This is a genomic window from Novosphingobium sediminicola (genome assembly GCF_014196525.1).
Taxonomy (GTDB): Bacteria; Pseudomonadota; Alphaproteobacteria; order Sphingomonadales; family Sphingomonadaceae; genus Novosphingobium; species Novosphingobium sediminicola.
In genome coordinates this window covers 57491-114380 of record NZ_JACIDX010000009.1, presented here as the reverse complement: position 1 = coordinate 114380, position 56890 = coordinate 57491, and the positions used below count along the sequence as shown (strand labels likewise).

Annotated in this window: 52 protein-coding genes (1 of these 52 only partly in view); 24 read left to right on the top strand and 28 right to left on the bottom strand. The window is 63.9% G+C overall.

The annotated features are described in order from the left end of the window. Both GGR38_RS12780 and GGR38_RS12775 read right to left on the bottom strand, forming a co-directional pair. Nucleotides 1-240, bottom strand: partial view of a shikimate 5-dehydrogenase gene (locus GGR38_RS12780; protein WP_183626106.1) — the beginning only. Its footprint begins 645 nt before the window's first position; the window shows 240 of its 885 coding nt (coding positions 1-240); it begins with the start codon at nucleotides 238-240; its stop codon lies beyond the left edge, outside the window. Between the two features lies 1 nt (nucleotide 241). Then, nucleotides 242-1255 carry a LacI family DNA-binding transcriptional regulator gene (locus tag GGR38_RS12775; protein WP_183626104.1) on the bottom strand — a complete coding sequence of 338 codons (1014 nt, stop codon included), beginning with the start codon at nucleotides 1253-1255 and terminating at the stop codon, nucleotides 242-244. Between the two features lie 170 nt (nucleotides 1256-1425). Between GGR38_RS12775 and ptsP the strand changes: the two genes are divergently transcribed. From ptsP to GGR38_RS12745, 6 genes are all read left to right on the top strand, one after another. Further along, nucleotides 1426-3936 carry a phosphoenolpyruvate--protein phosphotransferase gene (ptsP, locus tag GGR38_RS12770; protein WP_183626333.1) on the top strand — a complete coding sequence of 837 codons (2511 nt, stop codon included), beginning with the start codon at nucleotides 1426-1428 and terminating at the stop codon, nucleotides 3934-3936. Beyond that, nucleotides 3936-4877, top strand: coding sequence for a 1-phosphofructokinase (pfkB, locus tag GGR38_RS12765; RefSeq protein WP_183626331.1), 942 nt, complete (start codon nucleotides 3936-3938; stop codon nucleotides 4875-4877). The genes ptsP and pfkB overlap by 1 nt, the downstream gene beginning before the upstream one ends. A gap of 25 nt (nucleotides 4878-4902) precedes the next feature. Then, nucleotides 4903-6567 carry a PTS fructose transporter subunit IIC gene (locus GGR38_RS12760; protein ID WP_183626102.1) on the top strand — a complete coding sequence of 555 codons (1665 nt, stop codon included), beginning with the start codon at nucleotides 4903-4905 and terminating at the stop codon, nucleotides 6565-6567. 49 nt (nucleotides 6568-6616) lie between these two features. Then, nucleotides 6617-7948: a carbohydrate porin gene (locus GGR38_RS12755; protein ID WP_183626100.1), complete on the top strand. Its 1332-nt coding sequence runs from the start codon at nucleotides 6617-6619 to the stop codon at nucleotides 7946-7948. 78 nt (nucleotides 7949-8026) lie between these two features. Beyond that, nucleotides 8027-9496, top strand: coding sequence for a DUF1800 domain-containing protein (locus GGR38_RS12750; RefSeq protein ID WP_183626098.1), 1470 nt, complete (start codon nucleotides 8027-8029; stop codon nucleotides 9494-9496). Nucleotides 9497-9516: 20 nt separating this feature from the next. Further along, nucleotides 9517-10740, top strand: coding sequence for a DUF1501 domain-containing protein (locus GGR38_RS12745; RefSeq protein WP_183626096.1), 1224 nt, complete (start codon nucleotides 9517-9519; stop codon nucleotides 10738-10740). On the opposite strand, the gene GGR38_RS12740 is transcribed toward GGR38_RS12745, so the two are convergent. Then, complete coding sequence (locus GGR38_RS12740; RefSeq protein ID WP_183626094.1) at nucleotides 10737-11429, bottom strand: helix-turn-helix transcriptional regulator; 693 nt, start codon at nucleotides 11427-11429, stop codon at nucleotides 10737-10739. The two genes, GGR38_RS12745 and GGR38_RS12740, sit on opposite strands and share 4 nt — an antisense overlap. 76 nt (nucleotides 11430-11505) lie before the next feature. Between GGR38_RS12740 and GGR38_RS12735 the strand changes: the two genes are divergently transcribed. Continuing rightward, nucleotides 11506-12129, top strand: coding sequence for a glutathione S-transferase family protein (locus tag GGR38_RS12735; protein WP_183626092.1), 624 nt, complete (start codon nucleotides 11506-11508; stop codon nucleotides 12127-12129). A 3-nt stretch (nucleotides 12130-12132) separates the two neighbouring features. On the opposite strand, the gene GGR38_RS12730 is transcribed toward GGR38_RS12735, so the two are convergent. Genes GGR38_RS12730 through GGR38_RS12695 form a run of 8 tightly spaced genes read right to left on the bottom strand, consistent with a single transcriptional unit; the run spans nucleotide 12133 to nucleotide 19207 of the window. Then, nucleotides 12133-13365 (bottom strand): NAD(P)/FAD-dependent oxidoreductase, encoded by a 1233-nt coding sequence (locus tag GGR38_RS12730; protein WP_183626090.1) that lies wholly within the window; start codon nucleotides 13363-13365, stop codon nucleotides 12133-12135. Further along, on the bottom strand, nucleotides 13358-14140 hold the full coding sequence (locus tag GGR38_RS12725; protein WP_183626088.1) for an alpha/beta fold hydrolase: 783 nt from the start codon (nucleotides 14138-14140) through the stop codon (nucleotides 13358-13360). Before GGR38_RS12725 ends, GGR38_RS12730 begins: the two co-directional genes overlap by 8 nt. Nucleotides 14141-14151: 11 nt before the next feature. Then, nucleotides 14152-14937, bottom strand: coding sequence for a benzoate diol dehydrogenase BenD (gene benD / locus GGR38_RS12720; RefSeq protein ID WP_343059094.1), 786 nt, complete (start codon nucleotides 14935-14937; stop codon nucleotides 14152-14154). 12 nt (nucleotides 14938-14949) lie between these two features. Beyond that, the gene (benB, locus tag GGR38_RS12715) at nucleotides 14950-15456 is read right to left on the bottom strand and encodes a benzoate 1,2-dioxygenase small subunit (protein ID WP_183626086.1); all 507 of its coding nucleotides are present in this window, start codon (nucleotides 15454-15456) and stop codon (nucleotides 14950-14952) included. After that, nucleotides 15453-16802, bottom strand: coding sequence for an SRPBCC family protein (locus tag GGR38_RS12710; protein WP_183626084.1), 1350 nt, complete (start codon nucleotides 16800-16802; stop codon nucleotides 15453-15455). Before GGR38_RS12710 ends, benB begins: the two co-directional genes overlap by 4 nt. 13 nt (nucleotides 16803-16815) lie before the next feature. Then, nucleotides 16816-17730 (bottom strand): dioxygenase family protein, encoded by a 915-nt coding sequence (locus GGR38_RS12705; protein WP_183626082.1) that lies wholly within the window; start codon nucleotides 17728-17730, stop codon nucleotides 16816-16818. 23 nt (nucleotides 17731-17753) lie between these two features. Next, the gene (catC, locus tag GGR38_RS12700) at nucleotides 17754-18044 is read right to left on the bottom strand and encodes a muconolactone Delta-isomerase (RefSeq protein WP_183626080.1); all 291 of its coding nucleotides are present in this window, start codon (nucleotides 18042-18044) and stop codon (nucleotides 17754-17756) included. A 5-nt stretch (nucleotides 18045-18049) separates the two neighbouring features. Further along, nucleotides 18050-19207 (bottom strand): muconate/chloromuconate family cycloisomerase, encoded by a 1158-nt coding sequence (locus GGR38_RS12695; protein WP_183626078.1) that lies wholly within the window; start codon nucleotides 19205-19207, stop codon nucleotides 18050-18052. Between the two features lie 111 nt (nucleotides 19208-19318). Here GGR38_RS12695 and GGR38_RS12690 point away from each other — a divergent pair, with 111 nt between their 5' ends. The 7 genes from GGR38_RS12690 (at nucleotide 19319) to GGR38_RS12660 (ending at nucleotide 26678) form a co-directional block, all read left to right on the top strand. Further along, on the top strand, nucleotides 19319-20248 hold the full coding sequence (locus tag GGR38_RS12690) for a LysR substrate-binding domain-containing protein (protein ID WP_183626327.1): 930 nt from the start codon (nucleotides 19319-19321) through the stop codon (nucleotides 20246-20248). Between the two features lie 97 nt (nucleotides 20249-20345). Further along, entirely contained in the window at nucleotides 20346-20756 is a 411-nt protein-coding gene (locus GGR38_RS12685; protein ID WP_183626077.1) for a (R)-mandelonitrile lyase, read from the top strand. A 6-nt stretch (nucleotides 20757-20762) separates the two neighbouring features. Then, a complete protein-coding gene (locus tag GGR38_RS12680) occupies nucleotides 20763-21671 on the top strand; it encodes a LysR family transcriptional regulator (RefSeq protein WP_183626076.1) in 909 nt (302 codons plus the stop codon). A 111-nt stretch (nucleotides 21672-21782) separates the two neighbouring features. Further along, on the top strand, nucleotides 21783-22799 hold the full coding sequence (locus GGR38_RS12675) for a zinc-dependent alcohol dehydrogenase family protein (protein WP_183626075.1): 1017 nt from the start codon (nucleotides 21783-21785) through the stop codon (nucleotides 22797-22799). Nucleotides 22800-22808: 9 nt separating this feature from the next. Continuing rightward, a complete protein-coding gene (locus GGR38_RS12670; RefSeq protein WP_183626074.1) occupies nucleotides 22809-24026 on the top strand; it encodes an MFS transporter in 1218 nt (405 codons plus the stop codon). A 155-nt stretch (nucleotides 24027-24181) separates the two neighbouring features. After that, a complete protein-coding gene (locus GGR38_RS12665) occupies nucleotides 24182-25051 on the top strand; it encodes an OmpA family protein (RefSeq protein WP_183626073.1) in 870 nt (289 codons plus the stop codon). Nucleotides 25052-25157: 106 nt separating this feature from the next. Beyond that, nucleotides 25158-26678, top strand: a complete 1521-nt coding sequence (locus tag GGR38_RS12660) for a cryptochrome/photolyase family protein (protein ID WP_183626072.1) — start codon at nucleotides 25158-25160, stop codon at nucleotides 26676-26678. Between the two features lie 20 nt (nucleotides 26679-26698). Here GGR38_RS12660 and GGR38_RS12655 read toward each other — a convergent pair whose 3' ends face one another. Together GGR38_RS12655 and GGR38_RS12650 are read right to left on the bottom strand one after the other, a co-directional pair. Beyond that, the gene (locus GGR38_RS12655) at nucleotides 26699-27415 is read right to left on the bottom strand and encodes an SDR family NAD(P)-dependent oxidoreductase (RefSeq protein WP_183626071.1); all 717 of its coding nucleotides are present in this window, start codon (nucleotides 27413-27415) and stop codon (nucleotides 26699-26701) included. Continuing rightward, the gene (locus tag GGR38_RS12650; RefSeq protein ID WP_183626069.1) at nucleotides 27412-27789 is read right to left on the bottom strand and encodes a thiol-disulfide oxidoreductase DCC family protein; all 378 of its coding nucleotides are present in this window, start codon (nucleotides 27787-27789) and stop codon (nucleotides 27412-27414) included. The genes GGR38_RS12655 and GGR38_RS12650 overlap by 4 nt, the downstream gene beginning before the upstream one ends. 175 nt (nucleotides 27790-27964) lie before the next feature. Here GGR38_RS12650 and GGR38_RS12645 point away from each other — a divergent pair, with 175 nt between their 5' ends. Then, nucleotides 27965-29857 (top strand): FAD-binding monooxygenase, encoded by a 1893-nt coding sequence (locus tag GGR38_RS12645; protein WP_183626067.1) that lies wholly within the window; start codon nucleotides 27965-27967, stop codon nucleotides 29855-29857. 51 nt (nucleotides 29858-29908) lie between these two features. Then, nucleotides 29909-30379 carry a MarR family winged helix-turn-helix transcriptional regulator gene (locus GGR38_RS12640; protein ID WP_183626065.1) on the top strand — a complete coding sequence of 157 codons (471 nt, stop codon included), beginning with the start codon at nucleotides 29909-29911 and terminating at the stop codon, nucleotides 30377-30379. Here the strand turns inward: GGR38_RS12640 and GGR38_RS12635 are convergent. Beyond that, a complete protein-coding gene (locus tag GGR38_RS12635) occupies nucleotides 30369-31916 on the bottom strand; it encodes an ATP-binding cassette domain-containing protein (RefSeq protein WP_183626063.1) in 1548 nt (515 codons plus the stop codon). The two genes, GGR38_RS12640 and GGR38_RS12635, sit on opposite strands and share 11 nt — an antisense overlap. Continuing rightward, nucleotides 31913-33448 carry an ATP-binding cassette domain-containing protein gene (locus GGR38_RS12630; protein ID WP_183626061.1) on the bottom strand — a complete coding sequence of 512 codons (1536 nt, stop codon included), beginning with the start codon at nucleotides 33446-33448 and terminating at the stop codon, nucleotides 31913-31915. The genes GGR38_RS12635 and GGR38_RS12630 overlap by 4 nt, the downstream gene beginning before the upstream one ends. 204 nt (nucleotides 33449-33652) lie before the next feature. Here GGR38_RS12630 and GGR38_RS12625 point away from each other — a divergent pair, with 204 nt between their 5' ends. Genes GGR38_RS12625 through cydX form a run of 3 tightly spaced genes read left to right on the top strand, consistent with a single transcriptional unit; the run spans nucleotide 33653 to nucleotide 36499 of the window. After that, nucleotides 33653-35215 (top strand): cytochrome ubiquinol oxidase subunit I, encoded by a 1563-nt coding sequence (locus GGR38_RS12625; protein ID WP_183626059.1) that lies wholly within the window; start codon nucleotides 33653-33655, stop codon nucleotides 35213-35215. A gap of 12 nt (nucleotides 35216-35227) precedes the next feature. Continuing rightward, nucleotides 35228-36376: a cytochrome d ubiquinol oxidase subunit II gene (cydB, locus tag GGR38_RS12620; protein WP_183626057.1), complete on the top strand. Its 1149-nt coding sequence runs from the start codon at nucleotides 35228-35230 to the stop codon at nucleotides 36374-36376. Between the two features lie 12 nt (nucleotides 36377-36388). Then, on the top strand, nucleotides 36389-36499 hold the full coding sequence (cydX, locus tag GGR38_RS12615; protein ID WP_084391181.1) for a cytochrome bd-I oxidase subunit CydX: 111 nt from the start codon (nucleotides 36389-36391) through the stop codon (nucleotides 36497-36499). A 100-nt stretch (nucleotides 36500-36599) separates the two neighbouring features. On the opposite strand, the gene GGR38_RS12610 is transcribed toward cydX, so the two are convergent. The 12 genes from GGR38_RS12610 to GGR38_RS12555 form a co-directional block, all read right to left on the bottom strand. Continuing rightward, entirely contained in the window at nucleotides 36600-38258 is a 1659-nt protein-coding gene (locus GGR38_RS12610; RefSeq protein ID WP_183626056.1) for a pilus assembly protein TadG-related protein, read from the bottom strand. A 10-nt stretch (nucleotides 38259-38268) separates the two neighbouring features. After that, nucleotides 38269-38895, bottom strand: a complete 627-nt coding sequence (locus GGR38_RS12605; protein WP_183626054.1) for a TadE/TadG family type IV pilus assembly protein — start codon at nucleotides 38893-38895, stop codon at nucleotides 38269-38271. Then, complete coding sequence (locus GGR38_RS12600) at nucleotides 38889-39602, bottom strand: TadE/TadG family type IV pilus assembly protein (RefSeq protein WP_183626052.1); 714 nt, start codon at nucleotides 39600-39602, stop codon at nucleotides 38889-38891. Before GGR38_RS12600 ends, GGR38_RS12605 begins: the two co-directional genes overlap by 7 nt. 91 nt (nucleotides 39603-39693) lie before the next feature. Continuing rightward, complete coding sequence (locus GGR38_RS12595) at nucleotides 39694-40737, bottom strand: rod shape-determining protein (protein ID WP_183626049.1); 1044 nt, start codon at nucleotides 40735-40737, stop codon at nucleotides 39694-39696. 120 nt (nucleotides 40738-40857) lie between these two features. Then, nucleotides 40858-42036: an MFS transporter gene (locus GGR38_RS12590; protein ID WP_246404596.1), complete on the bottom strand. Its 1179-nt coding sequence runs from the start codon at nucleotides 42034-42036 to the stop codon at nucleotides 40858-40860. Next, a complete protein-coding gene (locus tag GGR38_RS12585; RefSeq protein WP_183626047.1) occupies nucleotides 42033-43166 on the bottom strand; it encodes an alkene reductase in 1134 nt (377 codons plus the stop codon). The genes GGR38_RS12590 and GGR38_RS12585 overlap by 4 nt, the downstream gene beginning before the upstream one ends. A 124-nt stretch (nucleotides 43167-43290) precedes the next feature. Next, a complete protein-coding gene (locus GGR38_RS12580; protein WP_183626046.1) occupies nucleotides 43291-44229 on the bottom strand; it encodes a LysR family transcriptional regulator in 939 nt (312 codons plus the stop codon). Nucleotides 44230-44276: 47 nt separating this feature from the next. After that, nucleotides 44277-45074 (bottom strand): SDR family NAD(P)-dependent oxidoreductase, encoded by a 798-nt coding sequence (locus GGR38_RS12575; protein WP_246404594.1) that lies wholly within the window; start codon nucleotides 45072-45074, stop codon nucleotides 44277-44279. Next, nucleotides 45071-45448, bottom strand: coding sequence for a c-type cytochrome (locus GGR38_RS12570; protein ID WP_221227094.1), 378 nt, complete (start codon nucleotides 45446-45448; stop codon nucleotides 45071-45073). The genes GGR38_RS12575 and GGR38_RS12570 overlap by 4 nt, the downstream gene beginning before the upstream one ends. After that, a complete protein-coding gene (locus tag GGR38_RS12565; protein ID WP_183626044.1) occupies nucleotides 45445-47067 on the bottom strand; it encodes an FAD-binding oxidoreductase in 1623 nt (540 codons plus the stop codon). Before GGR38_RS12565 ends, GGR38_RS12570 begins: the two co-directional genes overlap by 4 nt. An 18-nt stretch (nucleotides 47068-47085) precedes the next feature. Continuing rightward, the gene (locus GGR38_RS12560; protein WP_183626042.1) at nucleotides 47086-47658 is read right to left on the bottom strand and encodes a hypothetical protein; all 573 of its coding nucleotides are present in this window, start codon (nucleotides 47656-47658) and stop codon (nucleotides 47086-47088) included. A 202-nt stretch (nucleotides 47659-47860) separates the two neighbouring features. Next, nucleotides 47861-48517: a FadR/GntR family transcriptional regulator gene (locus GGR38_RS12555; RefSeq protein WP_246404592.1), complete on the bottom strand. Its 657-nt coding sequence runs from the start codon at nucleotides 48515-48517 to the stop codon at nucleotides 47861-47863. A gap of 161 nt (nucleotides 48518-48678) precedes the next feature. Between GGR38_RS12555 and GGR38_RS12550 the strand changes: the two genes are divergently transcribed. Genes GGR38_RS12550 through GGR38_RS12530 form a run of 5 tightly spaced genes read left to right on the top strand, consistent with a single transcriptional unit; the run spans nucleotide 48679 to nucleotide 55640 of the window. Continuing rightward, nucleotides 48679-49671: an ornithine cyclodeaminase family protein gene (locus GGR38_RS12550; RefSeq protein ID WP_221227093.1), complete on the top strand. Its 993-nt coding sequence runs from the start codon at nucleotides 48679-48681 to the stop codon at nucleotides 49669-49671. Between the two features lie 20 nt (nucleotides 49672-49691). Next, nucleotides 49692-50702, top strand: a complete 1011-nt coding sequence (locus tag GGR38_RS12545; RefSeq protein WP_183626036.1) for a dihydrodipicolinate synthase family protein — start codon at nucleotides 49692-49694, stop codon at nucleotides 50700-50702. An 11-nt stretch (nucleotides 50703-50713) separates the two neighbouring features. Then, nucleotides 50714-52171, top strand: coding sequence for an NAD-dependent succinate-semialdehyde dehydrogenase (locus GGR38_RS12540; RefSeq protein ID WP_183626034.1), 1458 nt, complete (start codon nucleotides 50714-50716; stop codon nucleotides 52169-52171). 60 nt (nucleotides 52172-52231) lie between these two features. Then, nucleotides 52232-54676 (top strand): TonB-dependent receptor, encoded by a 2445-nt coding sequence (locus tag GGR38_RS12535; RefSeq protein WP_183626032.1) that lies wholly within the window; start codon nucleotides 52232-52234, stop codon nucleotides 54674-54676. Nucleotides 54677-54731: 55 nt separating this feature from the next. After that, complete coding sequence (locus GGR38_RS12530; RefSeq protein WP_183626030.1) at nucleotides 54732-55640, top strand: LysR family transcriptional regulator; 909 nt, start codon at nucleotides 54732-54734, stop codon at nucleotides 55638-55640. A gap of 2 nt (nucleotides 55641-55642) precedes the next feature. Here the strand turns inward: GGR38_RS12530 and GGR38_RS12525 are convergent, their stop codons facing one another. Further along, nucleotides 55643-56761: an FAD-dependent monooxygenase gene (locus GGR38_RS12525; protein ID WP_183626028.1), complete on the bottom strand. Its 1119-nt coding sequence runs from the start codon at nucleotides 56759-56761 to the stop codon at nucleotides 55643-55645. Between the last annotated feature and the right edge of the window lie 129 nt (nucleotides 56762-56890).

The following is a 56890-nucleotide window of genomic DNA, read 5'->3' as shown; positions in this document are numbered from 1 at the left end:
GACATCCTCCTTGAACGGCATCGAGATCGCGCAGCCGCGAATGCCCAGCGCGCGAATACCGCCGATGGCTGCGGCCAGATCGCGGGTGGTGAAGGATTTATAGACATAATCCAGACCCAGCAATTCATAGAGCCGGTTATGCAGCCGCGATCCGGCATTGCCGGGACGGCCCGAGAGCGACATGCAAAGCTGTGTGTCGCGTCCGATAGGGGGCTTGGCGATGGGGGGCTTGGTGGGCATGTCAGCTTCCTGTTGCTGGGTTGCGCGCGCTTGACCCGCGCGCGATGAGTTTGCCGGAAAGGACGGTCTTGCGCATCGCGGCATCGGGATGTTCCAGCCGGTCGAGCAGCATCGTCATCGCCGTCCGCCCGATTTCCTCGACCGGCTGTTCGATCACGGTCAAGCCATTGCCGATCAGTTCCATCCAGTCGCTATTGTCGAAACCGGCCAGCGCAATGTCGCGCGGCACCTCGAGCGAGAGCGAGCGCAAGGCCCGCAGCACCGAAACCAACATAAGGCCATTGCTGGCCATCAGCGCATCGGGGCGGTCGGGCCCGGAAAGCAGGGCGGCGACCGCCTTTTCCGCCTCGCCCGGCGCATGGGGGATGGCCAGAGCGTCAACCGTAATGCCGAGGCGTGCGGCGGCCCGTTCAAAGCCGTTGCGGCGCTCGATGCCGGTGCTGCTGCTGGCGCCGAACAGGCCCGCGATGCGGCGGTGGCCCTGATCGTGGAGATGTTCGAGCAGCAGGCCCGCCATGGCCTCATTGTCGAGCAGCACGCAATCCTCGCGCGCGCCGGGGATGGCGCGGTCGATCAGCACCACCGGGCAATCCATCGCCAGATCGCCCGCGCGCGTCACCCTCTGGCGCGAGGGGGCAAGGATGATGCCGGTTACGCGCTCCTGCTGCATCAGTTCGAGATACATGGCCTCCTTGGCCGGGTCCTCGTCGGTGTTGCACAGGATCACCCGCAGGCCGCGTGCCGTCGCAAGGCTCTCGATGGCGCGCGAGACGGCGGTGAAGAAGGGGTTGCGGATGTCGGCCAGAATGAGGCCGATGGTGTTGGTATGTTGCGAACGCAGGCGTCGTGCGGCCAGATTCGGGCGATAGCCGGTGGAGATGACGGCAGCCTGGACTCGTTCCTGCATGGCCGGATCGACCGGGCGCCCGCTGAGCACCCGCGAGACGGTGGCGGGCGAGACGTTGGCGACTTTGGCAACATCCTTAATTCCGACGGATTTGATCTCAACGGGCATCAGAAAACGTTCTCACTTGTCAAACGGCCTGATGGCCTCTCCTGCGCTGCATCATGCCTTCAATGACGCACAAAATGCAAGAGCTCTTGACAAAAGTGGTGAGAAAACGTTTTCTATGACCAATGACAGAACGTGGAGAGATTCTGAACATGCCAGCCCCTTCCGCCATCATGCCCCGCGCCGCCCTTTCCGGCCCAGCAGTGTCTGGTTCGCCTGAACTCGTGCGCATCGCTGCAAAGGCTGCCAACAAGGAGGACGCGATTCGTCAGGTGGGCCAGTTGCTGGTGGCCGCAGGCTGCGTTGCGCCCGGATATGAGGAGAGCATGGTGCGCCGCGAGGCGGTGGCCAACACTTTCCTTGGCGCGGGCGTGGCCATCCCCCACGGCCTTGGCGAGGACAAGGGGCTGGTCCGCCATGACGGCATCGCCATCCTGCAATTGCGCGAGGGCGTCGAATGGAATCCGGGCCAGATCGCCCATCTGGTCGTGGGCATTGCGGCCAATTCGGACAGCCATATCGCCATTCTGCGCCGCTTGACCCGCCTGATTCAGGATGAGGCGCGCATCGCCCATCTGATCGCCACCGAGGACGCAGAGGTCATCGCCCGCGCCCTGCATGAGGATGGCGCGCCCGCCGCCGAAACCGTCCCGGCCGAGGATTATGCCGAGGTCGAGCGCTGGACGGTCGATTACCCCTCGGGCCTGCATGCCCGCCCTGCCTCGGCATGGGTGGAGGCGGCGCGCGGCCTGTCCTCGCGCCTGCGTGTGCGCCATGGCGCGGAAACCGCTGATCCGCGCAGCCTCGTTTCGCTGCTCCAGCTTGGTCTGAAGGCGGGCGACACGATCGCCATCTCCGCCGATCGGGCCGATGCGCTGGACACATTCGTCAAGGCCATCCGCCGCCTGACCGCGCGCGAAAAGGAAGATGCCGCCCGCGCCGCCGCCAAGGCCAGCGCCCCGGTGCGCGGCTGGAAACCCTCGGGCGAGACCAAGGCCATTGCGGGCGTCGCGGCCAGCCCCGGCCTTGCCATTGGCCGGGTGCATATCCTTGCCTCCGCCGAACTGGTGGTGCCGGACGAACCGGTCGATCTTGTGGCCGGGGGCGCTGCGCTTGAGGACGCGCTGACCCGGACGCGGGCGCAGATGAAAGTGTTGATCGACGACACCACCCGCCGCCTTGGCGCGGGCGAGGCAGCCATTTTCAAGGCGCAGGCCGATCTGCTCGACGATACCGACCTCATCACGCTGACCTGTCAATTGATGGTCGAAGGGCATGGCGTGGCATGGTCGTGGGATCAGGCCGTCGGGCGCGTTGCGGGGCAACTCTCGGCGCTGGGCAATCCGGTGCTGGCGGCGCGGGCGGCGGATCTGCATGATGTGGGCCGCCGCGTGCTGGCCGCAATGGACCCCTCGCTGGCCGCCGGATCGCTCGCTGATCTGCCCGATGAGCCTTGCGTGCTGATTGCCTCTGACCTTTCGCCCTCCGACACGGCGATGCTCGATATTTCGCGCGTGGCGGGCTTGGCCACAGCGCTCGGCGGGCCGACCTCACACAGCGCCATTCTTGCGCGCACGCTGGGTCTGCCCTCGATTGTGGCGGGCGGGGCGCAATTGCTTGGGCTGGAGCCGGGCGCCTGCGTGATCGTCGATGGCGACAGCGGACGGGTCTGGCTCGACCCCACCCCGCAGGATCTGCAATCGGCCCGCCAGTGGATCGCGGAAATCGCCCAAAAGCGCGCCGCCGAGGCCGCCGAGCGCAGCCGCCCCGCCATCACCACTGATGGCCATGAGATCGCGGTTGCGGCCAATGTGAACCGGCCCGATCAGGTCGAATTCGCGCTGGTGCAAGGCGGCGAGGGCGTGGGACTGATGCGCACCGAATTCCTCTTCCTCGAACGCGGCGAAAGCCCCAGCGAGGATGAGCAGGAGGCGATCTATCGCGCGATGATCGAGGCTCTTGGGCCGCGCCCGCTGATTGTGCGCGCGCTCGACATTGGCGGCGATAAGCAGGTGCCGCATCTGGACCTGCCGTGCGAGGAAAACCCCTTCCTCGGCGTGCGCGGGGCGCGGCTGTTGCTGCGGCGGCCCGATCTGCTCGAACCGCAATTGCGCGCGCTGTATCGCGCGGCGCGTGCGGGGGGCGATCTTTCAATCATGTTCCCGATGATCACCTCGGCATGGGAACTGATCCGCCTGCGCGAGGCATGCGAGGCGATCCGCATCGAAATGGACGCGCCCGTGGTCCCTATCGGCATCATGATCGAGGTGCCTGCCGCTGCGGTTCAGGCCAAGGCTCTGGCCGCCCATGCCGATTTCTTTTCCATCGGCACCAATGATCTCACGCAATATGCGCTGGCCATCGACCGCCAGAACCCCGATCTGGCCAGCGAGGCCGACAGTCTGCATCCGGCTGTGCTGCGCCTGATCGCGATGACGGTGGAAGGGGCCAAGGCCCATGGCCGCTGGGTGGGCGTGTGTGGAGGCATTGCGGGCGATCCGTTCGGCGCGGCGCTGCTGGTCGGGCTTGGTGTGTCCGAACTCTCGATGACCCCGCGCGATATTCCCGCCGTCAAGGCCCGTATCCGCGCCAGCGACAAACCCGCTTTGGAGGCTCTCGCTCGCCGCGCATTGGAGATGGAAGGCGCCGCCCAAGTGCGCGCGCTCGATGGGGAGGCCGCGTGATGCGCATCCATACCGTCACCTTCAACCCCGCCATTGACCACACGATCACCATCGACCGCCTGATCCCCGGTGAGGTCCATCGCGCCCGCGCCGTTCGCCAGAATGCCGGGGGCAAGGGCGTCAATGTTGCCAGTTGTCTGGCTGACTGGGGCGCCGATGTGGCGGTCCATGGCCTGTTGGGCAGCGACAATGCCGCCCCCTTTGACGCGCTCTTTGCCGCCAAGGGGATCACGGATCGTTTCATCCGCGTGGCCGGTTCCACCCGCGTCAATCTCAAGCTGGTCGATGATGCCGGGACCACGGACATCAACCTCGACGGCATGGCGGTGGACGAGGCGCTCGTCGCGAAGGTGGTGAGCCAATTGAACGTCGCGGTGCGTTCCGGCGATCTGGTGGCGCTCTCGGGCAGCCTGCCGCCCGGTTGCCCCTATGATGTTTACGCCGCGATGGTGGCGCAATTGCGCGAGCGCGGATGCCGCGTCCTGCTCGACACCAGCGGGGGGCCGCTCAAACATGCGCTTAATGCCGTCGTGCTGCCTCATGTCATCAAGCCCAATCGCAGCGAACTGGCCGCATGGACCGGGCAGGCGGCGATGGACCGAACGGGCCTGCTGTCGGTGGCGGCGGATCTGTGCCGTCGGGGCGTCGAACTGGTGGTGATCTCGATGGGTGAGGAAGGCGCTTTGTTCGTTTCGGCGCAGGGGGCGGTTTGCGCCCATCTCGCGCTGGATGGCGTGGCCAGCACGGTGGGCGCGGGCGATGCGATGGTGGCCGGGCTTGCCGCTGGGCTGGCCGATGGCCTGCCGTTGGAGCGTCTGGCGCGGCTCGCCACGGCCTTTGCCGTAGGCAAGCTGGGCATGGCTGGGCCTAATCTGCCGGAACTGGGCGCGGTGCGGGCCTTGGCGCAGGAGGTTTCCCTCTCCGCCATGACCATGGCCTGATGAATTATAAAGGGACGAGGATTCAATGAGAAAACTCTTTGCCGTGATCGACGCCGGGGGCCGCGAGGTGCAGGCCCTGCTGGCCGCCGAGGCTTTGCGCAAGGCTGCTCGCACGCAGGGCCGCCCGATTGAAGTGGCGGTGCGCCGCCCGACCGATGCCCAGAGTTTTGAGGCTTTGAGCGAGGATCAGGCGCTGTTGTTCGTGGGTGGGGAGGATGATCCTCTGGCCGCGCGGGCGAATTGGCGGCTGAGCCTCGACAATGTGCTGGCCGATCCGCAGTCAGCGATCCGCGAGCCGGATCAGGGCAGCGCCCGGCCCACCATCGTTGCCATCACCTCCTGCCCCACCGGGATCGCGCATACGTTCATGGCCGCCGAAGGGTTGACCGAGGGCGCCCGCCAGTTGAACTATCCGATCCGTGTCGAAACGCAAGGCTCGGTGGGCGCGGGCAATCCGTTGACGGCGGAAGAAATTGCCGAGGCCGAGGTGGTTCTGATCGCCGCCGACCGCGAGGTGGACCGCTCGCGCTTTGCGGGCAAGCGCGTGTTTATCAGCAACACCAAGCCCGCGATCACCGGCGGCGCGGGCCTGATCGAACGCGCCTTGGCCGAAGCGCAGGTGCAGGGCGGCGAGCCGTCCAGCGCCGCGCCCGCCGCTGCCAAGGAGCGGGCAGGGCCTTACAAGCATCTGATGACCGGCGTGTCCTTCATGCTGCCCTTTGTGGTGGCAGGGGGCTTGCTTATCGCGCTGGCTTTCGCGCTTGGCGGGATTCATGCCAATGACGATGCCGCCGCCGGTACGCTGGCCCATGCCCTGTTTCAGATCGGGGCCAAGGCCGGTTTTGCCCTGATGGTGCCTGCGCTGGCGGGCTATATCGCCTATTCGGTGGCCGACCGTCCCGGCATCGCGCCGGGCATGATCGGCGGCATGATTGCCTCCAGCCTTGGCGCGGGCTTTCTGGGCGGGATCGCGGCGGGGTTTATCGCGGGCTATGGCGTCGATGGGCTTAACCGCCTGATCCGCTTGCCCAAAAATCTGTCGGGGTTGAAGCCGGTTCTGATCCTGCCTTTGCTGGGTTCACTGCTGACGGGTCTGGTGATGATCTATGCCGTGGGCGCGCCGGTGGCCGCCGCGCTGGCTTTTCTCACCGAATGGCTGCGCTCGATGCAAGGGTCCAGCGCGATCCTGCTGGGCGTGATCCTTGGCGCGATGTCGGCCTTTGACATGGGCGGGCCGGTCAACAAAGCGGGCTATGCTTTCTCGGTCGGGCTGGTGTCCAGCCAGGTCTATACGCCGATGGCCGCGACCATGGCAGCGGGCATGGTGCCGCCGCTGGGCATCGCACTGGCCACATTCCTGTTCCGCAGCCGTTTTAGCGCCGAAGAGCGCGAGGCGGGCGGCGCGGCGGGGGTGCTGGGCCTGGCCTTTATCACTGAGGGCGCGATCCCCTTTGCCGCGCGCGATCCGTTTCGCATCATTCCGGCCACGATGGCTGGTTCGGCGGTGGCCGGGGCCATCTCGATGGCCTTCGGGGTCGAACTCAAGGTTCCCCATGGCGGCATTTTCGTGCTGCCCATTCCCGGCGCGGTGACTCATCTGGCCGCCTATGCTCTGGCGATTGTCGCCGGGACGTTGGTGACGGCTTTGCTGGTGGGCCTGCTCAAACGCAAGCCGGAAGCTGCCGCCTGACACCCATCTTCTGACCTGCGCCGGGCATTCGGCGCGCGAGGATCATCCCATGTATCGCAAAATGCTCAAGGGCGCCTGCACCGCAGGCGTCATCGCCCTCTCCTTGTCTTTGACTCTGGCGTCCAACGCCATGGCGCAGGAAGCGCCGATCAAGCCCTTTCAACCGCTGGCCGATGAGGGCATCACCCTCGCGCTCAACTATACCGGCGAGGCGGCAGGCAATGTCAGCGGAGGCCTGCGCCGGGCCAGCGCCTATACCGGGCAGGTCTATATGGGCGCGGATTTCGATATGGACCGGATTGCCGGGATCGGCGGCGGCACCTTGCATTTTGCCGTGACCAACCGCCATGGCAAGAGCCTGTCGGGCATCGCCATCGGCAACAATACCTCGGTTCAGGAAGTGTGGGGCACGCAGAACACCCATCTGGCCATCCTGACATGGGAGCAGAAGCTGCTCGATGGCCGGGTGAACATCGAGGCGGGGCGCAGTCAGGCCAATATCCATTTCCTCAACTCGCCGCTCTATTGCAATTTCCAGACCAATTCGGCCTGCGGCAACCCGACTTTCGTGTTCAAGAACAGCAATTTCACCTATTTCCCGGCGTCGAGCTGGATGGTCCATGCGCGGGCGAATATCACCCCGCAATGGTTCGTTCATGTCGGCGCCTATGAGGTGAACCCCGACCGCAAGCAGGGCAATGACAATGGTTTCAGCTTCTCCACGCGCAACGCCACCGGCGTGATCGTGCCATGGGAGGCGGGTTATGGCGATGATGCGGGCAAGACGCGCCTGCCGGGCCATTATATCCTTGGCGGCTGGTTCGACCGGGGCGATTATGCCGATCCTCTGCGCGATGCCCATGGCGGGATCGCGATCCTGACAGGTCAAAATGCGGCGACTTTGCATGGCCGTTCGGGCCTCTATTTCCGCTTTGACCAGATGTTGACCCGCCCGGATGCCAATTCGAAACGCGGCCTGACCCTGTTCGGCGTGGCCATGGCCAATCTGTCGGGCCGGGTGGAGGAGAGCCACTATCTCGAACTTGGCCTGTTGCAGACCGGCACGTTCAAGGGGCGCGATGCCGATACGTTGGGTTTCCTGATCAATGATCAGCAATTCAGCGATCTGGCCGTGGAACGGATGCGTGCGGCGCGGATGGCGGCGGGCGGCGACGGCAATATCCACCGGCATCAATATATGATGGAACTGGCCTATGGCGCGCAATTGAACCCGGCCATGCGTATTTCCCCCAATATTCAATATATTCTCCACCCGGATCAGACCGGCGCCCCCTTCCGCACCCGCGACATTGGCAATGCGCTTGTCTTTGGCCTGAAATTCACCGTCGATGCGCCCACGCTGATCGGGATGATGCGATAAATCGATCGCAGGTTCATCGGCTGGTCATCATTCCTGCGGCACAAGAGCCCTCGGATAGGATAACCGAGGGCTGCCGTGATGAGCCGCTTGCTGGTTTTGCATATATCGACGTTGCTGATGCTCGGCGCCCCGCCTGCGCAGGCGGGGGACAGCGGGCTGGCCGGGATAAACCGCGCCACATGGGGTCTTGCCGATCTTTCTCCCGATGCCCTCCGGTCCGATCCGGGCCTTCCCGCCGAGGTTCAGGCGCGGATCGCGGCAATGCGTATCAGCCGCGAACCCATGCCCCAATTGGTGGTGGAAATGGACGACCAGATCCGCGCCGCCAACCAGACCCCCGATCCGGCCCAGCGGCAGGAGGCCAAAAAGGACTGGCGGCAGGCGATGAACGCGCTTGGGCGCGAGGCGGCGACGCGATCCTTGCTGCGCGACCTCTATTCGCCCGATCAGATGCGTGAACAGATGACGTGGTTCTGGTTCAACCAGTTCAACGTTCATGCTGAAAAGCGCGATATACGCGCCATGGTCGGCGATTATGAGGATGTCATCCGCGCCCGCTCGCTAGGCCGTTTCCGCGACCTGCTGGAGGCCACTTTGCGCCATCCCGCAATGCTGCGCTATCTCGACAATGACCAGAACGCGCTGGGCCATATTAACGAGAATTATGCCCGCGAGATCATGGAATTGCACACGATGGGCGTGGGCTCGGGCTATAGCCAGAAGGATGTGCAGGAACTGGCGCGTATTCTGACCGGGGGGGGGGTGCGGCTGCGTCCCGATGCGCCCCGGATAAAGCCGGAATGGCAGGCGCTCTATCTGCGTGATGGTCTGTTCGAATTTAACCCCGCGCGCCATGATTTCGGCACCAAACATTTCATGGGCCACACGATCCACGGTTCGGGCTATGCCGAAGTCGAGCAGGCGCTTGACCTGATCGCGAACAATCCGGCCACGGCGCGGCGCCTGTCCACCCGGATCGCCACCTATTTCATGGGCGACCGCCCGCCCGCCGCCGTGGTCGAGCGCATGACGGCGGCATGGCGTCAATCGGGGGGCGACATTGCCACTGTGCTGAACGCCATGACCGCGACCCCCGCCTATGCCGCCTCGCTGGGCCATGCGTTCAAGGACCCGGTGCATTATGTCGTTTCGGCGGTGCGCTATGCCTATGGCTCGGGGCGTGACGGCAATGTGGTTGTCAATGTCGATCCGATGATCAACTGGCTCAAACGCATGGGTGAGGGGCTTTACGATCATCAGACGCCCGATGGCTATCCGCTGGGCGCCTCGGCATGGACCGGGCCGGGGCAGATGGAGGTGCGCTTTGAGATCGCCAAGGCCATCGGCAATGGCTCGGCGGGTCTGCTGCGCCCGCGCGATCCGGCGGTGGCCTATCAGCCCGCCCCGCCCAATTTGCGCAATGCCCTGTGGTCTGGCGGCGTGGATCGCGCCACCAGCGAGCAGACCCGCGCGGTGCTGGATCAGGCCGCCAGCCCGCAGGAATGGAACATGCTCTTCCTTGCCTCGCCCGATTTCATGCGCCGATAAAGGATATCCGGAGACAGACGATGCCCCTGTTTGACCGCCGCGATCTTATCCGCTCCGCCGCGCTTGGCCTGCCGTTGATGATGGCGGGCGGGCGGGCTTTTGCCACGCCCGGCGCCGCCAACAACCGGCTGCTGGTGGTGTTTCTGCGCGGGGCCTATGATGCGGTGAATGTGATCGTGCCGGGGAGCAGTGATTTCTATCACGAGGCGCGGCCCACGATTGCCTTGCCACGCCCCGATCCGGCCAATCCCGATGCGCCTTTGCCGCTGGACGCGGAATGGAATTTGCACCCCGCGCTGCGCGAGAGCATCCTGCCGCTCTGGCAGGCGCGGCAGATCGCCTTTGTGCCCTTTGCCGGCACCGATGATATGAGCCGCAGCCATTTCGAGACGCAGGACAGCATCGAATTGGGCCAGAACATCGCCGCGCGCCGCAATTTTCAGTCAGGCTTTATGGGGCGTCTGGCCGCTGTTTTGGGGGTGGAAAGACCGATTTCCTTTACCGACCAACTGCCGCTGTGTTTTCGCGGAGGGCCGGTGATCCCCAATATCGCGTTGGGCAATGCGGCCTCGCGCCCTTCCATCGACGCGCGCCAGACCGAGCTGATCAAGGCCATGTATCGCGGCCAGCATGAGGCGGGCGTCGATCTGGAATCGGCCATTGGTCAGGGATTTGCCGTGCGTGACACAGTGTTTCAATCCATTCGCGGCGAGATGGAGGCGGCGGGGCGGGGTGCGATCACCGCCAAGGGCTTTGAACTGTCCGCCCGCCGCATTGGCCGCCTGATGCGCGATCAGTATAACCTTGCCTTTGTCGATGTCGGCGGCTGGGACACCCATGTCAATCAGGGCGGGGCGCAGGGCAATCTGGCCAACCGCATCGGGGAACTGGGCCGCGCTCTGGCCGGGTTTGTCGAGGCGATCGGGCCGGAGGATTGGCGCAACACCACGGTGGTGGTGATGTCCGAATTTGGCCGAACTTTCCGCGAAAATGGCGACAAGGGCACCGACCATGGCCATGGCAGCATCTATTGGGTGCTGGGCGGTTCGGTGGCGGGCGGGCGGATGGCGGGGGAGCAGGTGAAGCTAAGCCCCGATATGCTCAATCAGGGACGCGACTTGCCGGTGCTGACCGATTACCGAGGGCTGATCGGGGGCTTGCTGGCGCGGCAATATGGGCTGTCGGCGCGGCAATTGGGCATCGTCTTTCCCGGCGCAGAGATGCGCGATCTGCAATTGCTTTAGGTCGCTCGCTTCTGCTCCATCTGGCGCTTCCATCTTTGCTTTAATTCACCGGGACGCAGGCCATGGGCTTCGTCCAGAAATTGCGCCGAGACGATGCGGTCGGCGCGGAAATGGCGGAAATCCTGCCGCATCTCGCACCATGCGGCCAACATCCGCGCGGTTTCGAAATAGCCAAGTATCACTGGCCAGACCACGCGCTGGCTGACCGCGCCTTTCTCATCGCGATAGGATAGGGCGATCTTGCGCCCCTCGCGAATCCAGACGCGGGTGCGGGCAAGGTCGATGCCGTCGGGCGGCGTATCGGACCATGAGGGCACGCCGGTGGCCGGATGGGCGATGAAGGGGCGCAATTTTTCCGGCACCACCGAGGTGATCTTGGCGATCAGATCGCGCGCCGCCGCCGCCAGCGCCGGATCGCCGCGCCCCGCCACCCATTGCGCGCCCAGCACCGCCGCCTCGATCTCCTCAGGCGTCAACATCAGCGGAGGCATGTCGAAACTGTCGTCGAGAATGTAGCCGAAACCGGCCTCTCCGCGCACGGGAACGCGCTGGCCGATCAGATCGGCAATGTCGCGATAGACGGTGCGGGGCGAGACTTCCAATTCCTGCGCAATATCCTGCGCGGTGATGGGGCGGGAAGAGCGGCGCAGGATCTGGATGATCTGAAACAATCGGTCGGCGCGGCGCATCAGGCTTCTCCCTGCTGACATAATGCTGTCAGCAGGGGCGGCGCACAAGGGGGCATCCTATCAACAGGAGGTTTTCATGATCACGCTCTATCACGCCCCGCAATCGCGTTCCTCGCGCATCATCTGGCTGCTGGAGGAATTGGGCGCGACCTATACGATTGCGCCCGTATCGATCTTTCGCCCGATGACCGGGCAGGGCCATCCCGATCCGGCCAACCCCCACCCCGATCAGCGCGTACCCGCCATCGAGCATGATGATGCGCTGATTACGGAATCGGTCGGGATCGCGCTTTACCTTGGCGATGCCCTGCCCGGCGCCGGTCTGGCCCCGGCGGTGGGCAGCGCATGGCGCGGGGCCTATTGCACATGGCTGGCGTGGTATGCCTGCGAGATGGAACCGGCGATGTTTGCCGCCATGTCGGGCGCGCTGGCCGCTTCGCCCAACAAGCAGCGCGATTATGATGCCGTGGTGCGCCGTTTGGAAACCACGCTGGCGCATCGCGATTATGTGCTGGGCGAGGAATTCACCATTGCCGACCTGCTGATCGCCAGCGCGCTGGGTTTTGGCCGCAGGGCTTTCCCGGCCAGCGAATTGATCGACGCCTATGTCGAGCGGTGCCGCAACCGCCCCGCCGCCATCCGGGCGTTGGCCTTGGATGATGCGGCGGGTTTGCAGCACGCAGCAGAAGCGGTTTTGTAAACCTCAGGCCGTCGGCGCCAGATCCTTCAAAGCCTGCAATACATCGGCAAGGCTTGCGGGATCTGGCCTCGCACCCGCTTCGACCAGCTTGCGGCCCTGAACGTAATCCTTGACCATGTTGACGCAATCGAGGGCGATGACGCGGCCATCCTTAAGATAGATCACCGAAAAAGCACGCTTCTCCGGATCTCCGCGCAGGATCGTCTGGTCGAAATCCCGGCTGATCCCGGCGGTTTGCAGGCGCAGGTCATACTGGTTCGACCAGAACCACGGGAAAGCCTTATAGGGCTGGGCATCGCCGCAGATCGCCTTGGCCACACAGGTCGCCATGTCATTGGCGTTCTGTACCGATTCCACCCGCATCTCCGCCCCCCCGGCATAGGCGCAGGCAAAGGAGGCGCAATCGCCGATGGCATAGATGTCGGGCAGGCTGGTGCGGCAATATTCGTCCACCACCACGCCCGGACCGCCGTGCGCGCCCGCCGCGATCAGCGGGCCGACCGCAGGCACGATGCCGATGCCTACGATCACCGCATCGGCCGGGATCACCTCGCCATCGGCCAGCCTGACGCCGGTGACATGGTCCTTGCCCTCCAGACTTTCCACCGCCGCGCCAAGGCGCAGATCGACGCCATGCGCGCGATGTTCGGCCTGATAAAAGGCGGAGAGTTCCTCGCCCGCCACGCGGGCCAGCACGCGGGGCAGGGCTTCGAGCAGGGTGACGCGCAGTCCCGCCTTGGACAGCACCGCCGCCGCCTCCAGCCCGATATAGCCGCCGCCGATGACCACGATGTTGCGGATGCCATCATCCACCTGCGCCATCAGCCGGTCGCAATCGGCGCGAGTGCGCACGGCATGGACTCCGGCCAGATCTGCCCCGGCGCAGCTCAGGCGGCGCGGATCGCCCCCGGTGGCCCAGACGATGCGGTCATAGGCAAAACCCGCGCCATTATCGAGCGTCAGCACCTTGGCCGCCGCATCCACCGCCACCACTTCGCGGCCCAGCACAAAGGCAATGTCCTTTTCCGCCCAGAACGCGGGCGGGCGGATGTAGAGGCGCTCGAATGTCTTTTCCCGCGCAAAATATTCCTTGGAGAGCGGCGGGCGTTCATAGGGATATTCCGGCTCGCGCCCGATCACGGTGATCGTGCCGGTAAAGCCGTTTTGCCGCAGGGCAATCGCGCATTGCGCCCCGCCATGCCCGGCGCCCACGATGACGATATCGGCCTTATCCATGGGTCTGAACCTGCAGAAAGGAGAGCAAGGCCCCGGCCAGCGCTTCGGGCGCCTCAAGCGGGGCAAGGTGGGCGGCATCGAGCGCGCGATGTTCTGCGCCGGGAATATGGGCCAACAGATGCTCGCCATGTCCGGCAAGGGGTGTGGATGTATCGCGCGTACCGGTAATCACCAGCGTGGGACAGGCGATGCCTGCGATGCGCCCGCTCAGATCCATGTCGCGGATAGCCGCGCCGCATCCGGCATAGCCCTCGGCCTCCATGGCCAGCAATTGACGGCGCACGCTCTGCCAGATCGCTGGCGGGGCGGCATCGGAAAGGAAGCGCCCCATCGCTAATTCGGCAATCGCCGCCATGCCCTCGGCCCGGACCTTGGCGATGCGGTCGCTCCATGATGCGGCATCCATCGTCGCCGAGGTGCAGATCAGCGCCAGATCGCTGAGCCTTTCAGGCGCGCGCAGGGCCAGCTCCATCCCGATCATCCCGCCCAGCGAGACACCCGCCAGCGCAAAACGCCCGATCCCCGCCGCATCGGCCACCGCAAGCACATCGCCCGCGAGCATCGCCAGCGACATATCCCCCGGTTCGGTGCAGGATGCCCCATGCCCCCGCGTATCGATACGCAGCAGGGCGAAATATTCGCGCAGCAAGGGCATCACCCCATCCCACAGATCCATATCCGTGCCGATGGAGTTGAGCAGCACCAGCGCAGGCGCATCATCGCGGCCATCGCGCTTCCAATAGACCCGCGCGCCCGGCGCATCGGTAAAAGGCATGATGAACTCCCTCAGCCCAGATCGCCGCCCGCCACGGGCAGCACCGATCCGGTGATATAGCTGGCCTCGTCAGAGGCGAGGAAGAGGATGGGGGCAATCTGCTCCTCCAGCGTGCCATAGCGCTTCATGAAGGCCGATTGCGTGACCTGTTCGACCGCCTGCGCCATCCATGCCTGCTCCTGCGCATTGTCGCCCTCGGCGTTGCGCGGGGTGCGGCGCGGGGGCGCCTGTGTCCCGCCCGGCGCGGTGGCGACGACGCGAATGCCTGCTTCAGCATATTCCATGGCCAGCGCCTGCGTCATGCCGTTGATCCCGCCCTTGGCCGCCGAATAGGGCACACGGCGGATGCCCCGCGTGGCGTTGGAGGAAACATTGACGATCACGCCCGCCCCCTGCGCCAACATGGCGGGCAGCGCGGCATGGCAGCCATAGAGCGTGGGCATCAGCGAGCGGCGGATTTCGGCGTCGATCTGTTCGGGCGCAAATTCGGCATAGGGGCGCATACGGATCGCCCCGCCGACATTGTTGACGAGGATGTCGATCCGGCCAAACGCCTTGATGGCCGCCGCCATGGCATGGGCCGCGCCTTCATAGGTTTCAAGGTCGCATTGGCCCGAGATCGCCTTGCCGCCCGCCGCGATGATGGCCTCTTCGACCTCGGTGACAAAGGGCGCGCGGTCCACCAGCACCACGCTGGCCCCTTCGGCCGCCGCGCGGGTCGCCACGCCCGCGCCAATGCCCTGCGCCGCGCCGGTCACGACCATCACCTTGCCCGCGAAACGTCCTTGAAAGATCACAGCGCCTTCTCCTCAGACGTGGTAAATGTCGATAACCTGATGAATATAATCGTCTTTCAACACGATCTTCTTCTTCAGGATTTTTGGCTCATCCCCGCTCGTGTCCAGCTTCAGGAAGGTCGTCCCGAAGAACTGCGCGGTCTGCTGATAGCGGTGGCTGAGCGTATGCCAGTTATAGCGCAGATCGAGCGCGCCATCGGCAACCGCCAGCACTTCAACATTCGCGATGAAATGGGCGGTGCGTGCCTCGGGCGTGCTGGCCGAGGAGCGTTCGGTGTTGAGCCGATAGACCCGGTCCTCCAGCCCCTTGCGATTGGCGTAATAGATCAGCGAGATCTCGCGCTGCGGGTCGGTGGTCAGCGCGTCATCGTCGGTCCATGCCGGCATCCAGTATTCGACATTGTCCGCATAGCATTCCAGCCATGCGTCAAAATCGCGATCATCCAGCAGGCGCGCCTCGCGGTAGAGGAAGGCGCAGATCTCGGCATAGGACAGGGATTGTTCGAGGGTGATGGTCATTGTGCCGCCTCCATTAGTCCATGGCCGTCGCGGGTCAGGCCCTCCATCATGATCTGCGCCCAGAATTCATGCTGGCGCACGAACAGGCCCTCGTCCTCGCTGCGCTCGCTCGACAACAGGGGGTTCATGCCCATCGCGGCGGCATTGGCGTCCGGCCCCGCTATCCAGCGGGTGGCGCCCCGGCTCAGATCATTCCATAGGCCGCCCGCGCCCTCATAGGCCGACTGGCAGGAGCGGAATTCCTCCAGATCGTCGGGCGTGCCCATGCCGGTGACGTTGAAGAAATCCTCATACTGGCGGATGCGATGGGCGCGATCTTCGGCGCTTTCGCCGCGCGGGGCATAGCAATAGATCGTGACCTCGGTGGTGTGGACGTCGATGGGGCGCACAACGCGGATCTGGGTGGAGAACTGATCCATCAGGAACACATTGGGATAGAGCGCCAGATTGCGCGTCTGCTCCAGAATGAACCGCGCCCGATCCGCACCGAGCCGTTCCTCAAGCTGATCTTTCAGATGCCACACCGGGCGCACTTCAGGGTTCAGCACCTGGGTCCAGAGCAGGATATGGCCATGTTCAAAGCCATAGACCCCGCTGGCCGGGGCCTTGGACCAGCCATTGGCATCGACCGCCTTGGTGCCGCCCTCGGCGCGGCGGCCCATGGTGGACTGATAGTTTTCATGGACTGAGCTGACGTGATAGCCATCACAGCCATTCTCCATCTGCATCTTCCAGTTGCCATCGAACGTATAGGTGGAATTGCCGGTCAGCACCTCCAGCCCTTCGGGCGCCTGATCGACCATCTGGTCGATGATGACCCTGGCTTCGCCCAGATGGTCCTCCAGAGGCAGAACATCGTGGTTGAGCGAGCCGAAGATGAAGCCGCGATAGCTTTCCACCCGCACGCGGGTCAGGTCATGCGAGCCTTCGTGGTTGAAGCTTTCGGGATAGGCGCCGCTGCTGGCGTCCTTGGCGCGCAGCAGCTTGCCGTCGGTCTTGAAGCTCCAGCCGTGAAAGGGACAGACGAAGAGCGGCTGATTGCCCCGCTTGCGGCGGCACAGTTTCGCGCCGCGATGCGCGCAGGCATTGACCACGCAGTTCAGAGCGCCATCCTTGGCCCGGTTCAGGATCACCGGGGTGCGCCCGATCCAGGCGGTCAGATAGTCGTTCTTGTTTTCGATCTGGCTTTCATGGGCCAGATAGACCCAATTGCTCTCGAAGATATATTTCATCTCCAGTTCGAACAATTCAGGGTCGGTGAAAACATCGCGGCGGCAACGGAATGTCCCGGTTGCCGGGTCATCCACCACGGCGCTGGCAATGCGCCCGATCAGCCCTTCGTCCATTGTCCCTCTCCCCTCAGGCGTTTTCGACCGCAGGCTGGGCCTCGGCCCGGCTGCGCGCGGAGAAGCCTTCGTCAGCGGCATCATGGGCGCGCTGAAGCTGGAAATCGAAGGCGATATAGGCCGCATCGCCCTGACGGTTGGGCACGGGCAGCAGGCCCTCGCGGGTGCCAAAGGCGAAATCGTCGGCGGCAAAGGGATCATCGCCAAAATTGATCTGTGTGGTCAGCGTGCGATAGCCCGGCGCCTCGATGAAGAAATGCACATGGGCGGGGCGATTGCCATGACGGCCCAGCGCCTGCATCAACTGGTCGGTCGCGCCCTGAGGCGGTACCGAATAGCCGCTGGGCTGATGCGAATGGAAGGCATAGCGCCCGTCCGCGCCCAGCTTGATGCGGCGGCGGTTGTTGAAGGGCGTCTGTTCGCCGGTCGGGTCGAAATGCGAATACCATCCCTGCGAATTGGCGTGCCAGACATGGAGGATCGCATTCTGCACCGGTTCGCCATCGGGGCCGGTGACCGCGCCGGTCATATGCAGGACCTGCGTGCCTTCATCAGGGTCAGTGCTCAGGTTGACATTGCCCTCGACCAGCGGCGCGCCCGCGACATAGAGCGGGCCTTCGATGGTGCGCGGGGTGCCGCCGGTCAGGCCCGCTTCGGCATCCTTGGCGTCCATATAGAGGTCGAGGAAATGCTCGATACCGGTGCCCGGTACGATCAGGCCGATCTCACCCGCGCCATCGGCCAGAAACTTCATCGCCAGCCAGAATTCGCTTTCCGAAATGTCATGGCGTACGATCAGTTCCATGATCGATTGGAACAGGTCGCGCATGATGGCCTTGAAACGCGGATTGCCGCCGCTCTCGTTCACGCCCGCGGCGCGGTCGAGCAACTGCTGAATTTCGGGGGTTTTTACGAAGCTTACGTCCATTTTATACTCTCCCGGTAAAGTGGTTAACGATCATCCTCATGGATGGCCGAAGGGTGGCGGCACAGCGGCGTCACCGTCATGGTGATGAAGGGGTAAAGCGGCAGCGCGATCAGCAGATCGTGGAGTGCGGCATTGCTCTCGACGTCAAAGATCGAGACATTCGAATAGAGCCCTGCCTTGCGCCAGATGTGGCGCCACACGCCCGATGCCTGAAGCGTCTGGGAATAGGCCTTTTCCTCGGCCTTGATCCGGTCTGCCTGCGCCGGGTCAAAGTCGTGGGGGATGTTGACGTCCATTTCGACCATGAACAACATGGGGTTCAGGCTCCTGCGCCGAGGGGGTGAAGGGTTGGGGCGGCGCGGTCACGGCGGAAACGCGCCAGCTTGTCGGGGTCGAGCGTGACGCCCAGGCCCGGCCCGCGCGGCAGGGTCAGCGAGAAATCGCCATAGGTCAGCGGCTCGGACAGGATTTCCTCGGTTTGCAGCAAGGGGCCGAACAATTCGGTGCCCCACGCCAGTTCGGGCAGCGTGGCAAACACATGGGCCGAGGCGATGGTGCCGATGCCGCCTTCCAGCATCGTGCCGCCATAGAGGCCGATGCCCGATGCCGCGCCAATGGCGGCGACCTCGGCCGTGGCGAAAAGCCCGCCTGATTGCGCGATTTTCAGCGCGAAAACGCCCGCCGCATGGGCCGAGGCAATGCGCATCGCGCTGCGCGGACCATGCAGCGCCTCGTCGGCCATCAGCGCGACGGGTTGCGATTGCGACAGGCGAGCCATGGCGGCAATATCATCGCCCGCAATCGGCTGTTCGACCAACTCGCAACCGACATCATGCAGCATCGCCATGCCCAGCTTGGCCTGCGCCTCGCTCCAGTTCTGATTGACGTCAACGCGAACGCTGGCCCGATTGCCCAGCGCCTTGCAGATCGCGCCGACATGGGCGACATCCGCACGCACTTCCCGCTTGCCGATCTTCAGCTTGAAGATGCGATGGCGGCGGCGGTCGAGCATCTCCTCGCCTTCGGCAATGTCGCGCGCGGTGTCGCCGCTGGCCAGCGTCCATGCCACCGGCAGGCTGTCACGCCGCCGCCCGCCGCCGATCAGTTCCGAGACGGGAACGCCCAGACGCTTGCCCGCCATATCGAGCAACGCCGTTTCCACCGCGCATTTGGCGAAATGATTGCCGCGCACGCATTTGGCCACCTTGGCCATCGTCGCGCCCACCTGTGCAATGTCGCAGGTTTGCAGGACCGGGACGATATAGGTGTCGATGGCCGACTTGATGCTCTCAGGGCTTTCCTCGCCATAGCTAAGGCCCCCGATGGTGGTGCCTTCGCCAATCCCTTCGACCCCATCGGAATCGATCAGGCGGACGATGACCATCGATTGGTAATGCATGGTGGCCATGGCCAGCACATGCGGGCGGATGGTCGGCACATCGACGATATAGGTATCGGAAAGATCCAGGGTAGCCATTGCGGCGACTCTCCGTAAGGATTAGTTGTCTTGGGGCGATAGGTAATGTTTTTGGCGCCCTTCGACAAAGATCAATGCGGTGTCACCTTGATACCTGTGAGGTATGAAATGATCGATTTGCGGCTCCTGCGCTACTTCGTCGCCGTGACCGAAGAGGGCAATTTCCACCGTGCCGCCGAAAGGCTGCATATCGCCCAGCCGCCCCTCTCGCGCGCGATACAACAGCTTGAGACCGATGTCGGCTCGCCCTTACTGGACCGGACCACACGCCCCTTGCGGCTGACGCCGGTGGGCAAGCTGCTCTATTCGCAGGCCTTGCAAATGCTGGCCCGGATGGAGGATCTGCAGACCATGGTCCGCGCGGCGGCCACCAGCAAGCGGCGGCGTCTGGTGCTGGGTTTCGTCGCTTCGACCATCTATGCGCGCCTGCCTGAACTGATCCGCGAATTTCGCAAGGCGGCGCGCGATGTCGAACTGGTGCTGGTGGAAAGCACGACGCTGGATCAGATTGCCGCGCTGAAAGACGGTCGGATCGACATCGGATTTGGCCGGATACGTTACGACGATCCGGCGGTGCGCCGCATCATCCTGCGCGATGAAAGGCTGATCGCGGCCTTTCCGATGGATCATCCTCTGGCGCGCCAGACCGGCCCTGTCTCGCTCAAGGAACTGGCCGATGAGCCGCAGATCCTCTATCCGCGCTCGCCGCGCCCCAGCTATGCCGATCAGGTCATCTCGCTGTTCCGTGACCATGCCATCGAACCGCGCATCGTTCATGAAGCGCGCGAATTGCAGATCGCCATCGGATTGGTCGCCGCCGAGGAGGGCATGGCGATCGTGCCGGAATCAGTGCGCCGCGCGCGCAGCCACGATGTCGCCTATCGCGAATTGGCCGAACCGGCGACATCACCGATCATCCTGAGCCACCGCGCCGGCGACACCTCGCCCGAACTGGAGTTGATGGGGGAGGTCATCGCCCGGATGTATCAGGAATGGGGCTATGGCGTCCCGGCGGGCTTGCGCGCGTCCGGCGAGGCATGATGCAAAGCGCTCAACGCGGCGTGAAGCGCTTTGCATCTCAATCGCATGATGCCGGTATGCTAATCGCGTGCCTCGTCAATTTTTGAGGAAATGGCCGATGCTGCTTAAACCTGCCGGATCGATCCCTTCGCAAATCGGGCCTGCCGACTGGTTCACCGGGGCGGTGCGGATCGAAATGCTCAATGTCGCGCCCGAACCGGCCCGCCATTCCTGCGCTGCGGTCACTTTCGAGCCGGGCGCGCGCACCGCATGGCATACTCATCCGCTGGGCCAGACCCTTATCGTGACGGCGGGCTGCGGATGGACCCAGTGCGAGGGCGAGCCGGTGCATATCATCCGCGCGGGCGATGTCATCTGGTGCCCGCCGGGCCATAGGCACTGGCATGGCGCGACCAGCACCACCGCCATGACTCACATCGCCGTTCAGGAGTCGCTGAACGGCACGCCCGTTCACTGGATGGAGCAGGTGAGCCAAGAGGATTACCTTGGCGGGCTGAACGCGGTATAGGGCGCCATGGCCTTTGTCCGAACCGATCTTGCGGATCTTGCCGCCTTTATCGCCATCGCTCGCCACCGCAATTTTCGTCAGGCGGGGCTGGAACTGGGCGTCAGCGCCTCGGCGCTCAGTCATGCCCTCAAGGGGCTGGAGGAGAGGCTGGGCGTCAAGCTGGTCAACCGCACCAATCGCTCGGTCACGCTGAGCGCGGCGGGCGAGGATCTGCTGGCAGGGCTGGGCGCGCCCTTTGCCGCGGTGATGGCGGCCGAGGATGTGCTCAACCGTCATCGCCATGCGCCGCGCGGGCGCATCCGGCTCAATGTGCCCGATGTGGTGGCCGATATGGTGCTGGCCCCGGTGCTGCCCGAATTTACGCGAAGGTGGCCTGATGTCGAACTCGATATCTGTGTCGACAACCGGCTGCTGGATGTGTTCGACGAAGGCTTCGATGCGGGCATTCGGTTTGGCGGCACGGTGCCCGATGACATGATCGCCCAGCGGATCAGCGCCGATGTGGAATGGGCGATTGCCGCATCGCCCGCCTATTTTGCCCAATTCGGGGTGCCGCTCCATCCCCGTGATCTGGCCGCGCATCGCTGTCTTCAGGTGCGTCTGGGCGATGATCGCACCTATCGCTGGGAATTTGAGCGGGGCGATGAGATCCTCAATCTGAGCGTGCCGGGGCCGGTGACGCATAATTCCACCTCCTTTGCCGTGGGCATGGCGCTGGGCGGGGGCGGGCTGATTTATGTGCCGGCAAGCAGTGTGGCCGATCATCTGGCCAGCGGCGCCTTGCAACAGGTGCTTGCCGACTGGGTATCGCCGGGGCCTGCGCTGCATATCTACTATCCGGGGCGGCGCAACCTGCCGGTGGGGCTGCGCCTGCTGGTCGAACTGATCCGTGAGATGCGGCCTTTGGGCTTCTGATTTTCAGCCTTTGATGAAATTTACTCAACGCCGCATGGAATGCGCGGGGGCTGATGCAGCCGGGCGGCGGGCGCTAAGAGCGGCGTGTCTCCCAACGCAAAGGTTTTCCCCATGTACGCTACCGTGCTTTACGGCGCGGGCGATGTCCGTTTCGAGGATGTGCCCGATCCGATCATCCAGCAGCCCACCGATGCCATCATCCGCGTGACGGCGGCCTGCGTCTGCGGGTCGGACCTCTGGCCGTGGCGAGGCATTCAGGATTATGGCCAGCCCATGCCCATGGGCCACGAATATTGCGGCGTGGTCGAGGAAGTGGGCAGCGCCGTCACCTCGATCCGCCCCGGCCAGTTCGTCATCGGCTCCTTCTTCGCCAGCGACAACACCTGCCCGCATTGCCGCAGCGGCTATCAGTCATCGTGTCAGAACCGCGAATTTGTCGGCGGGGCGCAGGCGCCCCTGCTGCGCGTGCCCATGGCCGACGGCACGCTGGTGGCCACGCCCGAAACCCCCGGCGCGGATCTGATCCCCAGCCTGCTGGCCGTGTCGGATGTGATGGGCACCGGCTGGTTCGCCGCCGATGCGGCGCAGGTCCGGCCCGGCGTCACGGCGGTGGTGGTGGGCGATGGCGCGGTGGGGCTGCTGGCGGTGCTGTCGGCGCGGCTGATGGGCGCCGAGCGCATCATCGCCATGAGCCGCCATCCCGCCCGCCAGGCCATCGCCCGCCAGTTCGGCGCAACCGACATTGTGGATGCGCGCGGCGAGGAAGGCGTGGCCATCATCCGCGACATGACCAAGGGCATCGGCGCGGACAGCGTGCTGGAATGCGTGGGCACCCAGCAAAGCATGGATCAGGCGATCAAGGCGGTGCGTCCGGGCGGCTATACGTCCTTTGTCGGTGTGCCCCACGGCGTGCAATTGCGCGGCGAGGAACTGTTCTTTGCCCATGCCCATCTGCACGGCGGCCCCGCGCCGGTGCGCCGCTATCTGCCCGATCTGATCGGCAAGGTGTGGGACAAGGCGATCAACCCCGGCCTCGTCTTCGACCTCGACCTGCCGCTCTCGCAAGTGGCCGATGCCTATCGCGCGATGGATGAACGCCGCGCGATCAAGGCCATTTTGCGCCCGTAAAGGAAAATCATGTCCAATCCTGCCCCCGCCGCCCTGCTCGATATCCGGCCGGATGTGCGCGCCGCGCCGCCTGTGTGGAGTGCGGTCTTTGCTCTCACGCTGTGTGTCTCCACGCTGATCGCCTCGGAATTCATGCCGGTCAGCCTGCTCACCCCCATCGCCCGCGACCTTGCGCTGTCGGAGGGTACGGCGGGGCAGGCGATCGCCATTTCCGGCCTGTTTGCCGTCATCACCAGCCTGTGCATCGCTCGGCTCAGCGCGGGGGTGGACCGGAGGCATCTGTTGATGGGGCTGACTGCTCTGATGGCGGCGTCAGGCGTGGTGGTGGCGGCGGCGCCCAATTTCATGGTCCTGATGATCGGGCGGGCGATGATCGGCGTGGTGATCGGCGGTTTCTGGTCGATGTCGGCGGCCACGGTCATGCGCCTTGTACCCGCGCGCGATGTGCCGCGCGCGCTGGCGCTGCTCAATGGCGGCAATGCGCTGGCCACCACTATCGCCGCGCCCTTGGGTAGTTTTCTGGGTCAATATATCGGGTGGCGCGGGGCCTTCTTTGCGGTCGTGCCGCTGGCTGCATTGACCTTTGCGTGGAAGTATTTCGCGCTGCCCAGCCTGCCCGCGCCGGTGGCGGCGGATCAGGCAGGGGTTTTCGGCATCCTGCGCAAGCCCAAAGTGGCCATCGGCATGGCGGCCACAGCGCTGCTGTTCATGGGGCAATTCACGGCTTTCACCTATTTCCGCCCGTTTCTGGAGCATGTGACGGGGGTAGGGATCTCAACCCTCTCGCTGATCCTGCTGGGGCTGGGCGGTGCGGGGCTGGTGGGCAATGCCGTGATCGGGCGGTTTGTCGCGCGGTCTTTGCGGGGCACTTTGCTTGTGATGCCGGTGCTGCTGGGGCTGGTGGCGTTGGGCCTGATCCGTTGGGGACATCGGCCTTTGACCACGGGGGGTCTGCTGGCGCTGTGGGGCTGTATCGGCACGGCGGCGCCTGTGGCGTGGTGGGCGTGGATGGCGCGCGCCTTGCCCGATGATGCCGAGGCGGGCGGCGGGCTGATGGTGGCCGTGATCCAGATGGCGATCACGCTGGGTGCGGCGTTGGGCGGCATCCTGTTCGACCATGTGGGCTATCAGGCCAGTTTCGGCATGGCGGCCTCTTTGCTGGTGCTGTCGGGGGTGTTGGGGCTGTTTTGCGTGCCCGCGAAGCGCGAAACGGGGCCTGTCGAATGAGTCGACATCACATCCAAAACCCCTGTCCAGACACAATTCGTCGCAAGTTGTAACCGTTCTGTCCTCCCTGACTAATCCTTGAATGCAACCTTCATCTGCGAGAAATGATCGAACTGACACGCCGCTCTGGTGCAAATTTGAAAAGGAGTTGTGTGATGCGTGTCATGTCCAAAAAGTCGGGAATCCTTGTTCTGCTGGCCACCAGCGCTGTTGCCATGTCAACCGGCCTGGCCGCCCAGCAGCCCGATGCCGCAAAGGCCGATATCACCGTCAACGGCACCCCGATCCCGGATGCCTCGCAGATGACGCCGGGGCCTGAGATCAAGGGCTTTATCTCGGCGCGTGGCAGCAACCGGGTGCAGGTGACGGGGGCGGACGGCACGAAGTCGGTCATCGCCTATAATGAAACCACGGTGATCAAGGCCAGCAAGGGCCTGTTCGGCAGCAACAAGATGGACGGTGGGGCCCTGCTCAACGGCCTGCCCGTGACGGTGCGCACGATGCAGTTTCCCGGCGGGTTGCTGGCCAGCCAGATCACGCTGCGTCAGGGCGATCTGAAGATGGCCAACATGGTGCGCCACGGCACAGACCAGCGCTTTGCCTCCAACGAGGCTGCCACCGAGGCGCTGCGCGGACGGATGGCTGACATCGACAATTACAACGTCAAGAGCACGACCAACGTCCATTTCGACACCGGCAAGGCGGTGCTCTCGCCGCAGGACAAGGCTGAGCTGTGCAATGCCGCCAGTCAGGCTGAGGGCGTGAGCAACGCGCTCCTGCTGGTGGTGGGCTATACCGATGCGACCGGCAGCGACGATTTCAACCAGACGCTGAGCGAGAAGCGCGCCAGCAGCGTGATCAACTATCTCCAGCAGGCGTGCCACTGGAAGCCCTATCGCATGCTGACCCCGACCGGCATGGCCAAGGCTGATCCTCTGGCCAGCAATGATACGCCCGAAGGCAAGGCGCAGAACCGCCGCGTTTCGGTCAATGTGCTGGTCAGCAAGGCGGTTGACGGGGTTTAAAGGGGGGCGATCGAACCGGCCATTTCCGCAAAGGGGATGGCCGGTTCGACGCATTTGCCCATCAGGTCAGGCTTCGCGCCAGGCGGGGGCGGTTTAATCCGGCCTGATGAAACGGATTGTTCTGGTTCTTGGCGATCAGTTGACGCCCACGCTCTCCTCGTTGCGGGCGGCGGATCGCGCGCGCGATGTGGTGCTGATGGCCGAGGTCATGGGTGAAGCCACCTATGTACGGCACCATAAGAAGAAGATCGCGTTGGTTCTGGCCGCGATGCGCCATTTTGTCGCTGAATTGCGCGCGGATGGATGGCATGTGGATTACATCACGCTGGATGATCCGGCCAACACCGGCAGCCTGCGCGGCGAAGTGATGCGGGCCTGCGCGCGCCATGCCATTGGCCATGTCATCGTTACAGAACCGGGCGAATGGCGGCTGATGCAGGATATGGAGCAATGGCCTGCCACCACGCTCCTGCCCGACGAACGCTTTTTGGCCGATCGCCACGGTTTTGCCGAATGGGCGCAGGGGCGGCTAAGGCCCGGCGGCGGCGGGCGGATGGAGCATTTCTATCGGCTGATGCGCCGCAAGACCGGCCTGTTGATGGAGGGCGACGCGCCCGCCGGGGGACAGTGGAATTTCGATGCCGACAATCGCGCCCCGCCGCCCGGCGCATTGGGCCTGCCCCAGCCGATGCAATTTGCCCCTGATGCGACAACGGGCGAGGTGCTTGACATGGTGCAGCGCCGCTTTCCCGATCATTTCGGCGATATATCGCCCTTCTGGTTTGCCACCGACCGGGCGCAGGCCGAGGCCGCCTTTGCCCATTTCCTTCGCCATGGCCTGCGCGATTTTGGGCGCTATCAGGATGCCATGCTGATCGATCACCGGTTTTTGTGCCATTCGGTGGTGTCTGCCTATCTCAATCTTGGCCTGCTCGATCCATTGGCCATGTGCCAGGCCGCAGAGGCCGAATGGCGCGCGGGGCGAGTGCCGCTCAACAGCGCCGAAGGGTTCATTCGCCAGATCATCGGATGGCGCGAATTTGTTCGGGGCATCTATTGGTGGCGGGGACCAGACTATGCGCGCTCCAATGCGCTTGATGCCCATCGACCGCTGCCCGGTTTCTACTGGAGCGCCGATACGCCCATGGCCTGCCTTCGCGCCTGCGTCACGCAAACGCGCGAGGAGGCCTATGCCCATCATATCCAGCGCCTGATGATTACCGGCAATTTCGCCTTGCTGGCAGGCATCGATCCCCATGAACTCCACGAATGGTATCTGGCCGTTTATGCCGATGCGTTTGAATGGGTCGAATTGCCGAACACCATCGGCATGAGCCAGTTTGCCGACGGCGGTCTGCTGGCCAGCAAACCCTATGCAGCCAGCGGCGCCTATATCGGGCGGATGAGCGATTATTGCGGGGCCTGCACCTATGATGTGAAGGCAAAAGAGGGGGCCAAGGCCTGTCCGTTCAACCTGCTCTACTGGCATTTCATCGCGCGGCACGCCGAGCGGTTGCGCCGCAATCCGCGCATGGCGCAAATGGTGCGGACATGGGAAAAATTCGCGCCTGAAAAGCAGGAGCAGCTAAAGCAGGACGCAGAGGCGTTTTTGGCCAGGCTTGCCTGATCAGCAACGGGGGACTGGTGTCACCATGGCACTCTGGCGCCATCCCATGCGAAAAATCCGCCGCTGTCCGCCGTGGTCAACCCGTCGATCACGGTCATGAGGTGCGCGGCGGCGGTTTGCGCCGTAAACAATTTGCCCGGCGCCACCGCGCCTTGAAACGGGGCGGAAAGCGCGCTGTCCACCGTGCCGGGATGCAGCGCAACAAGGATCGCATGAGGGTGGGTGCGGCGCATCTCTATCGCAAAATTGGCGATCAGCATGTTGAGGGCCGCTTTGCTGGCGCGATAGGCGTGCCAACCGCCCAGCCGATTGTCGCCGATCGAACCCACGCGCGCCGATAGCACCGCGAACACGGCCCGCCGATCACGCGGCAGGCGGGGCAGAATATGTTTGGCGATCAGGGCCGGACCGATCGTGTTGACCGCCAGCACGCGGGCCATCGCGGCGGCATCGATGGCCCGCAGCGACTTTTCCGGGGCAATAGTGCGCGCGGCATCATGCAGCAGGCCGCTGCTCAGGATCACCAGCTCGGGAGCGTGGTCGATCTGGCCCATGGCGGCGGCGATGCTCGCCTCGTCGGTCAAGTCGAAGGTGAAAGGCGAAACGCAAGGGGCAAAATCGCTGCATGACCGGCGAGATCCGGCGTGGATGCGCTGATAGCGGCCCGACGCCGCCAGACGTTCCACCAGCGCATGGCCAATCGCCCCGCCGGCGCCGAAAACCGCCGCGACGCTCATCGCAACCAGCCTTGCAGGATCGGGCGGAGCTTGAGAAACCCGCGATAGGCCGCCTCCAGCAACCAGAGAAACGGAGGAAACCGCGCCGCCTGACCAAGCAGGCGCAAGCGCGGAATGGCGCGCCACATGGCGGCAAAACCGGCAGCGCCATCATAGATCACATCGCCTTGCCGGGCATGAAAACGTTCGAGCATCAGCCGTCGGTCGAGGGGGCAGGGCTGGGCCGGGTCGGTCAGATCGATGAAGGTGATCAGGCCATCACGATCCCATCGGCGCATCAGCGCGATCTCGCGCAGGCACAGCGGACATGCGCCGTCATACCAAACGGTAAGGACAGCGCATCGCGTCAGGGAGGGAGCGTGAGCAACGACCATCGGCACTTTTTGCGCGTGCTGCGCATTGAATGCCACCTGACTTTTCGGGAAGGGATGCGGCCGGACAGAGGCGCGTCGATCCACAGGAACATTGACAAGGCAATTTAGGAAGCATACTTCGCATATCCAAGGCCGATGATGATCCCCCGGCTGCGACTCACAGGAGAGTGCGAGTATGCAATTCCATCTCAATGGTTTTCACACCGGCGATCCGGCCCTCATGCCCGCCGCCGCGCCCTGCGAATCGCACGATGAGGTTGATGTCCTGATTGTGGGCTGCGGCCCGGCCGGGCTGACACTCGCCGCTCAGCTCTCCCGTTTCCCCGCCATCCGCACCCGCATCGTCGAGCAGAAGTCCGGCCCCCTGCAATTGGGACAGGCCGATGGCATCGCCTGCCGTACGATGGAAATGTTCAACGCCTTTGGCTTTGCCGACCGGGTGATGAAAGAGGCCTATTGGGTCAACGAAACCACCTTTTGGAAACCCGACGAGGCCGATGCCGCCCGCATCGCCCGCCATGGCCGCATCCGCGACACCGAGGAGGGTTTGTCTGAATTTCCTCATGTCATCCTCAATCAGGCGCGGGTGCATGATTTCTATCTTGAACTGATGCGCCAGTCCCCGACCCGGCTGGAGCCTGATTACGGCCTGCGCGTGGTTGACCTGACCGTGCCGGAAGACCCTGAGGCGCGGGTGACCGTGCGCCTGCAACCGGTCGATGCCACGGGCGATGAAGGGATCGAGACGATTTCGGCCCGCTATGTCGTGGGCTGCGATGGCGCGCGCAGCCAGGTCCGCAAGGGGCTGGGCCGGGCGCTGGAGGGGGAATCGGCCAATCAGGCATGGGGCGTGATGGATGTGCTGGCCTATTCCGACTTTCCCGATATCCGCCTGAAAAGCGCGATCCATTCCAGCCATGATGGCAATATTCTCATCATCCCGCGTGAGGGCGGCTATCTGGTCCGCTTCTATATCGAGCTGGACAAGTTGGGCGCCGATGAACGGGTGAGCGCCAAGAACATCACCGTCGATCGCCTGATCGCAGCAGCCCAGCGCATCCTGCATCCCTATACGCTGGATGTGAAAGAAGTGGCGTGGTGGTCGGTCTATGAAATCGGGCAGCGTCTGTGCGACAAGTTCGACGATGTGGCCGCAGGCGATGAGGTCACCCGCAACCCGCGCGTGTTCATCGCGGGCGATGCCTGCCATACGCACAGCCCCAAGGCCGGACAGGGCATGAATGTGTCGATGCAGGACACGTTCAATCTGGGCTGGAAACTGGCCGCCGTCCTGCAAGGGCAGGCAGGCCCCGATCTGCTGCACACCTATTCCGCCGAGCGGCAGGCGATTGCGCGCGAGTTGATCGATTTCGACCGCGCCTTTGCCAAAATGTTCAGCGCCAAACCGCGCAAGGCTGATGGCGACGAAGGCGTCGATCCGGCCGAATTTCAGCGCTATTTCATCAAACAAGGCCGCTTTACCGCGGGAACGGCCACGCATTATCCGCCCTCATCCCTTGTCGGCCCGGATAGGTATCAGCCGCTGGCCTTAGGTTTTCCCGTGGGGATGCGTTTTCATTCTGCTCCGGTGATCCGACTGGCCGATGCGCGGCCCATGCATCTGGGCCATGTGGCGCAGGCCGATGGGCGCTGGCGGATCTATCTCTTTGCCGACCGGGGTGGAATGACGCCCGACGCGGCCCTCTCGCGCCTGTGTCATGCTCTGGAGACGAACCCGGCCTCGCCCCTGCTGCGCCATACGCCCAAGGGACAGGATATTGACGCCCTCTTTGATGTGCGCGCCGTGTTTCAGTCGCGCCACGATACGCTTTCGATGGATGCGCTGCCGGGCCTGCTGTGGCCGCGCAAGGGGCGCTATGGGCTGCGCGATTATGAAAAGGCCTTCTGCGCCGATCCGGCGGCGGACATTTACGACCTGCGCGGTATCGACCGCGATCACGGTTGCATGGTGCTCGTCCGCCCGGATCAGTTCGTGGCCCATGTCCTGCCGCTTGATGGGCATGATGCCTTGGCGCAATTCATGGCGGGAATATTGAACGCTGGATGAGGCGGGCAAGAGGCTTGAGATGGCCCGTTCTTTCGCGCTAGGTGAACCGCTATGAGCGACCTTGAACATCTCCCCGGCCATCTTATCCGCCGCCTGCAACAGATCTCGGTCTCTTTGTTCACCGCCCGCATGGGCGAGGCGGGACTGGACCTGACTTCGGTGCAATTCGCCGCGCTGATGACGCTGCGCGATCATCCGGGGCTGGATCAGAAGACCCTCGCGGGCCTGATCGCCTATGACCGGGTGACCATTGCCGGGGTGATCGACCGGCTGGAGCAAAAAGGGCTGGTTGAGCGCCAGACCAGCCCCACCGACCGCCGCGCCCGCGTGCTGACCTTGACCGAGGATGGGCGGTCTATGCTGGTCCGTGCCGCGCCATGGGTCGATCTGGTGCAAGAGGACATCCTGTCCGCCCTCTCAAGCGAGGAACGCGCGGGCTTCACCGCCCTGCTGGGCAAGATGACCACCGAGGGCAATGAGCTTAGCCGCGCGCCGCTGAGGCCCTCGCCGGTTACAGATTGACCGTCTGATTAGCCAGTTGCGCCATGGCCGGACGATGGCTGACAAGGACCAGCCCGGTTCCGGTCTCATCCAGCCATTGCCTCAGGCGCTGGCATAATAAAGCCTCTGTTACGCGGTCCAGCCCTTCGCTCGGCTCGTCCAGCAACAGCCATGGCCGCCCCGCCAGCAAGGCCCGCGCCAGTGCGATCCGCCGCCTCTGCCCGCCCGACAGGTGTGCTCCATCGCCGCCCAGCCATTGGTCGAGCGGGGCAATATCCTGCGCGCAGGCCACCCACAGCGCCCGCTCCATGGTCGTTTGGTCGATGCCGGGGCGGGCCAAGGCCAGATTGTCGGCCAGAGTGCCCGCGACCAGGGGGGCGTCCTGCGCCATAACGGCAAAAGTCCCGCGCAAACTGGCGAGTCCCAAGATGCGCGGATCAACGCCGTCCACCCGCAAGGTCTGCGGCGCGTCGCCCCGCAATCCGGCCAGCGTTTCGAGCAGTCGCGTCTTGCCGATGCCCGAGGGGCCGGAGAGGAGAACGCGCGCGCCGGGGCTGAAATCCCGCCCGGCTATATGCAGCATGGGACGCGTCGAAATCGGCACTGACGCAGGCGGATGCGCGGCCCCGATGGCTTGCAGGCGCGCCTCGGCCTGGCGCAATTGCGGCGCGCGCGCATCATGGGCGGCAAGACCGGCCCAGATTTCCAGCGCGGCCATGGCGGCCAACAGGCCCAATGCGAGCATGGCCGCAGATGCCTGCGCGTTTGCGGCGATCAGCGCCAGAATGAGGCCGGCAAGCATGGTCTGCGAGGCGGTGATGCTCCCTTCGCCTCGGGCCAGCATACGTTCGGCCTGTGCCTGCGCGCTGACGCTGCCTTCCAGCGCGGCGGCCAGTTGCGGAGCCAGATCGTAAACCGCTATATCGGCGGCGGGCCCGGCCATATCGGCATAATCACCCTGCGCGGCGGCATGGGCCTGTGCCACCTGCGCCTGCAATTGCGGCAATCTGGCGGCCAAAGAGCGGGCCGTCAAACGCATGGCCACCATGCCCAGCGCCATGACCAAACCCGCGCGCCAGCCCAACGTCGCCACCATCACCAGCCCTGCTGCCGCGCCCGCCATCCAACCGCCCACGCGCGCCACGCGCCGGATCGCGGCATCCTCCAGCAAATCGACATCGCGGCCAAAGCGGGCGGCCATCGCGCCGCTCCGCCCCGGATCGCGGCCGTTCAGCGCGTTCTGCGCCATGCGTGCAAACAGATGGGCGCGCAGGTCTGCCAGAGCAAAAAGCGCGGCGCGATGGCCCAGCATGCGCTCGCCATAGCGGCCTGCGGTGCGGGAGATGGCGGCGGCGCGAATGGCGGCGCTGGGCAACAGATAGTTGAACCCGGCGACCGCCAGTGGCCCGGCCATGCCCGCCACGCCTGCCCCCACCAGAAACCAGCCTGCCGTGGCCAGCAGGCCGATGGCTGCCATGGCCGCGCCGCCCGCGCAGACCATGCCCCAGCGCAGCGCGCGCCTCTGTCCGGCCAAAGGTGCGTCAAGCAGAATGCTCATTGCTCGATCTCCGGGTCGATGGAACATTGGGTGGCGGCCTGAGCGATGAGATCGGCATCATGGGTGGCGGCAATTACCATGTGGGTATGTGCCACCTCGATCAGCAGGGTGCGGATGGTGGCGGCCGTGGTGGCGTCAAGATCGGCGGTGGGTTCGTCGAGCAGCAAAATCGGGCGTTTCGAAAGGATCGCTCGAGCGAGGCCGATGCGCCGCCGCTCTCCGCCCGAGAGGCCTGAAGCGCGATGGTCGATGGCCATGTCCAGCCCGCCGCGCGCTGCCATCACTGCGCCAAGGCCCATTCTCTCAAGGATCGCCAGCATCGCCCTGTCATCGGCCATGCCCATTGCCAGATTGTCGCGCAATGTGCCGGGCAGCAGGGCCACCGACTGCCCCGCCCAGCCGATGCAGGGATTGGCCGAGCCGGGCAGAAAATCGGTCCCGTCGGCGATAATCCGGCCTTCTCCGACCGGCACTTGCCCGATCAAGGCCAGCAGCAGCGAGGATTTGCCGCTGCCCGTGGGGCCGGTCACCACATGCAGTCCCGGTCCGCGCCAGTCCCAGTTGAGCGGGCCGATCCGCGCCCCTTCGCGATGGGTCAGAATGACGCCTTGGCCTGTCCATTGGCGGGGCGGGGCAAGTGCGGCCACCGGGGCGGGCAGGGCGTCCATCGCTTCATCCATCGCGGCAAGAGCTGCCTCGCCGGTCTGTTTTTCATGATAGGCGGCGGCCAGACGGCGCAGGCCAAGATAAAATTCGGGCGCCAGCGCCAGCACAAAGAAGGCCCTGCGCAAATCGAGCGTTTCAGGCGCCGGAAAGGGGAGCAATCCCAACAGCGAAAAGCCGCAATAGACTGCCACCAGCGCCACGCAGAGCGCGGCAAAAAATTCAAGGATCGCCCCGGAGGCAAAGGCAATCGCCAGCACGGAAAGGGTCCGCTTTGCCGCATCCCCGGCGCCGGCGCCCAGATGGCGAGTCACTCGCTCCTCCGCGCCAAAGGCAAGGATGGTGGGCAGGGCGCGCAGGCGGTCGATAAACAGGCCCGACAGGCGTTCGAGCGCCTGATGTTGATCGCTTGCGCGCCGCGCCGCGGCCGATCCGGCCAGCACCATGCCCAGCATAAAAGGCGCCAGCGTCGCCAGCATGATCGCGGCGGCAACATGGCTGGCGGGCCATGCGGCCAGCATCACCAGCAGCGGAGAGACCCCCGAGGCCATGCGCAGCGGCAGATAGCGCGCCACATAGCCGCGCGTTGCGGCGGGCGCCTCAATGGCCAGATGCATATCCTCGCCCACCAGTCGCCCCCGCATCAGCCGGGTGGGCAGCAGGGCGGGCAACAGGGCGACCTGCCAGCGTGTCTGGGCGCGGATGGCGGCGGCGATGCCGGTATGATGCGCCTGCGATTGGGCCAGCGCCCGGATCAACCCGCCCGCCAGCAGCATGAAGGGGGCAAAACCGGCGATCCCCCCCGAAACGGCCCCCGAAATCACCCAAGCCAGCCCCATCGCCCCGACAATCGCGCCAACGGTATCCATTATCCACCAAAGGCTTGGGATAAGGGCCGGTCGTGGCGGGGGAAGGGAAGATGGCTTGACCATATTACAAATTGCTCATATTAGCATCGCCTGCAATTAGCAAGCGAGTCTGTCTGATACGCCCGCCTGCCATTTGCCTGCCTTGCGCCTGATGCGCTGGTCAATGGCTGCGCATGTTGCGCGGCCCTAACAGGGACATGTCCGATGGATATGGCGGTTATCGAACTATCGCGGCTGCAATTTGCTTTGACAGCCATGTACCACTTTCTCTTCGTACCTTTGACGCTTGGCCTCTCCTTCATGCTGGTCATTATGGAGAGTGTCTATGTCATCACCAAGCGGCCGATCTGGCGGGTGATCACCCGCTTCTGGGGACGGCTTTTCGGCATCAACTTCGTGCTTGGCGTGGCCACGGGCCTGACCATGGAGTTCGAATTCGGCACCAACTGGGCCTATTACGCGCATTATGTGGGCGACATTTTCGGCGCCCCGCTGGCTATCGAGGGGCTGATGGCCTTTTTCCTCGAAGCCACGATGGTGGGTGTGATGTTCTTCGGCTGGGATCGGCTCAGCCGGGTTCAGCATCTGCTTGTGACTTTGCTGGTGGCGTTGGGCACCAATTTGTCGGCGCTGTGGATTCTGATTGCCAATGGCTGGATGCAAAACCCGGTGGGCGCGGCGTTCAATCCCGAAACCATGCGGATGGAGGTGACCAACTTTAAGGAGGTGCTGTTCAACCCGGTGGCGCAGGCCAAATTCGTCCATACGGTCAGCGCGGGCTATGTCTGCGCCGCCACATTTGTGATGGGCGTTTCGGCGATCTATCTGTTGCGCGGCAAATGGACCAATGTGGCGCGCCGTTCGATGATGGTGGCCTCGGCCTTTGGTCTGGCTTCGGCGCTTTCGGTGGTCGTGCTGGGCGATGAGAGCGGTTATGCGCTGACTGACAACCAGAAGATGAAGCTGGCCTCGATCGAGGCCATGTGGGAAACCGAGCCTGCGCCTGCTGCGATCACGCTGGTCGGCCTGCCTGATGTGGCGGGGCGGACGACGCATTATGCGATTAAATTGCCCTATGTGATGGGCATTATCGGTACGCGCAGCCTGTCGGGCAAGATCGACGGGATCGAGGAACTGGTGCTGCGCGCAGATGAGCGCATTCACAGCGGGATCATCGCCTATGACGCGGTGGAGAAGCTGAAGCTGGATCGCGGCAATATTGCCGCCCGCGCCGCCTTTGAGGCGCATAAGCGCGACATCGGCTTTGCCCTGCTGCTCAAGCGCTATATGCCCGATCCGCGCAAGGCCGATGACAGGCAGATCCTGAAGGCGGCATGGGATACGGTGCCCAATGTGCCGGTGATGTTCTTCCTGTTTCGCGGCATGGCGGCGCTGGGCTTTGGCTTTATCGCCTTCTTTGCCATGGCCTTTTACTGCGCATCGGCCTGCCGGTTTTCCAAGCGCTGGTTCCTCAAGATTGCGGTGTTCATGATCCCGCTGCCGTGGCTCGCGATTGAAGGGGGCTGGGTGCTGGCCGAAATCGGGCGGCAGCCATGGGCGGTCGATGGCGTGTTGCCTACCTTCCTTGGCGCCTCTTCGCTGAGCGTGCCGCAGATCTGGGCCACGATCATCGGCTTTACCGCGCTTTACGGCACGCTGGCCGTGATCGAGATCCGTTTGATGATTGCGGCCATCCGCAAAGGTCCCATCGAGCACCACGAACCCATGGGCGCCGTGCAGGGCTTTGCCCCGCTGCCCGCCGAATAAGGGGGAAGATCCATGCATATTCCGCTTGATTATGAAACACTGCGGGTGATCTGGTGGGCGCTGCTGGGCGTGCTGCTGATCGGCTTTGCTCTCACCGATGGTTATGATCTGGGGGTGGGCGCGCTGCTGCCCTTTGTCGGGCGCAGCGACGAGGAGCGCCGTCTGGTCATCAACGCCATCGCGCCCCATTGGGAGGGCCATCAGGTGTGGTTCATCCTTGGCGGCGGTGCGATCTTTGCCGCATGGCCCTTTGTCTATGCGGTCAGCTTCTCCGGTTTCTACCTTGCCATGTTCCTCGTGCTGGCGGCGCTGATCCTGCGGCCGGTGTCGTTCAAATATCGCTCGAAACATGCCGATGCAGGCTGGCGCAACCGCTGGGACTGGGCGCTGTTTGTCGGCGGTTTCGTGCCCGCGCTGGTGTTTGGCGTGGCTGTGGGCAATGTGCTGATCGGCGCGCCCTTCCGCCTCGATAGCGATCTGCGCATGACCTATGAAGGCTCGCTGCTCGGCCTGTTCACGCCCTTCACGCTGCTGACGGGCCTGCTCTCGGTGGCCATGCTGGCGCTGCATGGCGCGGCATGGCTGGCGGTCAAGATCGAGGAGGGGCCGGTGCTGGTCCGCGCCCGCGGCATGGCCCGGATCGCGGCGGTGTTGACGATCGCGCTGTTCCTGATCGGCGGGCTGATGGTGGCGCGCGGGGGCATGGGCATGGCGATCCGGGGCATGGTCGATGCGAATGGCCCCTCCAACCCTCTGCTCTCGGCCAGTGTGGTTGCGCCCGGCGCATGGCTGGGCAATTATCGCGCGCATCCATGGATGGTGCTGGCGCCGGTGCTGGGCCTTGTCGGGCCGCTGGTGGCGCTGGCGGGCATTGCGGCGCGGCGGGGCTGGCTTAATCTGGCGGGCACGGCGATGGCCACCACGGGTATTATCGCCACGGTGGGTTGCTCGATGTTCCCCTTCATCCTGCCGTCCTCCATCGATCCGCGCTCCAGCCTGACGGTGTGGAATGCCTCGTCCAGCCATATGACGCTGTTCATCATGCTGATCGTCACGGTCATCTTCCTGCCGGTGGTGCTGGCCTATACGGCATGGGTGATGAAGATGCTGGGCGGTCGGGTCACCTTGCGCGATGTGCGCTCCAACCCTGATTTCTACTGAAAGGAACACGCCATGTGGTATTTTACGTGGGTGCTGGGTCTGGGCCTTGCGGTGGGCTTTGGCATCATCAACGGGCTGTGGCACGAATTCAATTCGCCCATTGATGACGACCCGGCTGTCTGACCCAACTCTCTGACCAAGCTCTCTGACTCTGGGGTCTGATTTCCCCTGTCAGACTCTGCGAGGCGGCCCCGGCCCTTCCCGCCGGAGCCGCCTTTGCGCTTTATTTCACCAGCCTTGCCGATTGCACCACCATCGCAAACAAGGTGTTGAGCGCGGTCGAAACGCTGCCATCGGTCGAAACGGTCTGGAACAGATAGGTGCCATCGGCATTCTGGCTGGCGCAGGCCTGCAACTGCTGCTGAATATAGGGCACGTTGTTGGCCGCCGTGCTGTTGAAGGTGGGGTGCAGCGTGTAGTTGATCGTGGCGGGCAGGTATTGCGTGTAAAGAATGGCGATGCGCGTGCCTGTCGCCTTGATCGCGTTGCATTGCGAAATGTTGTTGGCGTTGAGCTGGGTTATGCCGTCGCCCGTATTGTCATCCTCCAGCCCGTCGGTCACCAGAATCAGCACATTTTGCGGCGATGCCTGCGTGCCGCTGCCCGATGTGCTGGGCATGGTCGATTGCATCCAGGTGAACATCGAGGTGAAATTGGTGTCGGCATTGCCGGTATAGGTGCTCAGGCTGGTCCAATAGGAATTGGCCGCCAGCAAGGGGGCCTGCGCGCCCATATTCGGAAAGGTCAGGCCTTGCAGTGTGGCTACATCGGTCATCGTGCCAAAGGGCGAGGTCGACAGCGGCGCCGGATTGCCCACGTTGAACGTGAAGAACTGCATCTTGTAGATCGGCGGGACGCTGGCGGTGGCATATTGCTGTTCGACGCGATAGGCATATTGGATGACGCCTGCGGCGGCATCGCCCTCGGCATCGGTGCGCAGGGTGATGGCCGACTGGCCCGGATTGACCGTGGCGTAATTGCGCGCCAACCACCATGTATCGGGGAAATTGACGCTGACGGTGGTGGTTTTCGACGCGCCCGTGGGCAGATAGGTCAGATTGACCGGATTGGCCGCTGGATTATAGCCCGAACAATAGGTGGCCGACCCGCCCAGCCCGCCGCCCGTGCCCAGCTTGGTGCCATTGTTGTCATAGACCGTGCCGTCGCAGGCCACGCGGTAAAAGGTGATGCTGCTCGACGTATTGTTGTTGAGGTAAATCGGGCGCGAATTGGAATCCACCACATAGGTGCCCGCGTTCCATTGGTGCATATTGTTCGAATGACAGGCAAAGTCGCAGCCATCGACGCGCCCGTAATAATATTGCTCGCCATTCCAGCGCGCGCCGGCGGTCAGGTTGGTGATCCCGGGGGTGGTGGTGGGCAGCAGCATCGAGGGTGATGTGTCGAGCGCAATGTAGAAATTGATGCTGGGCGGCTGGGATGCGCTGGCGCTGGCGCTGCCGCTGATGGGCAGCGTGGCGACGCGCAGGATGCTGCTGAAAATATTGCTGGAACTGGCCGTATAGGTGATCTTGGCGAGGCGCAGCGTGCCGAGGCTGCCCGATTGGGTGCTTGTGATCGTCACGGTGCGGCTGATGTTGCTCAGCCCGCTCAGGCCGTTGACCTGCTGGTCGAACATGTTCTGTGCGGCCAATTGGGCCGCCGCATCGGTCTGGTTCAGCATTTGCGGGACCACCGCGGCCAGAACCGCCGCGTCGGCCGCAGCGTTCAGCTTGGTCTGCAACCTTTGCGCCCGGCTGTAATCCACGCCAAATCCGGTGGCAAAGACCAGCGGAATGATGGCCAGCGCCGTCATCGCCATCACATTGCCCCGCCCATCCCGGCGCAGGGAGCAGAAAATGGAAGAGAAGCGAAAGCTCATGGCGCGCGACCTATGGCAGGCGGGGGATCATATAGTCCTGATCGCTCAGCTTTATCGAGGTGAGCGTGCCAAGACCGATGGGCGGGGTATAGGAAAAGCTGATCTGGCCCAGAAAGATGTAGCCGCCTGCGGTGCCGACCACGACTTTGTTGGCGCCGCTGGTGGTGTTCTGACAGACGTTTGAGCCATCGGGCGAGGTAGGCACCATCGGCGTGGTGATCAGATTGGCCGGAATGGACACTACGCTGCCCACAGTCAGCGAGGAGGCGACCGTGGCGCCATTGGTCTGGGCCTGGCTCCACACGACATAGGCATGGGTGGCGTCGCACACGCGCAGATTGCTGATCTGCAGCGTGGTCAGGGCCGCCGACATCGGCGTCATGACCAGTTGCGCCGAGTTCATATAAGTGGTCAGCGTGGCCGAGGTGACGGTGGTGGAGGGCGACACATTGCGCCCGACCAGATCGGAGAGCGCCCGCGTGGCCACCGTGACCTTGCGCGAACAGGCGATCATGTCAGCCACCACATAGCCGCCGATGAAGATGATCAGCAGCACCGGCAGCACAAAGGCGAATTCGACCAGCGCCGCCCCATCGCGGCTGCGCGCCAGATGGCAGATCGGGCGGCGACTTAGCATGAAGAGACCCCCGTGGCGCAGAGATAGCCTTCGACCGTCACCACCGAGGTGGCCACCAGCATCCGGTTGCCATTGGCCTGATTAACGAAATTCAGCCCCAGCGGCGCCGACACCGTTGGCCACAGATAGATCAGCTGAACGATCACCAGCGATTTTTGGGTGCCGCTGATCCCGCCATTGGTGTTGGTCGTGCCCGCGCAATTGGATTGGCCATAGCCGGTGCCGGTGCTGGTCAATGTACCGTTGGTATAGGTGAAGGTGGGCGCGGCGATGGTGGGGGTGGTGCAGGTTGAGGGCACGACCTGAACGTTCACATAGAGCCGGTTGCAGGTCAGAAAGGGCGGCAGCGAGGACGGATAGGTCACCGCCGCGCCGCTCGAATCCTTGCCTGAAATGCCGCTGCATACGGCGGTTTTGAAATCGGCGGCCTTCATGCCGGTATAGGCGCTGGTCCCGCTGCCCAGTTGCAGGGTCTGGGCAGCCCCGGTCAGGATCAGGCGCGAGGAGGCTTCAACCGCCGTTTCCAGCCCTTCCTGCGCCAGATAGATCAGCGCAATATGCAAAATGGCCAGAAGCAGGGCGATAAAGGCCGGGGCGATGATGGCAAATTCCACCGTCGGCCCGCCCGAGGTGTCCTGGCGCAAGCGTTTGGAAAAGCGGGAAAGGGCAAAGCCCCACGCCCCGCCAAGGGCATGACCAGATTCCAATGCGACCGTCCTGATACTTTACGCGACCCTAGGTGTTTATATGGGATTTTGATTAAGAATATCTTGCCCACAGCAACACCGGCCCTTGGGCCTATGTGGCATGCAGGACGCCGCGATAGGACGGATCCTCCAGCACACGCCCCGCGCCCAGAGCCACGCAATCAAGCGGATTGTCGGCCACCCGCACCGGCAATCCGGTCTCCGCCGCCAGCAGCCTGTCGAGATTGGCCAGCAGCGCCCCGCCGCCCGTCATGATGATGCCGCCGTCGATGATGTCGGCAGCGATTTCGGGCGGGGTGTTTTCCAGCGCGCTGCGCACGGCCGCCACGATCTGGCCCACCGGTTCGGCCAGCGCCTCGACAATCTCGGTCTGCGAGATGGTGATTTCCTGCGGCACGCCGCGCACCAGATCGCGCCCCTTGACCACAGCGGCAGGCACTGCCCCATCCTCCGAGAGCCGCGCCGCGCCCAGCAATAGTTTGACCCGCTCGGCGGTCGCCTCGCCGATGAGCAGATTGTGGGTGCGCCGGACATAGGAAACGATGGCGTCGTCCATCCTGTCTCCGCCCACGCGGACCGACATGGACATGCTGATCCCGCCGGTGGCGATCACGCCCACCTCGGTCGTGCCGCCGCCGATATCGACCACCATCGAGCCGATCGGATGCGTGACGGGCAGATCGGCCCCGATCGCGGCGGCCATGGTTTCCTCGATCAGCCAGACCTTGCGCGCGCCCGCGTTGGAGGCGGCATCCCGGATCGCGCGCCGCTCGACCGAGGTGGAGCCGGAGGGGACGCAGACGATGATTTCCGGGCTGCCGCGCATCCGGCCCCTTTGGCCCTGCGCCTTGCGGATGAAATGTTTGAGCATTTGTTCGGCGACATCAATGTCGGAAATGACGCCGCTGCGCAGGGGGCGAACCGTCCTGATATTTTCGGGCGTGCGGCCCATCATCAGCTTGGCGTCATTGCCGACGGCCAGCACGCTGTGAACGCCATGGATGGTTTGCAGGGCCACCACCGAAGGCTCGGCGATCACCACCCCCCGGTTGCGCACATAGACCACCGTATTGGCCGTGCCGAGATCGATCGCCAAATCGGATGAGGCATAAGAAATCCGGTCAAATATGGACATGTCACCGCTCAATTTTCATAAAAAACCGGCAGGAGCCTTATCCAGATTAGCCGAATATGAACCGCAGGCGCGAAGTGCGACACAATCCCGCAGGCGTAAGACCAACGGCCTTGGCGCCCATCATGCGGCATATGGTGCCCGGCCCGACCTTGCCCGGCCCGAGTGGTGGGACGCGAACGCCAGAGCGGCCAGCGCAATCCCCATCAGGCCTACGCCATGCCAGCCCATCGCCCGCCACGCCACCATGGCCAGCGCAGAACCCATCGCCCCGCCAAGGAACATGCCGCCCATGAATAGGGTATTGAGCCGCGCGCGCGCCTCGGGACGCAGGGCATAGACCATGTGCTGATGCGAAATCAGCGCAGCCTGCACCGCCAGATCCAGCACGATGCAGCCCAGCGCGAGCCCTGCAAGCCCGCCTGAAACCCCGGCCACGGCCCAGCCGACCATGGCCAGCATCGTCCCGGCGGTGATCGCCACGCGCGGCCCGCGCCGGTCGGCCAGATGACCCGCCAACGGCGCGGCCAGCACGCCCGCTGCGCCGATCACGCCGAAGGAACCGGCCACCGCCGGGCCTTGACCCAATTGCTGGATATAGAGCGCCAGAATGCTCCAGAAAGCGCTGAAGGCGGCAAAGAGCATGGCCTGCGTCATCGTCGCCCGGCGCAGCACCGGCAGATCACGCCACAAATGCCAGAGCGAGCCAAGCAGCCGGGGATAGGATGGTCCCTGTTCGGGCCGCGAGACGGGCAGCATCGCGCGCAGCAATCCGCCCGCCATCAGCGCCAGCGGCACGCCCAGCCAGAACATCGCGCGCCACCCGGCCTGTTGCCCGACAAGGCCCGCCAGCGTGCGGCTGAGCAGGATGCCTACCAGCAGGCCTGCCATCACCTTGCCGATCACTGCGCCGCGCTTTTCAGGCGGAGCCATATGCGCGGCCAGAGGCACGATCTGCTGCGCCACCGTGGCCAGCGCGCCCACCACCAGCGAACCCAGCAGCAGCGCTCCGGCCCCCGGCGCCATGGCGGTTGCGGCCAGAGCCGCCGCCAGAGCGACGAACTGGGCGGTGATCAGCCCGCGCCGCTCCACCCGGTCGCCCAGCGGCACCAGCAGGAACAGGCCGAGCGCATAGCCAAGCTGCGTCACCGTGGGCACCAGCGCGGTCAGCGCGCCGGGAAGATCGCGCTGGATCAGGCCGAGCATCGGCTGATTGTAATAGATGTTGGCGACGGCCAGCCCGGTGGCGGCCGCCATGGCATAGGTCAGGCCCGCGCCCAGAGGCTTTGCAGGCGCGCTCATGACACCGCCTCATCGGCCAGCGCGGGATAGTCGGTATAGCCATGCGCGTCGCCGCCGAAGAAGGTGGCCGGGTCGCCTTCGTTGAGCGGGGCGCCGAGGCGCAGGCGCGCGGGCAGATCGGGGTTGGCGATGAAGGGGCGGCCAAAGGCGATCAGATCGCCGCGCCCCTGCGCCAGCGCTTCCTCGGCGCTTTGGCGGGTATAGCCGCCCGCCAGAATGATCGGGCCGGAAAAGCGGCGGCGAATGTCCTGCATCAGCGCCTCTGCCTGCGGGTCGATCTCGGTGGCGATTTCGCGGCCCTGCACGCGCGGTTCGACCAGATGGAGGTAGGCCAGATCACGCTTGTCGAGTTCGCTGATCAGATGGGCGAAGACGGCTTCCGGCTCGGCCTCATCCATGCCGAAGCCCTTGCCCAATGGGGCCAGACGCAGGCCGACCCGCGCACTGCCGATGGCGGCGATGACTGCGTCGACCACCTCGAGCATCAGCCGCCCTCGGTTTTCCGGCGATCCGCCATAGCGGTCGGTCCGCCAGTTGCTGGCGCTGTTGAGGAACTGGTCGAGCAGATAGCCGTTGGCGCCATGGATTTCGACCCCATCGGCCCCGGCGGCGATGGCGTTGCGGGCGGCCTGCGCAAAATCGGCGACGATCATCTGGATGCCCGCGATGGTCAGTTCCTGCGGTTCGGGGGCATCGGCGAAGGTGCCCTTCCCATCCGGGCCGGGGATGAAGGCCTTGGCGGGGACGGGCATGGCGGTGGGGGCAACGGGCCGCGCGCCGCCGGGCTGGAACACGCTGTGCGACACGCGGCCCACATGCCAGAGCTGGAGGAAAATCCTGCCGCCTTTTTCATGCACGGCCTGCGCGATTTTGGACCAGCCGGTGATCTGTTCGGGCGAATGGATGCCCGGCGTCCAGGCATAGCCCTGACCTTGCTGGGAAATCTGCGTGCCTTCGGAAATGATAAGGCCCGCCGAGGCGCGCTGGCGGTAATAATCGACGGCCAGATCGGAGGGCACATTGCCGGGCGCGGCGCGCGAGCGGGTGAGGGGCGCCATCACGATCCTGCTGGGCAGATCAAGGGCGCCGATGCGGATGGGGGCAAAGAGCGTGTCGGAAGTGTGGGGCATTATGTGGAACTCCATGGGGGCAGGGCCTATAGGAAGGTCCGGCGGGATGTCCATGGAATGGACCTTTTTCTGTTTGCTGATAATCCGGTGATTTTCGCGATCATCTTTGCATCTGGCGCAAAGATCAAAGGGCGCGGTCCCAATAGGGCGGGTTGCCAAAGCGCTCGGCCAGAAAATCGACAAAGGCGCGCACCTTGGGCGATCCGCGACGATCGGGCAGGTAGAGCGCATGGATGCCTGATTCGCCGGAGGGCGCCGCGCCCGCCCGGCCGATATCGGCCTGCCATCCGTTTAGCAGAGGGCGCAGGCTGCCTTGGGCGATCTCTTCGCCCGCCAGCCATGTGGGCAGCATCACCACGCCGAAACCCGCCAGCGCGGCCTCTTTCAGCGCCTCGGCCTGATTGGCGCGCAGCGGGCCTTTGACGCGGATCTGCTCGACGCGCTCGCCCTTGGTCAGGCGCCAGCGCCGCTCGCCATCGGTGAAGGCGAAGGTGAGGCAAGCGTGATCGGCCAGATCGGCGGGCGTTGCGGGCGTACCTCTTTGCGCCAGATAGGCCGGGCTGGCGCAGACGATCCGCCGATGCGGCGCCAGACGCCGCGCGATCAGGCTGGAGGAATCAAGCGCCCCCAGACGGATCGCCACATCGACCCGCCGTTCGACCAGATTGATGACCTCATCGCTCATCAGCAGGTCCAGTTCCACACCGGGATGTTCGGCCATGAAACGGGGGAGGAAGGGCACGATATGCATCCGGGCAAAGGAGGTGGGCAGGCTGACCCGCAACAGGCCGCGCGGCGGCCCGTCACGTTCGCGGATGCTGCGATGGGCCTCTTCCAGCCCTGCCAGAATGACCACGGCCTGCGGGTAATAGGCCTCTCCGGCAGGCGTCAGCGACAATCGCCGCGTGGAGCGGTTGAGCAGGACGACGCCCAGTTCCGCCTCCAGCGCATCGACATGGCGGGTATAGGAGGATGCGGCCTGTCCGGCGCGCCGCGCCGCCGGGGCAAAGCCGCCTTCCTCCACCACGGCCACAAAGGCCCTGACCGCTGCAAACATGTCCATGCGCTCTGATAGCGGGGATGGGGCATGAGGGCCACCCCGATCCGGTCTCACCAGGCGGTGGCGCCTCCGTCGATGCGGATGTCGGCCCCGGTGACATAGCTGGCCTCGGTGCTCGCCAGCCATGTGGCGCACCATGCGATATCCTCGGGCAGGCCGATTCGTTTGATCATCATGGCTTTGAGCGCTTCGAATTCGAATTGCGGGTCGAAGGCCATATGCCGCTGGGTCTGCTGCGAAAGGATCAGGCCGGGTGAGATCGAATTGGCGCGGATGCCGTGGCGCACGCCCTCCATTGCCAATTGGCGGGTCATGGCCAGCAGCCCGCCCTTGCCGGCGCAATGGGCCAGCGCGGGCGAACCGTTGAGTGCGCCATGCGCGTTGGCAGAGGCGAAATTGATGACCGAGGCACTGTCGCTTTGCTTCAGCCAGGGCCAACAGGCGCGGGTGGCCAGAAAGACGATGTCGAGTTCGCCCTGCAGGGTGCGCTGCCATTCGGCATAGGTCATCTCCTCGACCCAGCGGAAGATCGAGATGGCCGCCGCCGGGATCAGGGCGTCGATGCGGCCATGGCGGTTGCCGATGGCTTCGATGATGGCGTTGACCGCCTGCTCGTTCAGCACGTTGCAGGGGTGGGCGATCACCGCCCCGCCGCATTCGGCGGCCAAAGCATCGAGCGCATCGGCGTCAATGTCCAGCGCGTGGACGATGGCCCCCTGCGCCGCAAACATTCGCGCACAGCCCCGGCCGATGCCCGCCCCAGCCCCGGTGATGACCGCGATCCGCCCGGTCAGTCTTTGTTGCCCGCGCGCCAAGTCGGCAAAGGGCGTTTCCATGGTGCTGGTCATGAAGTCTTCCTGATTTTGCGGCCCGACGGCTTTGGATTGTTGCGCGACAGATAGGTGCCGAGTGCGGCCAGTTCGGCATCACTGATCTCGGTCTTGCGATAGGGGGCCATGACCGTGGCGCCGTTGCGGACAAAGAAGGCGACCAGTTCGGGCGTCAGATCGCGGCGTTCCTCGAGGAGGGCGGGCAGTATGCCGCCATATTTGGCCGCGAGGGCGGCGGTGCCGGGCTTTTGCGAAGCGCCCGGATTGCCTATGCCCGGCCCATGGCAAGGCGCGCAATTGCGGGCGAAAATCGCCTGCCCCTGAGATGCGGCATCGGTGGCCATGGCGGGCGAGGTCCACAGTATGGCGGCAAGGAGGAGCCAGCGCATCATGCTTCCTTTCGCATCGCGCGGGGCCAGAAACCGCCGCGTCCCGGCGCGATGATCCCCTTGGGATCGACCGCATCCTTCAATGTTTCGCAAAACCGGCGCAGCGCGTTGCCGTTGAAATCATAGGTGGCCATCACCTGATCCTGAAACAGCGGCGGGGTGCGATATTCGCCATAGCCATGGCGCGCGCCCAGTTCGATCAGCCTGCGCATCGTCTCGCGCGAACGCTGGTTGACCTTGGGATCGGAGCGCGAGACGGGCAGGCCCGCGGTCAGCGCAAAGATGCGCGGCATCCATGTGAAGGGCGCGGTGAAAGGGCCATAGGCCATGGGGAAATCCGCGCCCATTTCGCGCATACCCTCGGTGAACAGGCGCTGTGCTTTCATCACTTCCTCACCGCTGCGTGCGACCATGGGGGAAAAGAGGAGGTGGCCGTCGGCGGGTTCGGGGTTGGTGGCGCTGCGCGCGCCAATGGCGAAGATGTTGAGATTGGGCACGCCGATCAGCACTTTGTGCAGGGCGGCTTCCTCGGCCTGCGGGCTTAGAGGAAAGTGCAGGGTTTCGATGGTCTCAAAACGTGCGCCGGGTATGGCTTTGGCAAATTGGGCCTGCGCATGGCGCCAAATGGCCTCGACCACTTCGGCGGGGCCGTAAAAGCTGAGGCCCAGTTGCCAGACCGGCATCGCCTTTTCGGCGGCATAGCGGTCGATGGCATTGCCGTTCCACACATCGGGCGCAGTGGCGATATCGCGCAGCGCCTTGTCGGCAAATTGCGCGCCGAACATGGGCGATTCATACAAAGGCATGCCGATCAGTCCGGCATCCTCCAGCTTATTGGCCACCTCGACCAGCGGCACGATATCCTGCCGCCGATAGGCCAGCACGCGGCGGTGGAGAAAGCATTCCGGGCGCGGCATCAGGTGGATGCCCATGCGCGTGACGATGCCGAAACCAGCCTGAGCAAAGAGGCCATCGACATAGGGGCCAAAGCCATAGCGGAAATCGCCGGAAGTCTTGGCCGAGGTCATCGCGCCCATGCCGGTGCGCATCACCTCGCCATCGGGCAGTACGACCTCCAGCCCGCAATGCGATCCGAAATGGTCGCGATAGGAGGACCATGTGTGACCCACCCCGTGATCGAGCGCATTGCCCATCACGCTGCCCCAGCCCGGATCGGGCACGTCGATCCATACATCAAGGCCGCGTTCCTGAATGTAGCGATAGAGGTCGAAATAGGAGACGCCCGGTTCGACAATGGCGAAATGGCGCTTGTCATCAACCTCGATGATGCGGTTCATCCGCTTGAGATCGACGATCACGCTGCCCGAGAGATTGGAGGCCGAGCCGCCATAGCCAAGGTTGCGCCCGGTTGCGATGGGGAAGAGCGGGATGCCGAAATGGTTGGCGATGCGCACGACCGCCTGCACCTGTTCGGTGGAATTGGGGGCAATGGCGGCGGAGGCCTGCCGCTCCTCGGCCTCGCCCCAGACGGGGGAATAGGCGTCGCGATAGAGCGTGACATCATCGTCAGCGGTGAACAGCGCATCGGGGCCAACGGCGGCGCGCAACTGGGTGAGCGCCTCCTGCCAGAGTTGCGGCGAGAGGTGAGGAGGTAGAGGCATCGAAGCGCTCCTTGAAAATCAGGCCCGGTGGGGCGCGGCCAGCAGCCAGGTGACAAGCGGTGTGCTGTCGCGATGAGGATGGGGCGGGGGCGCGGCGTGGGTGCAATCTCCCGCGCCGTCGGAACTGTTGAGAGCAATGTGGGCGGCGGCCAGTCCGAAGTCGGCCCCTGCTCCGGCCAGCATGTCGGGCGCCCAAGCGGGCAGATCGGTATGGGCGACATGGCGCCACGATCCATCGGGCGCGGGCAGGTGATCGATGCGCAGCTGCACCCGCAGGCCCAATTCCCAACCCAGCCGTTCCAGACAGAACAAAGTGCCCTGTGTCGTCAGGCCAAGGATGGCCGCAGGCTGGACCGCGCTTGCGAGCACGGCGTCATGCCATAGCGCCAGCGGGTCGCCGCGCAGGGCGGCGGTACGGGCGCCCCATGTTTGCGCGGCGGCGACAAAGGGGCCGCCCTGCGCATGTGTGATATCGATCAGCGCGAGCAGTTTGTCGCTGCGGTTGGCTGGTAAGGTGGTTCCGATGGCGGGGGCGCCAGCGAGGGCGGCGGTGCCGACCGCTCCCTGAAGGAACAGGCGTCTGGTGGCCAAGGCTCTCTCCTGCTTTTGTTTGAGCCTTGCTAAAATCAATATTGATGCGTGTCAATAATGTATTGATGTAAATTTAAATGGCGGGATTTGGGTCTGTCGTTCGCATCAATTGCTCATGCAAAACGAATCGCGCGCATGTGATAAGGCCCTCCGGCCGTAGGGGCGGAGGGCGTCAGGTTTCCTTTGTGCTTTGCTGGCAGGTCTAGCGCAGGCCGAACAATTTTCCGCGCAGTGAGTGAAGATGCGCCCGCATCTGCCGCTCGGCCTCGACCGGATCATGGTTGCGAATCGCCTCGACAACCAGACTATGCTCGTCATCGGTGTTTTCCTTGGGGCCGGGTTCGGCGCCAAATACCTGGTCGATCCGACGGTCGAGCGTGAACTTCATCTGGGCACGCAAAGTGTCATAGAGCGTCAGCATCAGTGAATTGCGCGTCGCCTGCGCAATGGTGCGATGCAGCTTTTCATCCAGCCTTTTCCATTGCAGCATCGACTCCGCCAGCTTCATTTCCGCCAGACAATTGTCCATTGCTGCAAGGTCTTCCGCAGTTGAGCGCATCGCCGCTTCGGCCGCCAGCGGGGGTTCGAGCAGCAGGCGCGCCTGAAGAATATCGTCCATGCTGAAGGAGGAACTGGTCGTTGGCGTGTCGATCAGCTTGCGCGGACCAATAAAGGTGCCCTTGCCGACATGGCGCCAGATCGCCCCCTCGGCTTCCAGCCGTTTGAGCAGAGTCCGCAGTCGCCCGCGCGATACGCCAAGCTCCTCGCTCAGTCGGGGTTCGGGGGGCAGGCGCTCCTCCCCGCGTTCGAGCGTCTGGTCCAGATAGGTCCGCAAGCGGGCTAGGTCGGTGTCGGGCAATTCTTCCTCCTGATGACCTTGCGGGTAGCACATGGATTGCTGTGCGGAAATAAATTCATTTGCCAAATTGACGTGCATCAAATGCAGGATTATGTCGTGTGCATCGATCCGGGCGGCGCTACTGCCCGATCCGAAAAATATCCGAGGGAATGGGGATGGGCTTGCATAATACACTTCTGCTTTCCGACGCCGATGTGCGCGCCGCTTTTGACTGGGGCGCGGCGGTCGATGCCCTGGGGCAGGCCTATGGCGCGGCTGCGGGCGAGGCGCAGTTTCCGCCGCGCAGCATGGCGCGCGGAGACGGGCTTTGGCTGCGCACACTGACCGGGGTGATGCCGGGGCAGAAGGTGATCGGGGCCAAGATGATCGTCGCTTCGATGAAGGCGCGCGCGGCCTCCTATCTGATCCCGCTGTTCGATGGCGAGACGATGGAACTGACCGCGCTGATGGATGGCGCTTCGGTCACGGGTCTGCGCACGGCGGCGACTTCCGCTTTGGCGGCGCGGCGGCTTTGTCTCAGCCCTGCGCCCGGCGTAGCGGTGATCGGTTCGGGCTTTGAGGCGCGAACCCATCTGGAGGCCATGGCCCGTTCTGGCCCGCTGGGCGAGGTCTCGGTCTATAGTCCGCGCGAGAGCAGCCGGGCCGCCTTTTGCGGCGCCATGGCGGAAAAAGGCATCGCTGTAAAGCAGGTCGATAGCGCGCAGGCGGCCATCGCCGGCGCGGAACTGGTGATTTGCGCGGCGCGTTCGCGTGATGAGAGCCCGACCATGCTGGGCGCATGGCTGCGCCCCGGCATGACGGTGGTGTCCATCGGCTCGACCTTGCCGGAACAGCGTGAGCTTGATCCCGAAGCGATTGCGCGGGCCGATCTGATTGTGGCCGATATGGTCGAAGAAGTCGCCCATGATACTGGCGATATGATCGCAGCGGACGCGGCCGGGGTCAAGTTCAACGCCAAATTGGTAAGCCTGAGCGATGTGATTTCCGGCACGCATCCGGGACGGACCTCGCCCGATCAGATCATGCTCTACAAATCGGTAGGCGCGGCGATTCAGGATCTGGCCGTGGCCTCGCTCTGCGCCGAGAGGGCCCGCGCGGCGGGTCTTGGCACCTCCATTCCCGCTCCCATCGTCCCGGTGGACAAGAGCAAGTAACCCCCTTCGAAAGGTCGATTATGCCCAGCTATACCAGATCCGAGGCCCGCACATGGGCGCGTGAAAAGATGCTTGGGGTTGCCAATGTGGTTATCCCGACCATGACCGGCGACTTCAAGGGACTGAACGAGATCGCTGCCCGCCACGACATCGAAAAGACCATCGAACATGGCTTCGTCGGCGCGCTTGCTTGTTCCGAAGTGGCGATGACTTTGGCCGAATATCACCGATTTGTACAGGTGATGGTCGAACAGGCCGCCGGGCGTATTTTCGTCGTCCACCATGCCGTGTTCAACACGCTGGAGGATAATATCGAGGCCGCTTTGCTGGCCCAGCAGGCGGGTTCGGAACTGGTTTTGCTGGGTTATCCGCCCTTCTTCTATCCCAAATCGCTGGAGGATGTTTACGCCTACACCAAGGCGTTTTGCGATGCGGTGGATATGGCCGTGATGCTGTTTCCGATCCCGACATGGGGCTTTGGCCGGTTCAGCCCGATCGACATGCCGGTCGATCTGCTGCGGCGTCTGGTCGATGATTGCCCCAATGTCGTCTCGATCAAGGCCGAGGGCGGGATGCCGCATATCATGGGGCCGATTGAGGTGCATCGCGCCTTTCATGAGGAAGTCGTCATCTCCTTTCCGATGGAGCATGAGTTCATCCCGCTGGCGCAATTGATCGATGTGCCCTTTTGCGGAACCAATTTCTCGGCCTTCTTCGGCCCGGTTTTACCACGCATTTTCAATATGATCCGCGACGGCCGTTTCGACGAGGCCACCGCCGAGTTTCACCGCATCGACCCCGCGCGCAAGGCTTTCGCCAGCGTGCCGCAGGCGGGCAATGGCCTGATCAACCGGATGATGTGGAAATATGAGGGCTGGCTTCAGGGCTATAATGGCGGCCCGCTGCGCCATCCCACGGCGCGGGTCTATCAGCGCGACATGATGGCGCTGCGGCGCGGGCAAGAGATCGCGGGGCTTAATCCCACCAGCGATGGCGATGAATTGTTCTTCATCGGCCGCAATCCTGCCTGAGGGGAAGACACATGGACATTTCCTTGAAGGACCCCAGCCTGCTGCGCAGCGCGATGCTGATCGGCGGGCAATGGGTTCAGGCCGACAGCGGCGAGACATTGGATGTGCGCAATCCGGCCAATGATGCGCTGATCGCGCGCGTGCCTAAGGGCGGCGCGGCTGAAACGCGCCGCGCCATTGAGGCGGCGGAAAGGGCTTTGCCCGCATGGCGCGCGACCTTGGCCAAGGAGCGTTCGGCCATCCTGCGCCGGCTCTACGATCTGATGATCGAGAACATCGACGATCTGGCCCTGCTTATCACTTCGGAACAGGGCAAGCCCTTGGCCGAAGGGCGCGGCGAGGTGCTTTATGCCGCCAGCTTTATCGAATGGTTCGCCGAGGAGGCCAAGCGCATCAATGGCGAGATTATTCCGCAAAACCTGCCCGGACGGCGTATTCTGGTACAAAAGGCGCCGGTGGGCGTGTTTGCCGCGATCACGCCGTGGAATTTCCCCGCCGCGATGATCACGCGCAAGGCCGGGCCGGGCTGGGCGGCGGGCTGTACGGGCGTCATCAAGCCCGCCAGCCAGACCCCGCTGACCGCGCTGGCGCTGGGCGCTCTGGCCGAGCGCGCAGGGCTGCCGGCGGGCGTGTGCAATGTCGTTACCGGATCGGCCGGGGCGATCGGCGGGGAATTGACCGCCAATCCGACCGTGCGCAAATTGTCCTTCACCGGATCGACGGAAATCGGCGCGCTCCTGCTCGAACAATGCGCGCCCACGATCAAGCGGACCAGCATGGAACTGGGCGGCAATGCGCCTTTTATCGTGTTTGACGATGCCGATCTGGAAGGCGCGATCCGCGCCGCGATGATGGCCAAATATCGCAATTCGGGCCAGTCCTGCATTGGGGCCAACCGGTTTCTGGTGCAATCGGGCATCCATGACGCCTTCGTCGCGCGGCTTGCCGAGGAAACGGCGAAACTGACCGTAGGCGAGGGCACGACAGAGGGCGTGGCCATCGGCCCCTTGATCGACGCCGCCGCCGTGGCCAAGGTCGAAGAGCATATTGCAGACGCCGTTTCCAAGGGCGCGACAATCGCAGCGGGCGGCGCGCGCCATGCCCTTGGCGGCAGTTTCTTCGAGCCCACTGTGCTGAGCGGCGTCCCCCGCAACGCCCTGATCTTTGCCGAGGAAACCTTTGGACCGGTCGCCCCGGTGTTCCGTTTCGACACCGAGGAAGAGGCCATTGCGCTGGCCAATGACACGCCGTTTGGCCTCGCCGCCTATGTCTGCGCGCGCGATGCGGGCCGGATCTTCCGCGTGGTCGAGGGGCTGGAATTCGGCATGGTCGGGGTCAACGAAGGGCTGATTTCCACCGAGGTCGCCCCCTTTGGCGGGGTCAAGGCATCGGGCCTTGGCCGCGAGGGCGCCCATGTCGGCATCGAGGAATATCTGGAAACCAAATATGTCGCGCTGGGCGGCATCTGATTTCGCATAAACCACTAAATTACAATAAAATAAGTCCGTCTATACGGGGAGGATTACAAGATGAAAAACATCACCTTTCTTGCCACCACCATTTCGGTCTTTGCCCTGACCGGGGCCGCGCAAGCGCAGACATCGGCCCAAGCACCGCAGGCCGAAACCGGCGCGGGCATTGGCGAAATCATCGTCACGGCCCAGCGTCGGGCGGAATCTCTGCAAAAAGCCGCGATCCCGATTGACGCTGTGCGCGGCGATGATTTGGTCCAGCGCGGGATTTCCAATGCCGCTGATCTGACCAAGGCGGTTCCGGCGCTGAGCATTCCGGCGCCCGGCGGCTCGGTGGCCTCGATCTTCATCCGCGGCGTGGGCAATATCACCACCAGCAGCTATAACGACCCCGCCGTCACGCCCAGTTTTGACGGCGTGGTGTTGGGACGCAGCGGGGGCATGTTTGGCGCTGCCTTCTATGACCTGACGCGGGTGGAGGTGCTCAAAGGCCCGCAGGGCATCCTCTATGGCCGCAATGCCACGGGCGGCGCGATCAACGTCCTGCCCGCGCGCCCGGAATTGGGCAAGAACGGGATGGGGGTCAATCTGGCCTATGGCAATTACAATCAGGTCGATGTCGACGCCCATGTCAATCTGGCCACCAGCGAGCATACGGCGCTGCGTCTTGCCGGGGCGCTGTTCTCCCATGACGGTTATAACAAGGACGGCACCGATGACGCCAGGCGCAGCTCTTTGCGCGCCCAGTTCCTTTATGAGCCGTCCAGCGACCTGTCTTTGCGCATCGGGGGAGATTACAGCCATGTCGGCGGATTGGGCGTGGGGGGCGATTATCTCGGCTCCTACGCACCTTCGGCCACGGGCTATGTCTTTACCCCATCGGGCCTGAGCGCGGGCGAGGGGTTTAACAGCGCGGCCAGCAACGCCTATCGCAAGACCCAGCTTGGCGGACCGGGCATGGATTTCCGCCAGGCCATGCAAAGCGCGCCCAGCCAGAACATCACCTATTGGGGCATTCATGCCGAGGCCAATGTGCAGACCCCCATCGGCAAGCTGACCGTGATCCCGGCCTATCGCGACACGCAGGAGCATTCGATCATCTATGCCCCGGCGTTTAACACCGGCAGCGTCAATGAAAGCACGAACCAGACCAGCCTTGAAACGCGCCTTGCGGGTAAGCGCGGCATGATGGACTATGTACTTGGCGGTTTTTACTTCAAAGAAAAGATCCGGGCGAGCAACATATACAATCAGGAATTTGTCCTGCCGATCCAGAACTATCGCCTTAACACCGAAAGCTGGGCCTTGTTCGGGCAATTGACCGCGCATATAGGCGATCGCTTCCGTTTGGTGGGCGGGGCGCGTTATACGCATGACACCAAGTCGATCGACGGCCTGATCAACAATATCATCGTCTCCTGCGCCAACACCACCACGCCGCCCTTCTGCATCGGCCAAATGCCGCATATGCCCAACCTGTTCAGCGCCGATGCCGCGATTGGCTGGCTGGGCAGCAACGGCTATATCAATCCGGCGACAGGCTTTACCGTTCCGGGCAGCAATGCGACGGCGGGCACGGTGATTTACGGGCTGAACAGCGGCGCGGGGCAGATCATCAAGACCTATAATAACATCAAGCAAAGCTCGCCCTTTTCCCGCGTGACGTGGAAGGTTTCGGCCGAATATGATGTGGCGCCCACCAGCCTGCTCTATGCAACGGTGGAAACAGGCTATCGCGCGGGCGGCTATCAGATGGTCGATTCACCCAGCAAGATCAAGTATAAGCCTGAATTCATCACAGCCTTTACGGTGGGGTCAAAGAACCGCTTCTTCAACAACCGGGTGCAATTGAACCTTGAAGGCTTCTATTGGAAATACCGGGATCAGCAGATCACTTATTTCACCGTCGATTCCAATGGCACGCTGATCAATTCCAATGAAAATGCCGGACGCTCGACGATCAAGGGCTTCGATGTCGATCTGGTGGTGAAACCCGCCTCGGGCACGACGCTTAGCGGCAAGGTGCAATATCTCGATACGGTCTATAATGACCTGCATCTGACCTCGGCCTCGCCCTTTGACAATTTCAATTGCCCCTCCAGCCTGACCGGCACTTTCAGCAATGGCGCGCCGGTCAAAAGCTTCAACTGTTCGGGGCGGCAATTGCTGTTTTCCCCCAAATGGACGGTCAATCTGGGGGCCGAACAGGTCATTCGGGTGGATGAGAAGCGCGAACTGGTCGCCAATGTGAACACCGCATGGCGCGACGATCAATGGGCGGCTTTTGAATTCCTCGATTTCGAGCGGGTCGCCGCCTATTGGACCACCGACGCCTCGCTGGCCCTGCGCAGCGCCGAGGGCGGCTGGTCGCTGACCGCCTATGTCCAGAACCTTGAGAACAAGCGCCGCAATCTGGCCCCGCAATCCTCGCCGATGGGCTTTGCCATTGCCCATTATTCGGCGCCGCGCACCTTTGGCCTGCGCTTGTCGGCCAAGTTCTGATCCGGGTTTGGGCACGGGGGCTTCATGCTCCCGCGCCCTTCTAGGGGCGATCCCGATGCGCTTTCTCGATCTCGATCTCAACCTGCTGGTTGCGCTCGACATTCTGCTGAAAGAGCGCAGCGTGACCGTGGCGGCGGATCGCCTTTGCCTGACCCAATCGGCCATTTCAAATTCGCTCAAACGGCTGCGGCTCTATTTCGGCGACGAACTGTTGGTGATGCAGGGGCGGCAACTGGTGCTGACCCCAAGGGCGGAGGAACTCGTCAATCCGGTGCGCGCGCTTTTCGCCACAATCACCGCTACCATCACCGCCAAACCGCGTTTCGATCCCGTTACGGCGGATCGTCAGATTTGCGTGATGGCCTCCGATTATGCCGCTCATGTGCTGCTGGCCCCGGTGCTGCGCCGGCTTGAAACATTGGCGCCTTTGCTGCGGATCGCCATCCTGCCCATGGCCGATGCGCCGCATGAGGCGCTCGAACGCGGGCATATCGACCTGTTGCTGACGCTGGAATCCGCGCTCAGCCCCGATCATCCCAGCCAGTTTCTGTTTGCCGACGATCACGTCATTCTGGGCTGGGCGGGCAATGGCGCGATGCGCGAAGAGATGGATGCGGCGCTGTTCTTTTCGCTGGGCCATGTCGTATGCCGCTTTGGCCGCGGGGGCGTGCCGACTTTCGATGAACCCTATCTGGGCCGGATCAGGAAGCGGCGGGTCGAAATGGTTGCGCCATCCTTTGTCGAACAGGCCAGCCTGATCGCCGGATCGCGGCGGATCGCCGTCACCTATCGCCACTTGGCCGAGCAGCTCTCCCGCTTCATGCCTTTGGTCATCCGCGAATTGCCCTTTGCCATTCCGCCCATCCGCGAGGCGGTGCAATGGCGGATCAGCAACAATGATGATGAGGCGATCCGCTGGCTGGTCGGCGTGATTGCCGAAACAGCCGGCGGTCTGCGGGGCTGATCTTACACCGGCTGCGACAGGGCGATCACGCTTTCGCCCATGATCTGGGCGATGCGGTGGTCATGGCCGCCTTCCTGCTCCAATTGGCCGATCAGCACGCTGTTTTCCACGACCATGCGGCTGCGTTCCCAGCGGCGCTCGCCAAAGGCGCGCCATGCCGCCTCGACGTCCTGCGCACCAGCCAGCATCTGACCCACCAGCAGCCCATCCTCGACCGACAAGCCCGCGCCCGAGGCCAGATGGGGCGTGGTTGAATGCACCGCATCGCCGATCAGCCCCACGCGGCCCTTGTGCCAGGGCAGGGGGATCAGGATCGCTTCGAGCGGGCGATAGTTGATCGCCGAATCCGGCCCGATCCCCTCGCGCACCCCGGCAATCGTCCCCCCGATCGGGGCCAGCAGCGCGCGCATTCTTTCGACCAGCTCGCCATCGGGCACATGCGGGTTGCCCGGCATTTTCACATTGGCAAACAGATACATCTTGTCGGGCGAGCAGGGGTTGACCCCCACCTTGTAATCCGGGCCGAAATAGATCTCCGGGCTGGTGACATGGGCAGGGCGGTCGGCCAGCAGGCGCCAGCAGCCCTGTCCGGTAAAGCGCGCGCGGGGCGCATCAGGCAGGATCATGCCGCGCGTGGCCGAGCCAAAACCATCGGCGCCCACCACCGCGTCATAGCGTCCGCTCCCGCCATCGCTGAAACGCACGGTTACGCCCTCATCATCCTGCGCAATATCGGTGATGGTGATGCCCAGACGAACCTTTGCGCCCAATTCCAGCACTCTGGCCGAAAATATCGCGTGAAGATCGGGGCGCAGGATCCCGCCCGCCTGCGGCAGGCCATCTTCAAGCGAGGGGGCCAGATTCTCGCGCTGAAACTCCCCATCCCTGGAAAAGAACTTGGTCCTGTCCGACAGATAGCCCTTTTCGCGCACGCTATCGAGCAGGCCCAGCCGGTCAAACGCGCGCAAGGTCGGCCCGGTGATTGTCATCCCGGCGCCCAGTGCGCGCCATTGGGGATCAACATCGATCAATTCCACATCCGCGCCGCATTGACGCAGAGAAATGGCCGCCGACATGCCGCCAACCCCGCCTCCCACGATCAGGAAGGATTTCGCATTCACCGACATGTCTCTCTCGCCCCTAACTTTCTTCTGTCCGCCTCTATGCCGCAAGGGTTGCCGGGAGAGAAACGCATGGATCTGGATTTTGATTATTCATGGAAATGATGGCTCTGGCTCCTTGCGGCCCGG

Bases quoted from the DNA above. Each gene is read 5' to 3' on its own strand.
- GGR38_RS12775 (WP_183626104.1), bottom strand. From the start codon at position 1,255: ATGCCCGTTGAGATCAAATCCGTCGGAATTAAGGATGTTGCCAAAGTC.
- ptsP (WP_183626333.1), top strand. From the start codon at position 1,426: ATGCCCCGCGCCGCCCTTTCCGGCCCAGCAGTGTCTGGTTCGCCTGAA.
- pfkB (WP_183626331.1), top strand. From the start codon at position 3,936: ATGCGCATCCATACCGTCACCTTCAACCCCGCCATTGACCACACGATC.
- GGR38_RS12760 (WP_183626102.1), top strand. From the start codon at position 4,903: ATGAGAAAACTCTTTGCCGTGATCGACGCCGGGGGCCGCGAGGTGCAG.
- GGR38_RS12755 (WP_183626100.1), top strand. From the start codon at position 6,617: ATGTATCGCAAAATGCTCAAGGGCGCCTGCACCGCAGGCGTCATCGCC.
- GGR38_RS12750 (WP_183626098.1), top strand. From the start codon at position 8,027: ATGAGCCGCTTGCTGGTTTTGCATATATCGACGTTGCTGATGCTCGGC.
- GGR38_RS12745 (WP_183626096.1), top strand. From the start codon at position 9,517: ATGCCCCTGTTTGACCGCCGCGATCTTATCCGCTCCGCCGCGCTTGGC.
- GGR38_RS12740 (WP_183626094.1), bottom strand. From the start codon at position 11,429: ATGCGCCGCGCCGACCGATTGTTTCAGATCATCCAGATCCTGCGCCGC.
- GGR38_RS12735 (WP_183626092.1), top strand. From the start codon at position 11,506: ATGATCACGCTCTATCACGCCCCGCAATCGCGTTCCTCGCGCATCATC.
- GGR38_RS12730 (WP_183626090.1), bottom strand. From the start codon at position 13,365: ATGGATAAGGCCGATATCGTCATCGTGGGCGCCGGGCATGGCGGGGCG.
- GGR38_RS12725 (WP_183626088.1), bottom strand. From the start codon at position 14,140: ATGCCTTTTACCGATGCGCCGGGCGCGCGGGTCTATTGGAAGCGCGAT.
- benB (WP_183626086.1), bottom strand. From the start codon at position 15,456: ATGACCATCACCCTCGAACAATCCCTGTCCTATGCCGAGATCTGCGCC.
- GGR38_RS12710 (WP_183626084.1), bottom strand. From the start codon at position 16,802: ATGGACGAAGGGCTGATCGGGCGCATTGCCAGCGCCGTGGTGGATGAC.
- GGR38_RS12705 (WP_183626082.1), bottom strand. From the start codon at position 17,730: ATGGACGTAAGCTTCGTAAAAACCCCCGAAATTCAGCAGTTGCTCGAC.
- catC (WP_183626080.1), bottom strand. From the start codon at position 18,044: ATGTTGTTCATGGTCGAAATGGACGTCAACATCCCCCACGACTTTGAC.
- GGR38_RS12695 (WP_183626078.1), bottom strand. From the start codon at position 19,207: ATGGCTACCCTGGATCTTTCCGATACCTATATCGTCGATGTGCCGACC.
- GGR38_RS12685 (WP_183626077.1), top strand. From the start codon at position 20,346: ATGCTGCTTAAACCTGCCGGATCGATCCCTTCGCAAATCGGGCCTGCC.
- GGR38_RS12680 (WP_183626076.1), top strand. From the start codon at position 20,763: ATGGCCTTTGTCCGAACCGATCTTGCGGATCTTGCCGCCTTTATCGCC.
- GGR38_RS12675 (WP_183626075.1), top strand. From the start codon at position 21,783: ATGTACGCTACCGTGCTTTACGGCGCGGGCGATGTCCGTTTCGAGGAT.
- GGR38_RS12670 (WP_183626074.1), top strand. From the start codon at position 22,809: ATGTCCAATCCTGCCCCCGCCGCCCTGCTCGATATCCGGCCGGATGTG.
- GGR38_RS12665 (WP_183626073.1), top strand. From the start codon at position 24,182: ATGCGTGTCATGTCCAAAAAGTCGGGAATCCTTGTTCTGCTGGCCACC.
- GGR38_RS12660 (WP_183626072.1), top strand. From the start codon at position 25,158: ATGAAACGGATTGTTCTGGTTCTTGGCGATCAGTTGACGCCCACGCTC.
- GGR38_RS12655 (WP_183626071.1), bottom strand. From the start codon at position 27,415: ATGAGCGTCGCGGCGGTTTTCGGCGCCGGCGGGGCGATTGGCCATGCG.
- GGR38_RS12650 (WP_183626069.1), bottom strand. From the start codon at position 27,789: ATGGTCGTTGCTCACGCTCCCTCCCTGACGCGATGCGCTGTCCTTACC.
- GGR38_RS12645 (WP_183626067.1), top strand. From the start codon at position 27,965: ATGCAATTCCATCTCAATGGTTTTCACACCGGCGATCCGGCCCTCATG.
- GGR38_RS12640 (WP_183626065.1), top strand. From the start codon at position 29,909: ATGAGCGACCTTGAACATCTCCCCGGCCATCTTATCCGCCGCCTGCAA.
- GGR38_RS12635 (WP_183626063.1), bottom strand. From the start codon at position 31,916: ATGAGCATTCTGCTTGACGCACCTTTGGCCGGACAGAGGCGCGCGCTG.
- GGR38_RS12630 (WP_183626061.1), bottom strand. From the start codon at position 33,448: ATGGATACCGTTGGCGCGATTGTCGGGGCGATGGGGCTGGCTTGGGTG.
- GGR38_RS12625 (WP_183626059.1), top strand. From the start codon at position 33,653: ATGGATATGGCGGTTATCGAACTATCGCGGCTGCAATTTGCTTTGACA.
- cydB (WP_183626057.1), top strand. From the start codon at position 35,228: ATGCATATTCCGCTTGATTATGAAACACTGCGGGTGATCTGGTGGGCG.
- cydX (WP_084391181.1), top strand. From the start codon at position 36,389: ATGTGGTATTTTACGTGGGTGCTGGGTCTGGGCCTTGCGGTGGGCTTT.
- GGR38_RS12610 (WP_183626056.1), bottom strand. From the start codon at position 38,258: ATGAGCTTTCGCTTCTCTTCCATTTTCTGCTCCCTGCGCCGGGATGGG.
- GGR38_RS12605 (WP_183626054.1), bottom strand. From the start codon at position 38,895: ATGCTAAGTCGCCGCCCGATCTGCCATCTGGCGCGCAGCCGCGATGGG.
- GGR38_RS12595 (WP_183626049.1), bottom strand. From the start codon at position 40,737: ATGTCCATATTTGACCGGATTTCTTATGCCTCATCCGATTTGGCGATC.
- GGR38_RS12590 (WP_246404596.1), bottom strand. From the start codon at position 42,036: ATGAGCGCGCCTGCAAAGCCTCTGGGCGCGGGCCTGACCTATGCCATG.
- GGR38_RS12585 (WP_183626047.1), bottom strand. From the start codon at position 43,166: ATGCCCCACACTTCCGACACGCTCTTTGCCCCCATCCGCATCGGCGCC.
- GGR38_RS12580 (WP_183626046.1), bottom strand. From the start codon at position 44,229: ATGGACATGTTTGCAGCGGTCAGGGCCTTTGTGGCCGTGGTGGAGGAA.
- GGR38_RS12575 (WP_246404594.1), bottom strand. From the start codon at position 45,074: ATGACCAGCACCATGGAAACGCCCTTTGCCGACTTGGCGCGCGGGCAA.
- GGR38_RS12570 (WP_221227094.1), bottom strand. From the start codon at position 45,448: ATGATGCGCTGGCTCCTCCTTGCCGCCATACTGTGGACCTCGCCCGCC.
- GGR38_RS12565 (WP_183626044.1), bottom strand. From the start codon at position 47,067: ATGCCTCTACCTCCTCACCTCTCGCCGCAACTCTGGCAGGAGGCGCTC.
- GGR38_RS12545 (WP_183626036.1), top strand. From the start codon at position 49,692: ATGCCCAGCTATACCAGATCCGAGGCCCGCACATGGGCGCGTGAAAAG.
- GGR38_RS12540 (WP_183626034.1), top strand. From the start codon at position 50,714: ATGGACATTTCCTTGAAGGACCCCAGCCTGCTGCGCAGCGCGATGCTG.
- GGR38_RS12535 (WP_183626032.1), top strand. From the start codon at position 52,232: ATGAAAAACATCACCTTTCTTGCCACCACCATTTCGGTCTTTGCCCTG.
- GGR38_RS12530 (WP_183626030.1), top strand. From the start codon at position 54,732: ATGCGCTTTCTCGATCTCGATCTCAACCTGCTGGTTGCGCTCGACATT.